Below are 57,671 nucleotides of genomic sequence, written 5' to 3'. Positions count from 1 at the left end.
GAGGAATCCTTTGTAGGGAGGGAGACTGAAGAGGTGTTCGGAGAATTTACGAGAGAAGGGCCTTGCACGCGGAAAGGCTGGGAGATCGTTGGTAACCGAGTGTTTTGCACGTCGCTCGAAGAGTGTGGGCTGCGCCGACCAAGCCTTTGAAGGGACTCTCGAAATTTTTAGCCAGATCAGAGCCGGTTGGGTAGGGTGTGCCGACGATAGGAGGCGCACCGCTTCCCGAAGTGGTGCGCCTCGTCCCTCGGCACACCCTACCTTCTGGTCACGGCGGCTGCGCCTCCGCCAGGATACGGTCGCGGAGGAAACGATTGAGGCCGTCGTCGCTGACCACGTCCACCTTGCGGCCGAGCCGCTCGGTCGGCTCGATGGTCAGGCCGGAGAGGTCGAGGAGCGAGGCGTCGGGCTGGTGCGAAGACGTCTATAGGGCGCCCCGTGGGCGCCGGGCGTCTCCGGGCGGGAGGCGGTTTCGTTTGGCACGGCGCCCGCGGGGCGCCCTATGGCGGCGGTGGCCCGCGTTACCGTGCGAGGCGCACCGTATCCACGCCGAGGGCCTTCATGCACTGGAGGAAGAAGACGAAGGGAAAGGTGCCTCGGTTGATCTTGCTGGAGACCGATTTGTAGGTCTCTTCCACACCGATCTCATGGAGGCGTCTGATCAGCTCGTGGTAATCGGCGCCGGAGCGCGCCAACTCCGCCTTGAGGAGGTTGGTCGCCTCCTTTTTCCACTCGTTCTCGGTCATGGTTTCGTTGGTCATTGCGCGAATCGTTGATTGGACGGTTGGCGTTCGAATGTCACACAACGCGCTTGCGCAATCTCTTAATTAAGAGCACTTCCCCCACAAATGGAGAATATTCTGTGGATCGGCTGTGCATTCACCGATTCTTCCGTGCCATCAATTCAGGTACCGATCGATGCGAACCGAAGAGAATACCGTGCGCACCGTCAGCCAACTCTCCGTCGGCGGGATCAATCCGCTGGTGGACCCGGACGATCCGGTGGAGACCATGGGGCGGGTGGCGGCGGTGCTTACCCTGCTCCACGACGCCCTGGAGGATCGGGAGCTGGAGGGACCGATTCCGCCCGGCTATCTCCTCACCCTGCGCTGTGCCACCGCCGCCCTCGAACTGCCCCTCGACATCGGCCGTGATGACGGCACCCTGCCGCCCGTCGAGACCCGCCCGTAGGTTGCCGCTACCGCGGCGACGCGAACGAAGGCAGCGGGGGCGGGGCGGCGATGGCCTTGCCGATTGCAACCTCCCGTTCGGATCGGTTCGGCGGAGAATCGGGCAAGGGTGCCTCCGTTCGCGTCGCCGCGGTAGCGACGACCTACGGGGCGCCTACCTTCCTCTGCTTGTTGCACGACGTGGAGCGCCGAGGGCGGTTGATGTAGGAGCGGCCCCTTAGGCCGCGATCGGGCGGAGTGCCGCGCCGTGACGAGGCTTGCGGAGGTAGGCGGAACGGGGCCCCGCCTTCGGCATCCTGCTCACGCCAAACGCCTATGTCCCGCTCGGCCATCGCGGCCTGGGGGCCGCTCCTACAGGAGGGGGCGAGGGGCGATCAGAACGAAGGCAGAAGAGTCGGGGCGGCGATGGCCTTGCCGATTGCGATCTCCCGTTCGGATCGGATCGGCGGTGAATCGGGTTACAACCGAGCATCCTAGCCCACACCGGCGCCGTCAAGGCGCCAAAAAAAAACCCAAGACCACGCCATCCTCGATTTCAATCGCACTGCGGCCGGTCGCACGCCTCGCCAAATCGCCGAGTATCGGGACCAATGGCAGGCGAATTCGAAAAACGGCGACCCGAAGGCCGCCGTTCGTTTTCGGGGACGCGCCTATTCAGCACGCACCCCACCCACCAAGCGCGGGGGCTACCCCTTCTTCGCCCCACCCAACTGCTGCTTGCACTCGTGGAAGATGCGCACTTCACACTTCTCGCAGATCGAGTGGTCGAGCTTGTGGTAGATACCGCGAATGGCGGCGGTCTTCGACTGGAAGACGTTCTTCATGCCGGCCTCGTCAAGACAGCCGCAACGATCCATGGCATCCCACAACCCCTCCTTGACGTTGATCAGATACAAGTCGCCGCCCATTGCGCGGCGCTTGTGCGCCTCCTCCACCAGCGCCTCGCCGCCCTGCAGGTCCACGAAGTGGATGCCCTGGGCGATGATCGCCAGGTGTTTCTGCTCCGGTGATTCGTTGCGGATGCGGTCGAAGGTGTCCTGCACATGGTTGGCCGAACCGAAGAACAGCGAGCCGTCGATGCGCAGCAGCTTCAGCTGCGGGCACTGGGGCAGGCTCGGATCCGAGGAGAAGGCGTGCTTGTCGAGGCGCGGATCGGGGGCGCGGGAAACGATGCGCGGACGGGACACCCGCTCCAGGTAGAGCACCAGGGAGAGGATCACGCCGGCGAAGATGGCGAACTCCAGCTCCAGGAAGACCGCGCCGAGGAAGGTCACCACCAGCACCGAACTGTCGCGCTTCGAGGCCTTCAAGACGTGGCGCATCTCCTTGAAATCGATCAGCCCCCACGCCACCAGAAAGAGGATGCCCGCCATCGCCGCCTTCGGCAGATAGGCGGCCAGCGGGGCCACCAGCAACACGATGATCATCAGCAGCAGACCGGCGAACACCGCCGCCAGCGGGGTCTTCGCCCCGGCCTGGAAGTTGAGGCCGCTGCGGTTGAACGAGCCGGTGGCGACGTAACCGGAGAAGAAGGCGCCGGCGATGTTGGAGAGTCCCTGGCCGATGAACTCCTGATTGCCGTCGATGCGGTAGTCGCCGCTGCGCGAGGCCAGCGCGCGGCCGATGGAGACTGCCTCGGTCAACGCGAAGAGGGTGACCGCCAGGGCCGAGGGGGCCAGGTCGCGGATGTTCTCCAGGGTCAGGCTCGGCGCGGAGAGCGGCGGCAGGCTGGCGGGCAAGGCACCGACCGTGGCGATTCCGGTCACCGACTCGCCGAACACCGCATTGAGGGCCACCGAGAGCAGACTGCCCGCCACCATGGCGATGATCATGTAGGGCATCTTCGGCATCCAGCGCTTGACCGCGATGCCGCAGAAGAGCGTTGCGAACGCCACCACGGTGACGTAGGGATTGATCTCACCCAGCCGCTGGGAGAACTCCATGAGGATATCGTGCAGATGACCGCCGCGGGGCAACTCCACGCCGAAGAAGTACTTCAACTGCTTGGCGGCGATGAGAATCGCCGCGCCGGCGGTGAAGCCGACCACCACCGAGTGGGAGATGAAGTTGACCAGCGCCCCCATGCGCGCCAAGCCGAGGATCAGCTCGATGATGCCGACCATGAAGGTGAGGGTGAGGGCGAGCGCCACGTAGTCGACGCTGCCCGGCTCGGCGTAGACCGACAGGGCGGAGAAGAGCACCACGGAGGCGGCGGTGGTCGGACCGGAGACCAGGTGCCGTGAAGAGCCGAACATGGCGGCGATCACCGCCGGAATCATTCCGGCGTAGAGACCGTACTGCGGCGGCATGCCGGCGATGGTGGCGAACGCCACACCCTGGGGAAGGACCACCACGGCTCCGGTGAGTCCGGCAACGAAGTCACCACGCAGATCGCGGCCACCCACCGAGGGAAGCCAGCGCATGAATGGGAAAAGCCATGCCCAAGGGCCGCTTAAGGGTAGAGACTGCATCGAAACCTCACGCATCATCGAAGTGTTCAACCACAACGCACCCGACCGTCGGCCGGCGCGCCCGCCCATCATCTCCCCCCACGGCAGCCGCCCCACCCCGGAGATGAAGCATCATCCCGCCTTTCCGCCGCGCGGCCGACCGCATCGGTTCACCCGCAGAGCGGTGCGGCGCGCAGTTTGCGGCCGCTCCACACCGACGGGAACCAGGGCCGTAATTGAACGGAATCGACAAGAACCGGCCACCGTCGACAGCGTCCAGTGACGAGTCGCAACCTCCCGGAGCGCCACCGTCACGGACGTGCGGCCATCACCGCGCCCCGGCCTCGTCCGGGACGAGCCGTATCACAGGCAGGGCAGTGATCGCGGTAGAGATCGTTGGCGACGGCCCGGAGAACGGAACCGACCGTCCACGCATCCAGCCGGAAATGCTTCACCACGCCGAAGCGCCGGCTGGCGCTTGGGAAATGGTAAGTTCAGAAGCATATCATAAAAATTTGATGTTGGTTGCCGCTTTCACCGTTTTTGCTTCTTCGCCCACCACCGGAGGCAGGCCGCCGTGGGCGCCCTCCGCCAGCGAAAAAAGGCGCCACAGCGCCGTCTGACGGGGAGTTACCGGCAATGCGCCAACCCCACCCGCACCCATCGAACGGCAAAAAACACCTGGAATAAAATTTTTATAAAAAACTGAGGGAAGTGCGCTGGCGGCGGGATGATTTTCTCGGAATGGCACCCATTCCACGCGATCCCCGCCAATCCGCATCAAATCCGACACTCTTCCGTGCGACAAGAAGGAAGAAACGCGGTGCCTCGACACACAACGGAGATGGAGAACGCGCCTTCATGATCCCCTCGATCACTCCGGACTTCCAATCCACGAACGCCCCGCGCCCCTTCAAGCCCGGGGAGTTCTACGCGGGTATGGAAGCCACCCCTAGGACTTAGGATGAATCGGCCGCGGGCGGGCGGAATCATGCAGGGGCTCCCCCGGGACCTGAACACATCCCACTCCGCGGAGTCCGGCGGTCGGAGAAGTCGACGGCAAACGGCTATGGCTTCGGCACCATGTCGGGTGTGACGTCGATGAACCAGTAAAAGCCCCTGCCGCCCCCACCGCGACAACAACGATTTTTGGCTTACTCTATCTCCTCCATGTGCGCTGTATAAAAGTCGGATCACATCACATGATCGAACCGATTCCATATTCAAAATCCATTCCGTCCATGACGATTTTAATATAACGCTCCCGCCACGCCTGATCTGTCCGAATACGGAAAAATTTCGATTTTCATCCACTATTTTCTCGGGACCACCCCCCTTGACGGGACCGCATATATTGTGAAAGAGCGACCCTCCTATCAACTACGACAAGCGACAGCCAGTAAAAAAAACATCAACAATCAGACAGTGCCACGCGCCCCCCCCCCCAAGACATGGCACGAAAATCCATGCACGGGAATATGAACGACTCCACCTGACGGCTTGGCAGACCTCATCAATTCATCAAATCGTCACATGTTTTTTACCAACATATTTTGGCGACCCTCATTAAACACCTTGTGTAGATATTCACATAAAGTGTAATTGGGCAGCACCGAAAAGAATAGTGAGAAGACTTCGTGAAGATAAGAAAATTTCTTAGCAGATTTTTAGGATTGATCAGAACTTCTCGATAGGTTATAAATCTCCCCGTTCGAAATCCATTGCACAAGGAGTCTCTGATGGATCAAGACACTACGGAGTATCTGGTTGTGGTCAACCAGGAACAACAACACTCCATCTGGCCCACCTTCAAGCCCGTCCCGCAGGGCTGGCAGGAGTCGGGATTCCGGGGTAACAAATCCGAGTGTCTATCCCATATCGAGGAGGTTTGGACCGATATGCGTCCGCTCAGCCTCCGCCAAGCACTCTCCGCGTCCGAACACTAATAAAGAAGAGGCTTCCCATGTCTGCCCCCGAACCCAACTCGACCAAGCCCTACAAAGCCCTGATCAAGCGCTGCTGGGAGGATCCGGACTTCAAACAGCGATTGATGGACGATCCGGTTGCCGTCATTCGCGAAGCGGGACTGCCCATCCCGCCCGGTGTCACCGACGTGAAGGCGATTGAAAACGGCCCCTCACAGTTGACCATCGTCATCCCCCCCAACCCGGCGGAACTGGATGGCACAGACAGCAATCTGGTCGCGGGCGGATATTTTATTTTCTCCCGCGGCGGGTTTTCCTGCGATTTTATCGTGCACCAGCCAGAGTAGCCACGCATTCCCTGACCCACATTCAAACACCATTCATAATATCGTCCAAGGACAGGCCATGAACTCAAACTCCACCCCCACCACTCCCAAGCTCGACCTCGACACCCACATCCAGCCCTCGCCGCGCAGCTATGAACTGGTTGCGGGCGAGATCGGACGCCACTACGAGAAGATGTTCAACGAGTTGATGGAGAGTCTGCCCGCCGACAAGGCGGAGCGGCTGGCGCGATGGACGGGGGACGAGATCAACGAATGGAATGACGAAACCGTCTGGACCTACAAGGGTTCGACCGCCCCCGGCGCGCTGAGCGCGGATGGGCGCTTGCGCACGCTCGACTACATGGGGGTCAGCCGATCGCTGGTCTTCTCCGATCCCGGGGTTCAGGCGACGGCGATGGCCCAGGGCGATCTCGCGCTCGATACCATGCGCCACTGGAACGACTTCATCCTCGATTTCAGCAGCACCAACCCCGATCGACTGCGCGGGGTCGCGATCCTCAACACCTTCGACGTCCAGACCGCCATCGACGAGGCCGAACGGGTGATCAAGGCGGGAGGACGCGCCTTCGTCGTTCCCAGCAGCATCGCCCCCGGCGACCGGTCGCCGGCGAGCCGCGAACTGGATCCGCTGTGGGCGCGCATCGAGGAGGCCAACGCCACGGTGACGCTGCACGCCGGCGGCGAGGACGGCTTCCTCGCCAGCCGCGGCTGGGACGACGGCGTCGATCACCTCAAGTTCGACTCCATCGACTACGCCGCCGAGGGCGAGCAGATCGGCACCTACCTGTTCGCCGCGATGTCGCTGGCCCCGCAGAACTTCCTCACCGTTCTGGTCCTGGGCGGTGTGTTCGAGCGTTTCCCGCGGTTGCGCTTTGCCGCGATCGAGCTCGGCGCCCACTGGCTGGCGCCGATGGCCCTGCACCTCGACCATACGGCACAGATCTTCAAGCGCCGCTTCGACGGCGTGCTGACCATGAAGCCCTCCGAGTACATTCGGCGCAACGTCCGCGTCACGCCGTATCGCGTCGAAAACATCGCGGACTACATCGACCGCTACGGCATGGCCGAGTGCTACTGCTACAGCAGCGACTTCCCTCACCCCGAGGGTGGCAACGATCCGGTGACCGATTTCGGCAACCACATCGCGCGGCTCGGGGATTCGATGAACCAACAGTTCTTCTCGACCAATGGTGAATGGGTGCTGCCACCTTTGAGCTGACAACCGCATCCCGCCATCATGAGTTCGATCGCGGATCGGCTGGCCTCCCTTTCCCCGGAAAAGCAGGCCCTCCTCAAACGCGCCCTCGCGTCGAGGAAGCCCCCTTCCAACAGCGCTGCTGAAGGCATTCCGGCACGGCGGGAGCGGAGCGCGCCCGTGCGCCTGTCGTTTGCCCAGCAGCGGCTGTGGTTTCTGGATCAGCTCGAAGCGGGCGGCGCCACCTACAACATGCCCATCGCGGTCCGTCTCACGGGCCCCCTCGATCGGGCGGCGCTGCATCGGGCGCTGCAGACCATCGTCGACCGCCACGACGCGCTGCGCACGACCATCGCCGACGACGAAGGCGAGCCCTGGCAGCGGATCGCCCCCCGGCTCGAACTCGAGCTGCCCCTCATCGACCTCGCGGCACGGAGCCCGTCACGGCAGGAGGCCGATCTCGCCGACCTCATGCGCGAGGAGGCGACGGCCTTTTTCGATCTGGCCAACGATCCCCTGATCCGCGCCCGGCTGGTCCTCCTCGGGCCCCGCCACCATGTGTTGCTGATCACCATGCATCACATCATCTCGGACGGCTGGTCGATGGGGCGGGTCTTCCTGACGGAATTCACCCGGATCTACGACGCGCTGATCAAGGGCGAGACGCCGACGCTGGCCCCGCTGGCCATCCAGTACGCGGACTATTCGGCCTGGCAGGGCACCCACCTCGCCGGGGAGCGGCTGGAGAAGCTCAGCAACTACTGGGTGAACCAGCTGCGCGGGCTGCCGCCCCTGCTCGAGCTGCCCACCGACCGCGCGCGGCCGGCGGTCCAGACCCACCGGGGTGACGTCTACCACTTCCGCGTCGAACCGGCGCTGCTGACCCGGATCAAGCAGCTCGCCCAGGCCAACGGGGCGAGCCTGTTCATGGTGCTGCTGGCGGGCTTCGCCTGTCTGCTCGGGCGCTATTCGCGGCAGAACGACTTCGCCATCGGTTCGCCGGTGGCGGGACGCAACCGGAAAGAGCTCGAACCGCTGATCGGTCTGTTCGTCAACTCGCTGGCGCTGCGCATGCGCCCCGAGGGGCAACGCTCGGCGACCGACTTCATTCAGCAGGTGCGACAGACCTGTCTGCAGGCCTTCGCCCACCAGGAGATGCCGTTCGAGCGCCTGGTCGAGATCATCAGCCCCGAACGGGCGACCAGTTTCTCGCCGCTGTTCCAGGTCATGTTCATCCTGCAGAACCAGAACGCCGAGCGCACCGGCCTGACCTGCGGCGGCATGGAGATCAGCAGCATCCCGGTGGATGCGGCCAGCGCGATGTTCGACCTGACCCTCAAGCTCGAGGAGCAGGGGGGCGTGCTGCTCGGCGAGCTGGAGTTCAACACCGACCTGTTCGACGGCGAGACCGTCGCCCGGATGATGGGTTACCTCCTGGTCGTCTGGCAGGCGATGGCCGAGCGGCCCGACACCCCGCTGAACCGGATCTCGCTGCTTTCGGATGACGAGACGGCGCGCACCCTGAGGGAGCTGCGCAGCAGCGCGTGGCCGAGCTACGGCAGCGGCCTCCTGGAGCGCATCGCCGAACAGGCGGCCGCCCGCCCCGACCGGCTGGCGGTGAGCGACGGCGAGCGCTCACTGACCTATGGCGAGCTGCTCAGCGAGACCGATCGTTTGGCGAAACACCTGCGCGGGCGCGGCCTGCTGCCGGAGCAGCGGGTGGGCGTCTGCCTCCAGCGCCGAAGCCATCTGCTGCCCGCCCTGCTCGGCGTGCTGCGCAGCGGCTGCGCCTACGTCCCCATCGATCCGGCCTTCCCGCTCGAACGCATCGCCAGCATGGTCGAGCAGGGCGAACTCTCCCTGCTGATCACCGACCGCCTCTCCCAGGAGAACCTGCCCGCGGACGGCACGCCGCGGCTGGAGATCGACGCCGGGCTCGGCGAGGTCGACGACGCCGTCGCACTCCCCGCCATCCTGCCCGATCAACTGGCCTACGTGATCTTCACCTCCGGCTCCACCGGAAAACCCAAGGGGGTGCAGATCTCCCACGCCGCGCTGCTCAACTTCCTCACCTCGATGCTCGACCGCCCGGGGCTCGGGAGCGGCGACCGGCTGGCGGCGGTCACCACCGTCTCCTTCGACATCGCAGGCCTCGAACTGTTTTTGCCGCTGCTGGCCGGCGCCGGCATCGAACTGATCGACCGCGACACCGCCGCCGACGGCTACGCCCTGCTGGCACGCCTCGAGGCGTGCGGCGCCAACGTCATGCAGGCCACCCCCGCGACTTGGCGCATGCTGCTCGCCACCGGTGCCGAGCGACTGCCGCTGGCGCGGGTGTTCTGCGGCGGGGAGGCCCTCGACGCGGAGCTGGCGACGGCGCTGGCCGCCACCGGCGTGGAGATCTGGAACCTCTACGGACCGACCGAGACCACCATCTGGTCCACCGCCGGAGCGGTGCGCCCGGCGGCCGACGGGTCGGCGGCGGCACCGGACCTCGGCCGCGCCATCAACGGCACCAGCCTCTACATCCTCGACGACGCACTGCAACCCTGCGCCGTCGGTCTCCCCGGCGAGCTGTATATCGGTGGATTGAGCGTCAGCCGGGGCTACGCCGGCCAACCGGCGCTCACCGCCGAACGCTTCCTGCCGGACCCCTACGGCCCGCACCCCGGCAGCCGCATGTACCGCACCGGCGATCTCGTCGTGCAGCGCCACGGCGGCCGTCTCGACTACCTCGGCCGGGCGGACTTCCAGATCAAGCTGCGCGGCTACCGGATCGAACTCGGCGAGATCGAGTCGGTCCTCAAGGCCCACCCGGCGGTGCAACACGCCGTTGCCGTCACCCGCAGGATGGGTGCCGACGACCAGCTGGTCGCCTACGTCGAAACCACCCCGGAGTGGCTGGAAGGCCCCGCGCGCAGCGCCAAGGCGACCGAGCAGTGGCGGATGGTGTGGAACGAGACCTACGGCGAAACCGGCGACGGGGAGGAGCAGGACGACTTCAGCGGCTGGCTGAGCAGCATCGACGGCCAGCCCATGGGCAAGGGGCCGATGACCCGCTGGGCCGACGAGACCGCCCACCGGATCCTGCAGCTCTCCCCCAAACGGGTCCTGGAGATCGGCTGCGGCACCGGGATCATCGCGCGCCGCCTGGTCGAGGCGGTGGAGCACTACCACGGGATCGACTTCTCCGCCGAGGCGCTCCAGCAGACCCAGCGGCGCCTGGCGCGCCAGGGACAGCGCAACTTCTCCCTCAGCCGGTGTGCGGCCAGCGAGATCCCGCTCGACGGGCTGTCCACCGTCGATACCGTGGTGATCAACTCGGTCGCCCAATACTTCCCCTCGCTGAGCTACCTCGCCGAGCTCCTCGACCGCCTGGAACCCGCCCTCTCCCCGGCGGCGACGATCTTCCTCGGCGACCTGCGCCACCTCGGGCTGCTCGATCTGCTGCACACCCGCATCCAACTGCACGGCGCCGAGCCCTCGATGCCGGCACGGGAACTGCTCGATCGGGTGCGCAGCGCGGTCCGGGAGGAGCGCGAACTGCTGTTTGCGCCGACCGCCTTCCACGACTGGCGCATCGCCGGGAAGCGTCCGACCGCGGCGGGCGTGCAACTCAAGCCCGCCGGCCTCGACCCGGAACTCGGTGATTTCCGCTACGACCTGGTGCTGCAACTGGACAGCGCGCCCGACCGGCGCGGCGAGCTGCCCCGCGTCGAGGCGGATCCCGCGGACCCCAGCGGCAGCCTCGACACCGCCCTGCGCCAATACCCGCAAGGCTTCCGCATCGGCGGCCTGCCCAACACCCGCCTGCACGCCACCCACGCAACGCTGCGCCGGCTCGAAGGCGCCGACCCGGAACTCCCCCTGCACGAGATCGTGCGGGACGAGGATCGGCTGGACGATCGCGCCACGGATTCGCTGCAGCAGTACGAGGCGTGGGCGAGGAATGCCGGCGTCGACCTCCGCATCGCCTGGGACACCGCCGATGCGACCCGTCTGCAGGCGCTGGTGCAGCCGTCGAGCAACGCCACGGCCGACCGCTGGCTGTGGCTCGAACCCGGCGAGGAGGCGGCCGAACCGACCAATCAACCGGCGGTGGCCAGTGCCGAAAAGGGCCTGACGCAAGCCCTCATGGCGCAGCTCAGGGAGAAGCTCCCGGCCTACATGGTGCCCGCCACCCTGGTGGTCATGGAGCGGCTGCCGCTGACCCCCAACGGCAAGATCGACCGCGCCGCCCTGCCCACCCCCGACGCGGTCCTCAAACACGAGGCGTTCGTCGCCCCGGCGACGCCGCTGGAGATCGCCATCGCCGAGATCTGGAGCGAGATCCTCGGCCGCAGCCCGATCGGCAGCAACGACAACTTCTTCCACCTCGGCGGACACTCGCTGCTGGCGGTGCAGGTCATCGCCCGGCTGCGCGAGCGGGTCGGCCACGCCATCCCGCTGCAACGGCTGTTCGATGCACCGACCATCGCCGAGTTCGCGCGCCAGTTGGAGGGCGCCGAGGAGACCACCGCCGCAGGCACCGACCTCGTCGCGCTGCCACCGGAACGGCGCCGCCGCGGCCCGCTGACCCACCAGCAGCGCCAACTGTGGTTCATCGACCAACTGCACGGCCCCAACCCGACCTACCACGTCGGCAGCGTGGTGCGCGTCCACGGCCCGCTGGACCTGAGCGCCCTCGAACAGAGCATCCGCCTGATCGTCCGCCGGCACGACGCCCTGCGCACCAACTATCCCGTGGTCGACGGCGAACCGCTCGCCCTGGTTCATGACGAGCCCACCTTCGGCTGGTCGGTCGCCACCGCCACGGACCAGGTGACGGAACAGCGGCTGGTCCAGGCGGCGCTGGTCGCCCCGTTCGACCTCGCCACCGATCCGCTGCTGCGCTGCCAGGTCGTGCAGCTCGACGACCGGCAGTACGTCCTCGCCCTCACCCTCCACCACATTATCGCCGACGAGTGGTCGATCGCCGTGTTCCAACAGGAGCTGGCCGCCTTCTACCCGCGGTTGCGCGAGGGAAGCGCCCCCCAAACCGAACTGCTGGCGATCCAGTACGCGGACTACACCCACTGGCGCGACGAGCAGGCCCGCTCGGCGGCCTTTGCCGCCAGCGAGGACTTTTGGCAGGAGTGCCTGCGCGACGCGCCGCGGAGTCTCGAACTCCCCGGCGACCGCCCCCGCCCGGCCCAGTTGAGCGCCGCCGGTGCCCTCTACCACGCGAGCGTCGATGCCGAGCTGAGCGAGCGGCTGAAGCGGCTGTCGGTGCGCCAGGGGGTCACCCTGTTCATGTCCCTGCTCACCGGCTGGTCGATCCTGCTGGCGCGCCGGGCCGGGATCGACGACCTGGTGATCGGCGTGCCGATGAGCGACCGCAGCCGACCGGAGCTGGAGCGGCTGATCGGCTTCTTCGTCAACACCCTGCCGCTGCGCATCGACCTGGCGGGCAACCCGTCGAGCGCCGAGCTGCTGCAACGGGTGCGCGAGCGATCCCTGCAGGTGATGGCCCACCAGGGCGTGCCCTTCGACCGCATCGTGGAACTGGTGCAGCCCGAGCGCAGCCTGAGCCACTCGCCGCTCTTTCAGGTGGTGTTCGTGCTGCAGAACGCCCCCAAGGCGGAGCTGGCGTTCGGTGGGCTCGAACTCGAACTGCTGCCCAACGACGCGGCGGTGAGCAAGTTCGACGTCACCCTGTCGGTGGAAGAGAACGACGATCGGCTCGACTGCGTCGTCGAGTACAGCACCGAGCTGTTCGACGAGGCGACCATCGCCGCCATGATGGCCGAGCTGAAACTGCTGTGGCGCGGCATGGCGGACGCCCCCGACGCCCCGGTCGCCACCCTGGCGCTGCTCGACCCCGCCCGCCTGCACAGCGTGCTGGCGCTCCCCAACCCGCCGCTCGACGCCACCCCTGCCAACCACGACCCGCTCGGCGGGTGGCGCGCCCACCGGACCTCCACACCGGAGCAGCCGGCGCTGGCCCACGGCGACCTCCGGGTGAGCCACCGGCAGCTCGATCACTGGTCCGAGCAGATCGCCCGGCAACTGGCCCCACTGCACCTCGAATCCGGCTCGGTGATCGGCATCCACTGCGAACCCGAACCGGTGATGGTGGCGACGATGCTCGCCGTGCTCAAGGCCGGATTCGCCTACCTGCCCATCGTGCCGGGCACCCCGCCGCGCCGGGTGGAGGCCATGCTGGGCGCCGCGCGCTGCGCGGTGGTGTTCGATGCCGTCGGCGATCTCGAAACCGCGGTGCAGCGCCTGCAACCCGCTGCCTTCGACCCGTCGGATACGCCGGAGACGCCGCCGCGGCCCGCACCGGCGGCGGCCTCCCCCGCCTGCGTCATCTTCACCTCGGGCTCGACCGGCGAACCGAAGGCGGTGGCCATCAGCTACGGCAACCTCGCCGCCAGCGTCGAGGCACGCCTGCACCACTATCCGGAGGCCATGACCGGCCTCCTGCTGCTGCAGCCGTTCAACTTCGACGTCGCCACCGGCAGCATCCTCTGGTCGCTCAACGCCGGCGGCTGCCTGCACCTCGAACCGCGCGCCACCGCCCTCGACCCCGAGCGGCTGCTCGAGCGTATCGAGCGGTCGCGGGTCTCCCACCTGGTGCTGCTGCCCCTGCTCTACCAGCCGGTGCTGGCGCTGGCGCGCCCCGATCAATTGGCGGCGGTGCGCTGCGTGCTGGTCGGCGGCGAGGCGATGCCGGCCGACCTCCCCGTCCGCCACGCGGCCACCGCCCCCCAAGCATCGCTGTACAACGAATACGGCCCGACCGAGACCACGGTGATGTGCGCCGCCCACCGGGTCGACACCACCACCCCGCGGCTGCGCCAGCCGATCGGCAAGGCGCTCGGCCGCAGCCGGCTCTACGTCCTCGACGAGCACCTCTCGCCGCTGCCGGTCGGGGTCACCGGCGAGCTGTGCGTGGGCGGCCCCCAGGTCTCCCTCGGCTACCTGGGACGCCCCGCGGCCACCGCCGCGAGCTTCGTCCCCGACCCCTTCGGCGACCACCCCGGGGCGCGCCTCTACCGCACCGGCGACCGCGCCCGGCTCAACCGCGACGGGACCGTCGAGCTGCAGGGCCGCGAGGACGAGCAGGTCAAGATCCGCGGCCATCGCATCGAGCCCGGCGAGGTGGAGAGCGCCATCGCCGGCATCGGCCCGGTCGCCGAGGTGGCGGTGCGCGCGGTCGCCGTGGGCGACAGCAAGGCGCTCGCCGCCTACGTGGTCTACGACCGTCCCGACGCCCTCTCCGAGGAGCAGTTGCGCCGCGAGCTGGCCGAGCGGCTGCCCGACTACATGCTGCCCCAGGCGATCCTGATCCTCGAGCGGCTGCCGCGCACCGCCAACGGCAAGCTCGACCACCGCGCGCTGCCCGCCATCGCCCCCCGCGCCAACCACTTCTCGCTGCCGGAGTCCGACGCGGAGCGGCGCATGAGCGAGATCTGGTGCCGCGTGCTGGGCCGGCCGGCGGTGGGACGCCACGACAACTTCTTCGCCCTCGGCGGCGACTCCATCCTGACCATCCAGGTGGTCAGCCGGGCGCGCCGCGGCGGCTTCGCGCTCACCGCGAAACAGCTGTTCGAACACCAGACCATCGCCGAGCTCTGCGCGGTGGTCACCCTCACCGACGGCGGCGCGGAACGGCACCAGGACGAACCGCAGCAGTTCGCGCCGACGCCGATCCAGCAGTGGTTCCTCGCACGCTACGGCGACGCCCCCGACCACTTCAACCAGTCGCTGATGCTGCGCATCTCGCACCGGCTGGACGACGCCCTGCTCACCGACGCCCTCGCGGCGCTGCAACGCCGACACCCCATGCTGGGGGTGCGGCTCGGCGGCAACGCCGGCGACGGCTGGCGGCTCGACTACCGCGACGCACCGCCCCCGCAATTGGAGTCCATCACGGTCGACGGGCCCGCTGCACTCACCGCCGAGGCGGAGCGGCTGCAGGCGAGCCTGAGCCTGCGCGCCGGCCCGATCTGGCGCGCCGCCCGCTTCACCGGCCTCGACGGCGACGACCGGCTGCTGGTGGTGATCCACCACATCGCGGTGGACGGCGTATCCTGGCGCATCCTGGCCGAGGACCTGGAGGCCGCCCTCGGCGCCGGCGGCCAGCTGGCGGCCTCCGCCAGCCACGGCTTCGGCGCGTGGGCGCAGGCCCTGGACGCTTACCGGATCCCGGAGAGCCACCGGGAGTACTGGCTGGCGGCGGCGGCCCCCACCGCGATCCCCCTCGACCACGCTGCGGAGCCGGCGCAGCACAACCTCCACGGCGCCCAGGCCACGCTCGAGTTCACCCTGCCGGAGGCGCTCGGCCGGGCGCTCGCCGGCGCGGCGCCCAAGGCGCTGCGCGCCGGCATCCAGGACCTGCTGCTCACCGCCCTGCAGCACAGCTTCGCCGAGTGGAGCGGCGACCCGCTCCTCGGGGTCACCCTGGAGAGCCACGGCCGCCAGCCGTTGACCGAGGGGCTGGACATCTCCCACACGGTGGGCTGGTTCACCGCGGCGTTCCCGCTGCGGCTGGAGGCCGACCCCGCCCACGGGCCGATCGAACGCCTGCGCCGCGTCCGCCAGGCGAGACAACGGATCCCGCTGGACGGCATCGAGTTCGGCCTGCTGCGCTACCGCGATCCCGACCCCGCGGTGCGGGAGCAACTGGCCGCCGCGGAACACCAGCCGGTGAGCTTCAACTACCTGGGGCAGTTCAACCAGGAGGGCGGCTCCGCATACCTGCTGGGGGAGGCGCCGGAGCCGGTGGGCACCGAACACGGGGTGCGCGGCCCGCGCCCGCACCTGATCGACATCAACGGCTACTTCAGCGACGGCCGGCTCCAGCTGTTCTGGACCTACTGCCCCGCGCTCCACCGCGAGGAGACCGTCACCCGGCTGGCCGAGGGCATGCAGCGGGACCTCGAACGGCTGGTGGACGCGGCGCAGGCGGACGCGGCCCGCAGCCTCTACGTGCCCGCCGACTTCCCGCTGGCGCGGCTCGCCTGGGCCGACACCGAGGCGCTGTTCCAGCTGGCCGGGAACCGGGTCGCCAAGGCCTTCCCGCTCACCCCGATGCAGCAGGGGATGCTGTTCCACAGCGAGATCCGCCGCGACGGCGGCGCCTACATCGTCCAGTTCGTCTGCGACATCCACGGCGCGCTCGACCCTGCGCGGTTCCGCGCGGCGTGGCAGCGCACGCTGGAGCGGCACGACGCCCTGCGCATCTGCGTGCTCCCCCGCGAGGAGGACGACCCGCTGCAACTGGTGGTCGACGGCGTCGATCTGCCGTGGCGGGAGGAGGAGTGGCGCGGCCGGCCGCAAGCGGACCAGGAGGACGCCTGGCAGGCCCTGCTGGCCGCGGACCGGCAGCGCGGCTTCGACCCGCAGACGGCGCCGCTCATGCGCTGCACGCTGACGCGTCTGGGCGACGACGCGTGGCGCCTGCTGTGGTCCCAACACCACGTGATCAGCGACGGCTGGTGCCTGCCGATCATCCTCGGCGACGTCCTCGAGCAGTACCGCGGCCTGGGCGGGGAGACGCTCCCCCCCGCCCCGCCGCCGCCCTCCTACGAGCGCTACGTGGAGTGGCTCGCCGCACGCGACGAGGGCGAGGCCCGCGCCTTCTGGGGCGGCTACTTGGCGGGGCTGGAGCGCCCCTCGCTGATCGGCCGGCACCAGGACGGCGCCGCGCCGGAAGCGTTCGAGCGCGTGGAGCGGAGCCTCCCCGCCGCCCTCGGCGAGGCGCTGAGCGGCTTCGCCCGCGACCAGCAGGCAACCCTGAGCAATCTCGTCGAACTCGCCATCGGCACGCTGATCGGCCGCTGGACGCGGCGCAACGACATCGTCTTCGGCACCACGGTCTCCGGCCGCCCCGCCGAACTGGCCGGTGTCGAGCGGATGGTCGGGCTGTTCATCAACTCGGTGCCGATCCGCCTGCGCTGGTCCGCGCCGACCGCCGTCGCGGAGCTGTTGCAGTCGCTGCAGCATGGACAGCGCGAGCGGATGCCCTTCGAGTTCCTGCCGCTGGTCGAGGTGAGCGGGCTGGCCGGCTTCGGCGCGCGGCAGGTGCCCTTCGACTGCCTCTGCGTGTTCGAAAACTACCCGGTGGACGAGTCGCTGGGCGAGCAGCCGCTGCCCCTCGCATTCCGCAACGTCCAGGCCCTCGAACAGACCAACGTCCCCGCCACCCTGACGGTGCAGCCGGGGGCGCGGATCCAGCTCACCCTGCTGGCGTCGAACCACTGGTTCGAACCCGGCGCCGCCGACACCTTCATGACCGCGCTGGGCGCCCTGCTCGAAGGCCTGCCGAACCACGCCGCGAGCAGCGTCGACGACTGGGCGAACGCCGCGCTGGGCACGCTGGACGCCGACCTGGAGCGGCTCCGCCCGCACCGCCCCGACCTCGCCATGGCCGCCCCCGAAGCGACGCCCGAGGCGGTCTACGAGGCGCCGGCCGGCACCAGTGAGGAGACGGTCGCCGGCTACTTCGCCAAGGTGCTGGAGACCTCCGCGGTCGGACGCAACGACGACTTCTTCGAGCTCGGCGGCCACTCCCTGCTCGCCGGCCGCCTGGCGAGCCGGCTCTCGACCCATTTCGACATCGAGGTACCCATCGCCGCCGTCTTCGACCACGGCACGGTCCGCGGGATCGCGCAGTACATCGACAACCAGCTGTGGGCGACCCGGGAGGTCGAGGAGCTGGCCGAGGACGAAGAGGAATTTCTGCTGTGACCGATCTGCATGCCCTGGTCCAGCGGTTGCGCGAGTGCGGCGTCGCGGTGCGGCTCGAGGGCGACCAGTTGGCGGTGCGCGCGCCCAAGGGGGCGCTGAGCGCCGAATTGGCGGCGGAGCTGCGCGCCAACAAGGAGCGGTTGATCGAGTTCCTGCGCGAGGCGAAGGCCTCCAGCGAGCGGCAGCAGTCGCACATCGGCCCCGCTGATCCGGAGCAGCGGGACCGCGTCTCCGACGCCCAGCAGCGACTGTGGTTCCTCTATCAGCTGGAGGGGCCGACCCCGACCTACAACATGCCCCTCGGCGTGCGCATCGTGGGGGATCTCGACGTCGACCGGCTGGAGCGCGCCCTGATCACCATTGCCGAACGTCACGAGACCCTGCGCACCCGCTTCGTCGCCGATGGCGCCCGCTCCCACGCCCGCGCCCGCGCCGTCATCGACCCGCAACCGCAGCTGCGGCTCCGGACGCTGCCCCCCGGCGACCCCGCCCAACCCATCGAACAGCAGATCGCCGAGGCGAGCGACGCGGCGGCCCGGGTCCTGTTCCTGCTGCCCGAGGAGCACGCCGTCCAGGCGCGGCTCCTGCCGCTGAGCGACGGCAGCCACCTGCTGCTGGTCACCCTGCACCACATCATCGCCGACGGCTGGTCGATCGGGAACCTGATCGGCGAACTGAGCCGGATCTACCAGCGGCCGGAACGGCCGCTGCCGCCCCTGGAGATCCAGTACGCCGACTACGTGGCGTGGAGCCAGGCGGGCCGCGGGAGCCGCGAGGCGCACCTCGCCTGGTGGCGCGACTACCTGAAGGGGGCGCCGGACCAGACCCCGCTGCCCCTCGACGGGCCCCGCCCGGCACAGGCCAGCTACCGCGGCGCGGAGCTGCAGGCGCCGATCGAGGCGGAGCTGATGGCGGCGATCGAGCGCCTGGCGCGCACCACCGAGAGCACCGCCTACATGGTGAGCCTGGCCGGCTTCGCGCTCTTCCTGCAGCGGATCTGCGGGTCGGCCCAGGCCGACGAGCTGGTGATCGGCACCACCCTGTCGAACCGCAGCCTGCCCGAGCTGGAGCCGCTGATCGGGCTCTTCATCAACATGCTGCCGCTGCGCCTGGCGCCCGCCGGCGCCGACGACGTCGCCGGCCTCATCGCCGCGGTCAAGGACCACTACCTGGCCGCGCACGCACGCCGCGACATCCCCTTCGAGCGCATCGTGGAGGCGGTCAATCCGCCGCGCGCCCTCAACCATGCGCCGATCTTCCAGGTGGTCTTCGATCTGCAGAACCAGCCGGCGGCCGAGCTGACCCTCGGGGCGTGCGAACTCCACCCGGTCCCCCCCCGCGCCCAGCACGCCAAGTTCGACCTGTCGGTGGCCATCGAGAGTGACGAAGGCGGCGCCCATGCGCGCTGGAGCTGGAGCAGCGACGTGCTCACCCGGGAGACGGTGGAGCAGTGGGCCGCCTCCTATCTCGAACTCCTGCGCAACCTGGTGCGCGATCCGCGGCAGCCCCTGGCGCAGGTCGGTGCACTGACCCCCGCGGCCTCCCGCGCCTGGCTCGAGCGCCAGCGGCAGTGCCGGCGCGAGCTGCCCGAGCGCTGCTGGCTCGAGGCGTTCGACCGCCACGCCCTGGAGCAGCCGGAGCGGGTGGCGCTCACCGCCGGTGGTGAGACCCTCAGTTACGGCGCGCTGCGCGCGCGGGCCCGTTCGATCGCCGGCCGCCTGATCAACGCCGGGGTGCGGGCCGGCGACCGGGTGGTGGTGTTGCAAGAGCGGCACGCCGACCTGGTGGCGAGCCTGCTGGCGGTGCAGTACAGCGGGGCGGCCTACGTGCCGGTCGATCCGGGCTACCCGGAAGAGCGCCTGCGCTGGGTGTTGGAGGATGCCGAGCCGGCCCTGGTGCTGACCGAGCGCGGCTACCGCGATCTCGAAGCGCTGCAGGGCATCGACTGCCTGTGCGTCGAGGAGATCGGCGCCGCCGCCGGCGACGCCCCCCTCCCCGGCCCCACGCCGGGGGAGCTCGCCTACCTGATCTTCACCTCGGGCTCCACCGGCCGGCCCAAGGGGGTGCAGATCGAGCACCGCGCGCTGGCCAACTTCCTCCGCTCCATGGCGCGCGAGCCGGGCCTGGGCAGCGACGACGTGCTGCTGGCGGTGACCACGGTCTCCTTCGATATCGCCGGCCTCGAGCTGTTCCTGCCGCTGATGGTCGGCGCCCGGCTGGTCCTCGCCGACCGGATGACCGCGGTCGACGGCCGCGCGCTGCTGGCGATGCTCGACCAGCACGGGGTGACCTGCCTGCAGGCCACCCCGAGCACCTGGCGCCTGCTCCTCGACGCCCGCTGGCGCAACGCCGACGGACTGAAGGCGCTGTGCGGCGGCGAGGCGCTGCCCAAGGGGCTGGCCGAGCAGATCTGCGCCACCGGCGCCGAGCTGTGGAACCTCTACGGCCCCACCGAGACCACGGTCTGGTCCGCCGCGCGGCGGATCGCGCTGCCGCTGCTGACCAGCGCCTCCGGCAACGAACCGGTCGGCCCGGGCATCGACAACAACTACCTCTATGTGCTCGACGAGCGCGGCGAGCTGGCCGGCCCCGGCTGCGTCGGCGAGCTGTGGATCGGCGGCCTGGGGCTGGCGCGCGGCTACTGGCGGCGTCCGGGACAGACCGCCGAGCGCTACCGCCCCGACCCCTTCGCCGACACCCCCGGGGCGCGGATGTACGGCACCGGCGACCTGGTGCGGGTGCGTACCGACGGCAACCTCGACTTCCTCGGCCGCATCGACAATCAGGTCAAGCTGCGCGGCTTCCGCATCGAGCTCGGCGAGATCGAGTCCGCCCTGTTGGAGCACCCCGAGGTGAGCGCGGCGGTGGCGCTGGCGGTCGGCGACGACGCGGCGACCCGCCAGCTGGTCGCCTTCGTCGAGTCGCCGCGGGGCGACGTCGACTTCAAGGCGCGGCTGCGCCAGCGCCTGCCCCACTACATGGTGCCGGGCAGCGTCGAGGCGCTCCCCGCCCTGCCGCTGACCCCCAACGGCAAGGTCGACCGCAAGGCGCTGGCCGCCTCGGCCACCCGCGCACCCACCCCCGCCACGCCGACCCTGGCCGCCGACGGGATCCAGCGGCGGATCGCGGAGATTTGGTCCGCGGCCCTCGGCGTGGCCTCCCCCGACATCGACACCAACGTCTTCGACCTGGGGGCCCACTCGCTGATGCTCGCCCAGGTGCAGGGCGCGCTGGAGCAGGCGCTGGGGCGCCCCATCGAGCTGGTCGAGCTGTTCCGCCACCCCACCATCCGCACCCTGGCGGAACACCTGGAGAGCGGACCGCAGGCCGCGCCGGCGGCGCGCGACCGCCCCACTCAGGTCAGCGGAAACCGGGAGATCGCGGTCATCGGCATGGCCGCGGTGCTGCCCGGCGCCGCCGACGTCGAGGCGTTCCGGGAGCTGCTGGAGAGCGGCGCCGACGGGATCCGCCGCTTCAGCGCCGAGGAGCTGCGCGCCGCGGGGCTGGACGAGGCACTGATCGGCGCGCCCAACTTCGTCCCCGCCCAGGGCGCGATCGACGGCATCGAGCAGTTCGACGCCCGCTACTTCGGCTACAGCCCGGCCCAGGCGCGGCTCATCGACCCGCAGCAGCGCCTCTTCCTGCAGACCGCGGTGCACGCGCTGGAGAACGCCGGCTACGCGCGCTTCGACCGGCCGCAGAACATCGGCGTGTTCGGCGGCTGCGGCCAGAACGACTACCTGATCGAGCACCTCCTGCCCTACCTCCAGAACGGCCACGAGCAGGAGGCCTACGACGCCATGGTGGCCTCGGAGAAGGACTTCCTGACCACCCGCGTCTCCTATCTGCTCAACCTCACCGGCCCGAGCCTCGACATCCAGACCGCCTGCTCGTCGGGGCTGGTCGCCCTCCACGTCGCCTGCCGTGCGTTGCGCGCCGCCGAGTGCGAGATGGCACTGGCCGGGGCGGTGGCGCTGCGCGTGCCCCAGGCCAACGGCCACCTCCACCAGGAGGGGATGATCGTCTCCGCGGACGGCCACTGCCGCGCCTTCGACGCCGACGCCGCGGGGACGGTGTGGGGCAGCGGCGTCGTCGCCCTGGTGCTCAAGCCGCTGGAGCGGGCGCGGGCCGACGGCGACCGGCTGCTCGCGGTGATCAAGGGCAGCGCCGTCGGCAACGACGGTGCCGCCAAGGTCGGCTTCACCGCGCCGGGCGTCGACGGCCAGGGCGCGGTGATCCGCGCCGCCCTGGCCGACGCCGGGGTCACTCCCGACGAGATCGGCCTGATCGAGGCCCACGGCACCGCCACGGCGCTCGGCGACATGATCGAGTTCAGCGCGCTGAAGGCGCTGTGGCGCGGCAGCGAGCGCCGTTGCGCCCTCGGCTCGGTCAAGTCCCAGATCGGCCACCTCAACAGCGCCGCCGGCATGGCGGGGCTGCTCAAGGCGCTGCTCGCCGTGCAGCACGGCGTGATCCCCCCCTCGCGGGACTTCCGGCGGCCCCACCCGAAGCTGGGCTTCGACGACGCCCCGTTCCGGGTGCCCACCGTCGCCGAGGCGTGGCCCGAAGACCGCGACGTCCGGCTGGCGGGGGTCAGCTCCTTCGGCATCGGCGGCACCAACGCCCACGTCATCGTCGCCGCGGCCACGGCGCCGCAGGAGAGCGTCCGGGAAGGGGGCTATCCGCAGGTGTTGCCGCTGTCGGCCAAGGAGCCCGCGGCCCTCGACGACCTGTGCCGCAACGCGGCGGGGATCTGGCAGGAACAACCAACCGACCTGCGCGACCTCGCCTGGACCCTCTCCGCCGGCCGTACGCCGTTCGCCCACCGTGCGGCGGTGGTGGCCGGCGACCCCGCCCACGCCGCGGCCCAGCTGCTGCGCGGCGGCGCGGAGGTGATGCGCGGGGATACCCCGTCCAAGCCCCGCGCCACCGCGTTCCTCTTCCCCGGACAGGGCGCCCAGTCGGCGGGCATGGCGCGCGGGCTGTACCGGCGCTTCGCGGCGTTCCGCGAGGCCCTCGACGCCTGCGCCGCGCTCCTCGACGCCCGGCTCGGGATCGATCTGGTCGCCCTCACCTGTGACGACGCGCCGACGCCATCGGCGACCGGCGACGACCAGCCGATCGATCCCCCGATCGATCAGACCTGGCTGACCCAGCCCGCGCTGTTCGCCGTCGAATACGCCCTGGCGCAGCTGTGGCTCTCCTGGGGCCTGCGACCGTCGGCGGTGATGGGCCACAGCCTGGGGGAGATCACCGCGGCGTGCCTCGCCGGGGTCTTCGACCTGCCCACCGCCGCCGAGATCGTCTGCCGGCGCGGGCGGATCTGCTGGGAGCAGCCCCGCGGCTCGATGCTCGCGGTGAACGCCGCGGTCGAGGCGGTGCGCGCGCAGCTCCCGCCGGAACTCGACGTCGCCGCGGTCAACGGCCCGCTCGCCACCGTGGTCGCCGGGGCGGACGAGGCGGTCGACCGGTTCGAACGCGAACTGCGCCTGGCGAAGATCCCCTGCACCCGGCTCAAGGTATCCCACGCCTTCCACTCCCGCCGGATGGCCGGTGGCATCGCGGCGTTCCGCGCCTTCCTGGCGGAACAGCCGCTCCACCCGCCCACCCTGCCGCTGGTCTCCAGCCTGACCGGCGAGTGGCTGAGCGACGACGAGGCGACCAGCCCCGACTACTGGGCCGACCAGCTCGGCGCGCCGATCCGTTTCCTGCCGGGCGCCCGCCTGCTCGCCGCGGAGCCCGACCGCCTGCTGCTCGAGGTGGGGCCCGGACAGGTGCTCTCCGGCCTGCTGCGCGAGGTGGTCGACGACGCCGCCCGGGTGGTGGCCGGGACCTCCGAGGAAAACTCCCTGCTGCGGGCCGCCGCCACCCTCTGGTGCCGCCATGCCGAGGTCGACCTGTCGCGCACGCTGGGCGACGCCGCCACCCCGCCCCGCCGCGTGGCGCTACCCCCCTACCCGTTCCGCGCCGAGCGACACTGGATCGAGCGCGGCGCCAGCGCCTCCCCCGCCGCCCGGCGGCTGCCGCTGGAGGAGTGGTTCTCGCTACCGTGGTGGCGCCCCGCCCCGCTCGCCCCCAGGCGCGTCCGCGAGATCCGGTGGCAGCTCGACGGCCCCCTCCCCGAGCGCGTCCGGGCGCTGGCCGGGCAGCTCCCCCTGGCGGGGAGCGCGGACCTGCAACGGCTCGCCGACGACCCCGCGGGGAGCGGCCTGCTGGTGGCGCTCGACGAGGCCGATCACGCCTGCCTGCGGCTGACCTCGCTGCTCAAGGCGTGGACCGCCGCCTACCCCGGCAAGCCCCTGCGGCTGCGCGTGCTCGCCCCGCCGCTCCACGCCGTCGCCCCCGACGAGACCCCCGACCCGCAACTGGCCGCCCTGCGCGGCGTGGTCCTGGTCGCCGCCCAGGAGCACCCGTCGCTCGATATCCGCTGCATCGACAGCGACACCCTGCGTGCCGAACAGGCCGCAACGCTGGTGGCGGAACTGGCCGCGGAGCTGGCACTGGACGACGCCCCGCGCTTCGTCGCCTACCGCCACGGACAGCGCTTCGTGGCGGAGAGCAGCCCGCTGGTGCTGCACGGCGACGACGCCCCCCCCGCCCTCCTCACCCCCGGCGGCACCTACCTGATCACCGGCGGCAGCGGACGCATGGGGCTGGCCATCGCGCGCTACCTGACCGCCCGCTGCGACGCCCGGGTCGTGCTGGTCTCGCGGCGACCGCCCGCCGAACTGCCGGCGGAGCTGGGGGAAAAGGCGCTGGCGTTCGCCGCCGACGTCGGCAACCCCCGCCAGGTCGAGGAGCTGTTCGAGCAGATCGGACGCGCGGGGCTGACCATCGACGGCGTGTTCCACGCCGCGGGCGACCCCAACCGGATCGGCTCGCTCGAGGAGTGCCCGGAGCAGTGGCCGTGGCCGGCGGTGGCGACCAAGCTCGACGGGGCGCGCCAACTGGCCCGGCGGCTCGCCGGGCAGGCGCGCTTCGGCGTGCTGATCTCCTCCCTGGCCAGCCAGCTCGGCGGTCTCGGCTACACCGAATACGGCGCCGCGAACGCCGCGCTCGATGCCCTCGCCTACGAACTGAGCGCCGCCGGCGGCCTCCCCTGGGTGGCGATCGACTGGGACGCCTGGCGCTTCCGCGACGATCAGCCCGCGGAGTGGATCGGCCCCGACGAGGGGGTCGAGGCGCTCGACCGCATCCTCCACGCCATGCCGATGCGCCAGGTGGTGGTCTCCACCCTGCCGCTGGCGGAGCGGGCGCGGCACTTCGCGCCCCCCGCCGCCAGCGCCGTGTCCACGCCCGACCTCGCGCTGCCGACGCTGGCCGGACTGACCCCGACCCAGTCGGTGATCACCGGGGTGTGGCAGGCGCTGCTCGGCCACCCGCGGATCGGGCTCGACGACGACTACTTCACCCTCGGCGGGGATTCGCTGCTGGCGGTGCGCATCGTCGAGGCGCTGCGCAGCCACCTGCAGCGGCCGCTGGGCATGGCGGCGATCGTCCAGCACCCGACGATCCGCGAGCTGGCGGCGGCGATCGACGGCCGCGCCGACCTCAGCACCTCGATCCGCGTGCGCATGAACGCCAGCGACGGCGAGCGGCGCATCGTCCTCCTGCCCGGCACCGGCGGCGGCGTCATGTACCTCACCGCCCTCGCCCGGGCGCTCGGCGAGAAGGGCTATCGCTGCGAGGGACTGCAGGCGCGCGGCCTGAACGCCGAGCACCCGCCGCGCGACACCATCGAGGAGATCGCCGCCGACAACCTCGCCGAGCTGGAGATCGGGGAGGGGCAGGAGGTGACCCTCATCGGCCACTCCCTCGGCGGCTGGGTGGGCCTCGAGATGGCCCGCCAGCTGGCCGCGCGGGGACTGTCCGCGCCCTCCCTGGTGGCGCTGGACGCGGCGGCCCCCGCCGAGCGCAGCAACGACGCCCTCAAGGGGTGGAGCGACGCCCAGTGGGTCGCCTCGGTGGCCGACAACATCTTCCGCTCCACCGGCAGCGACGCCGCGGTCAGCAGCGAGGCGCTGGAGGGGCTGGAGTGGCCGGCGCTGATCGCCTGGCTGCACCGCGAGATGGTCGGCCTGGGACTGCTCCCCGGCGACGGTGACGAGCGGCTGGTGGAGGGCATCGTGCAGGTCTTCCGGCGCCAGGCGCAGATCTCCTACGCACCGCGGACCGACGCGGTGACCTCCATCGCCCTGATCCGCGCGGAGCAGCCCCTGGAGGAGTTCCTGCGCGGCATCCCCGCCTCCTTCGCCGCGGACCCGACCTGGGGATGGGGCCAGCTTTCGACCACCCCGGTCACGGTCACGGACACCCCCGGCAACCACCTCGACATGGTGGCGCCGGGGCGGGTGCGGGCACTCGCGGATCGCATCGACCAACTACTGAACAGCAGCAGAAGGACCCTCGGATGAGCACTGTCGCAGCCCTCAGGACCAACCCCAGACCCGCGGAGTGGGATCAGCTGCCGGGCACCCTGCCCGAGGCGCTGCTGGCGGCCGACCCGGACACCCCGCTGATCTTCGCCGACCACCAGGGCCGCGAGCGCGCCTCGTGCTACGGCGAGCTGGTGGCGCAGGCGCGCCGCACCGCCTCCGGCTGGCGCGCACAAGGCGTCGCCCCCGGCACCAAGGTGCTGCTCCAGCTCTCCCACAACGAGCAGATCCTGCCCGCCTTCTGGGGCTGCCTGTTCGCCGGCCTGGAGCCGGTCATCGTGCCGGTGCCGGTCGCCTACGACCTGCCCGGCCGGCAGGTCGAGCAGTTGCAGCACCTGTACGACCTGCTCGAATGCCCGCTGATCCTGACCAACGAGGAGCACGCCGCGGCGGTCCGCCGCTCACCGGGCCTCACCCTGCTGCACGACGCCGGCTTCTTCGACCTCGACGAGCTGGGCCGCAGCGCGGACGACGGCGTCACCCACCGGGCAAGCCCCGAGGACGTCGCCTTCTACACCCTCTCCTCGGGGAGCACCGGCCTGCCCAAGGCGGTCACCCTGACCCACCGCAACATGATCTCCCGCGGCCGCGGCGCCAACCAGCTGTGCGGCAACCGGCGCGAGGACGTGATCCTCAGCTGGCTGCCCTTCGACCACATCGGCAACATCTCGGCCTACCACGTCAGCCCGATCCTCACCGGCAGCAAGCTGGTCTACCTGCCGAAGGAGTTCGTGCTCGCCAAGCCGCTGCGCTGGCTCGACTGGATCGACCGCCACCGGGTGACCCACACCTGGGCGCCCAACTTCGCCTTCGGCCTGGTGAGCAAGGCGCTCAAGGGGGCGAGCGGCGCGTGGGACCTCTCCTGCCTGCGCGGCCTGCTCAGCGCCGGCGAGCTGATCGCCCACACCACCGCCACCGAGTTCCTCGCCGCCACCGCACCCTACGGCCTGCGCCCCGAGGCGCTGATCTCGGCCTTCGGCATGGCGGAGGTGTGCTCGGGGGTCAACTACCACCTGCCGGCGGCGGGCGACGGCCTGCGCTTCGCCCACCTCGACCGGCGTCACCTCGACGGGACGATCCGGCGCACCGCCGCCGACGACCCCTACGGCATCTCCTTCGCCAGCCTCGGGCCGATCGCCCCCGGCATGGCGATGCGCATCGTCGGCGAGGAGGAACGCATCTGCGACGAGGGCGAGATCGGGCGTTTCCAGCTCAAGGGCGACGCCCTGATGAAGGGCTACTACCGCAATCCGGAGGCCAACCGCGCCTTCACCGCGGAGGGCTGGTTCGACACCGGCGACGCGGCGTTCATCGTCGACGGCGAACTCTACCTGGTCGGGCGGGCGGGCCTCGGCATCATCGTCAACGGCGCCAACCTCTCCAACGCCGAGGTGGAGAGCGCGGTCGAGGAGGTGGCCGGGGTCGAGCCCTCCTACACCGCCGCCTGCACGGTGTTCCCGCCGGGCAGCGAAGAGCTCAAGCTGGCGGTGTTCTACCACCCCGCCGACGGCCTCTCCGCCGACGACGCGGCGACCCTGCCGCGGCGCATCCAGGCACGCATGTCGAAGCACCTCGGGGTGCGCGCCGATTTCCTGATCGCCCTCGACAAGGAGCAGGTGCCGAAGACCGAGATCGGCAAGATCCAGCACAAGCGGCTGATCCAGCGCTTCCAGGCGGGGGAGTTCGCCGACGCCGTCGCGCTGCAGTCGCTGACCTCGGCGGAGGAGCACGCCGCCAACAGCGGCGGCGGGCTCGAAGGGGAGATCACCCGGATCTGGTACGACCTCCTGCCCGCCACCCGGATCACCCCCGAGGACAACTTCTTCGAGCTCGGCGGCGACTCGCTGGCCCTGATGCAGGCCCTCGACCGCATCAACGAGGCGGCCGGGGCGTCGCTCGCCCTGGTCGACCTGTTCAAGTACACCACCATCGCGGCGCTGGTCGCCGCCATCGAGGGGAGCGGCGAGGCGCCGGCCACCGAGCGGGCGCAGCGGCGCGCCGGCATTCGCCGCCGCCTTTCGTCGGCGGCGGCGAGCCGGGACATCGCGGTGATCGGCATGGCCGGCCGCTTCCCGGGGGCCGACAACCTCGAGGAGTTCTGGAACAACCTGGTCGCGGGGGTCGAGTCGATCACCCGCTTCGACGACCGGGCGCTCGAACGCAGCGGCTTCAGCCGCGGCGTCTACGACCGCCCCGAGTACGTCAAGGCGAGCCCGATGCTGAAGGACGCGCGGCGCTTCGACGCCGAGTTCTTCGGCTACTCGCGCCACGACGCGGAGCTGATGGACCCCCAGCAGCGCCAGTTCCTGGAGTGCGCCTGGGAGGCGTTCGAGGACGCCGGCTACGACCCGACCACCTATCCCGGCACCGTCGGGGTCTACGCCGGGGCGGCGATGAACACCTATCTGTTCAACAATGTCCTGCCCAACCGGCACACCCTCGACCCCAACGACGACCTCGCCATCGCCACCCTCGACTCGATGGGCGGCTTCATGGCCATGGTCGGCAACGACAAGGACTACCTCACCACCCGCGTCTCCTACAAGCTCAACCTGGGGGGGCCGAGCGTCAACGTGCAGACCGCCTGCTCCACCGGGCTGGTGTGCATCCACATGGCCTGCCAGGCGCTGCTCGCCGGCGAGGCGGACCTGTTCCTCGCCGGCAGCTCCTCGATCCAGTCCCCCGAACAGGCCGGCCACCTCTACCAGACCGGCATGATCGTCTCCCCCGACGGCCACGTCCGCTCCTTCGACGCCAAGGCCGGCGGCACCATCTTCGGCAGCGGGGTGGGCGCGGTGCTGCTCAAGCGCCTCGACGACGCCATCGCCGACGGCGACCACATCCACGCGGTGGTCAAGGGCACCGCGATCAACAACGACGCCGGCGCCAAGGTCGGCTACATGGCGCCGAGCAGCGAGGGCCAGGCGATCGCCGTCGGCGAGGCCCTCGCCATCGCCGAGGTGCCGGCCGAGACCATCGGCCTGGTCGAGGCCCACGGCACCGGCACGGTGGTGGGCGACCCGATCGAGTTCGACGGCCTGCGCCAGGTGTTCCGCAGCGGCACCGACAAGAGCGGCTTCTGCGCCCTCGGCTCGGTCAAGGCCAACGTCGGCCACCTGCAGATCACCTCCGGGGCGGCCGGCTTCATCAAGACCGCGCTGGCCGTCGAACACGGCCGGATCCCGCCGCTGGTCCACTTCGAGTCGCCCAACCCGGCGCTGGCGATCGAGGACTCCCCGTTCTTCATCAACACCGAGACCATCGACTGGCCGCTGGCCGGCCCGCGCCGGGCGTCGGTCAACTCCCTGGGCATCGGCGGCACCAACGCCCACGTCGTGCTCGAGCAGGCCCCCGCCCTCGCCGCGCGCGACCTCACCGGCGACCGCCCGGCGCACCTGCTGCTGCTCTCGGCGCGCACCCCCGAGGCGCTGCGCACGCTGGCGACCCGCTACCGCGACCACCTCGCCGCCCACCCGGAGCAGCCCCTCGGCGACGTCTGCTTCACCGCCAACCTGGGGCGCAAGCGGTTCGCCCACCGACTGGCCGTCCACGGCGGCAGCCACGCGGCGCTGGTCACCCAGCTCGAGCGCTGGCTGGCCGCCCCCGACGCCGCCAACGCCAGCGCCGGCGAGGCCGAGGCCGGCGTCGCCTTCCTGTTCACCGGCCAGGGCTCCCAGTACGTCGGCATGGCCGGCGAACTCTACGCCACGCAGGCGGAGTTCCGGCGCGAGCTCGACCGCTGCGCCGAGCTGTTCGCCGCCGCGATGGGGATCGACCTGATCGAGCTGGTCACCTCGCCGGAGGTCGACGAATCGCGGCTCACCCTCACCCGCCACGCCCAGCCCGCCATCTTCTCGGTCGACTACGCCCTGGCGCGCCTGTGGCAATCCTGGGGCGTCGAGCCCGACTACCTGCTCGGCCACAGCCTCGGCGAATACGTCGCCGCCTGCATCGCCGGCGTCTTCTCGCTGGAGGATGCGGTCAAGCTGGTGAGCACCCGCGCGGAGCTGATGCAGGCGGAGCCGGCGGGCGGCGAGATGTGGGCGCTGACCTGCGACGCCAAGACCGCCCGCTCGCTCATCGGCGGCCGCGGCCAGGACCTGGCGCTGGCCGCCGACAACGCCCCGCAGAGCGTGGTCATCGCCGGCGCCGCGACGGCGCTCAACGAGCTCGCCGCGGAGCTGGAGCGCCGCGACATCCAGTACCAGAAGCTGCCCACCTCCCACGCCTTCCACAGCCCGCTGATGCGCGCCGCCGCCGAGCGCTTCGAACAGGCCGCCGCCGAGGTCCGCTTCCACCCGCCGCAGATCCCGCTGATCGCCAACCTCACCGGCAGCGTGGCGTCGGAGGAGATCACCTCCGCCGACTACTGGGCGCAACACATGCTGCGCACGGTGCAGTTCCGCCAGTCGATGACCACCCTGGAGAGCGCGGGGGTAGCGGTGATGCTCGAGGTCGGCCCCAAGCCGATCCTGCGCGGTCTCGGCGCCCAGTGCCTGCCCGAGGCGGAAGGTTGGCTGCACTCGCTGCACCCCCGCCAGCCGGCCTGGGATGCGCTGCTGGGCGCCGCCGCCGAACTCGCCCGCCGCGGCCGCCTCGACCCGGCGCGCTTCGATGCCGGCTACCCGCGCCGCCGGGTGCCGCTGCCCACCTACCCCTTCGCCGCCACCCGCTACTGGCTCGAACCGCCGGAGACGGCCGCCCGCCATCCGGGCGGCGAGAGCAGCCGCAACCTGCTCGGCGAGCGGCTGCCCCTGCCCGGCCTCGCCGCGGTGGTCTTCGAGAACCGCTTCGACCCGCTGCGCCTGCCGGTGCTGCGGGACCACCTGGTCCACGACGTGGTGGTGGTCTCCGCCGCCTGTCTGGTCAACATGATGCTGGAGGCGTCGCAGACCCGACACCCCCACAGCAACGCCTTCGAGCTGCACGACGTGATGTTCGAGCGCCCGCTGATCGTGCAGGAGGAGGAGGAGCGCGACGTGCAGACCGTCATCGCCGAGGACGGCGAGGCGGTGGAGATCCAGAGCCTGGTCGAGCGGCGGGGCGACACCGCACTGCGCCACGTCTCGGGGCGGATCCGCGCCGCGCAGCCGCAACACGCACGGCGCGACCCGGCGGAGCTGCTGCGCAGCTGCCCCGAGACGCGGCTGCCGACCACCGTGATGGCCCAGCTCAAGGAGCGCAACTTCACCCTCGGGCCGAGCTACCGTTGGATGTCCGCCCTGCACCTGGGCGGCGACCAGGCCGTCGCCGAACTCAAGCTGCCCGGCCGCCTGGGTGGATTAGCGGCCGACACCGTCCCCCACCCGGGACTGCTCGACACCTGCTTCGGCCTGCTGCTGGCCACCGCGCGCATCCCCCAGGGGAGCACTTGGCTGCCCTTCGGCATCAACCGCCTCCACTGGACCGGCGCCTCGCCGGCCGCGGCGCGCTACGCGACGATCACCGTGCGGCCCGAGTCCAACGACGAGCTGGTGGTCTGCGACGGCTGGATCCTCGACGGCGAGGGGCGCGTGCTGGTCGCCATCGACGGTCTGCAGGGGCGGCCGATGCAGCCGCTGGCGACCCTGCCCCAGGCGCCGGTCAAGAGCACCACGCGATACGCCTCCCACTGGCAGGCGCTGCCCGCCGCGAACGGCGCGCAGAGCCCCGCGCGCTGGCTGATCCTCGGCAACGTCCCGCTGGCACAGGAACTCGGCGCGGAGCTGACCGCGGCGGGGCACACCGTCAGCTTGGCCGACGACCCTGCGACCCACACCGACGAGGTGGATGGCGTGATCAGCCTCCAGGCGCTAGCCCACGCTTCTCACCAGCTTCCTACTGCGGACGCCGATCCTCCCGCTGTGACGGGGCGTGCTCCCTCCGGGCTCCTCAACATAGGGGCAGCTATGCCTTCGTCGCCCTCCAGTCCGCGCGCCCCGTCACAGCGGGGTCTCGGCGCCCTCGCTACGGAAGCTGGTGAGAAGCGCGGGCTAGAGCCGGCCGACGAGGAGTTCTCCGCGCTCTACCGCAACCTCGCCTCGCTGCAGTTCTTCGCCGCCCGCGGCAACACCCTCCCGCGCGGCTTCTGGCTGGTCTCGTTCCAGGGCGCCGCGCTGTCGCCCGAGGAGGTGCCGGATCCGGCGCAGGCGAGCCTGCACGGGCTCTGCCTCAGCGCCCGCCACGAACACCCCGAGCTGAACCTGCGCCGGGTCGACGTCGCAGCCGGGGTCTCCGCCGCCGATCTCGCCCGCCTGGTCGGCGCCGCGCCCGCGGCGGCCGCCGAGTCGCCGATCCTCGCCCTGCGCGGCGAGCGGCAGTGGCAGCAGAAGCTCACCCCCGCGACGCTCACCGACGGCGCCCCCGATCCGCTGTTGCGCCCGGATCGCAGCTACCTGATCACCGGCGCCCACGGCGCCCTCGGGCAGATCGTCGGCGACTGGCTGCTGCGTTGCGGCGCCCGCCACCTGGTGCTGCTCGCCCGCTCCCAGCCCCCCGCCGAGCGGCGCGAGGCGCTGGACAAGCTGGCCGCCGGCGGCATCACCGTCACCTATGCCGAGTGCGACCTGGCGGACCCCGCGCAGGTCGAGGCGATCATGCGCCGGCCCGAGCTCGAGGCATTTCCGCCGGCGGGGGTCTTCCACTGCGCGGGTGTGCTCTACGACCGGCCCCTCACCGAGTCGACCGCGGAGGACGTCCACCGGGTGCTCGCCGGCAAGGCCCTCGGCGCCAAGCACCTCGACGCGGCGATCCCCGCGGAACACCCGCTGGACTACTTCGTGCTGTTCTCCTCGGCGGCCTCGGTCCTCGGCAACGGCGGCCAGATCGCCTATGCCGCGGCCAACGCCTATCTCGACGGCCTGGCCCATCGGCGCAAGGCGCAGGGCCTCGCCGCCAGCGCCATCAACTGGGGCCCGTGGGCGGGCGACGGCATGGCCTCCCACACCGTCGCCGCGCGCCAGCTGGCGGCGCAGGGGATCGCGCCGATCGCGGCGGCCTCGGCGCTGCGCGGGCTGGCCGACGTGCTCGCCGGCGGGGAGGCCCAGGCGGCGCTGCTGGAGTGCGACTGGGCGGTCTACGCCGACGCCGTGCCGGCCAACGTCGGCGTGCTCGACCCGCGCATGGTGGGCGAGGCCCGGCCCAAGCCGGCCAAGCACAGCGCCATCGTCGTGCCGGCGATGGACTTCTCCGCGCTCGCCCGGGGGGACCAGCGCGACGCCCTCCAGCGCCTGGTCACCGAGAGCCTCGCCGACACCCTGGCGATCGGCGACCCCGGCTCGATCCCGACCGGCCAGCCGATGACCGAGCTGGGTCTCGACTCGCTGCTGCTGGTGCAGTTGCGCAACAAGATCAGCCGGGCGCTCGGCGCCTCCCTGCCGATCGGGATGATGTTCAGCTATCCCACCGTCGAGGCGCTGGTGGCGTTCCTGGAGACCCAGGTCGCCACCACCGAAGCGCCGGCGACGGCTGGCGACGCGCAGGCGCAGGAGGAGGTGGAGGCCCTGCCCCGGGTCGAAGAACAGGCCGAGTCGCTGCTCAGCGAACTCGATCAGCTACTCAACGGTTAAGTCACTAGGTTACGCGGTCCGCTCATCATGAAGTTCAACGCCTGGGTCACCTGCCCATCCCCCAAGCCCGATGCGCGACTGCGCATGTTCTGTCTGCCCTTCGCCGGTGGCGGCGCCTCGGTCTACCAGCCGTGGGGCAAACGCTTCGGCCCCGACATCGAGGTCTGCTCCATCCAGTTGCCGGGCCGGGAGAACCGCGCCTCCGAACCGGCGTTCCGCGACATCCAGGCGCTCGCCGGGCTGCTCGCCAACCAGTTGGCGCTCTACCTCGACAAGCCCTACCTGATCTACGGCCACAGCATGGGGGGGCTGCTCACCTTCGAGGTGCTGCGCCAGCTCCAGGACGGCGGCTACCCGCTGCCGCAGGTCGCCTTCATCGCCGCCCACCGCGCGGCCCACCTGCCGCCCCGGCGGCGGCCGCTGTTCGGACTCGACGACCGTCAGTTCATCCAGAAGGTGAGCGATTTCGGCGGTTTCCAGCAGGAGATCCTGGTCAACGAGGAGCTGCTCAACTTCGTCCTGCCCACCCTGCGCGCCGACTTCGAGGCGTGCGACGGCTACCGGTACGAGCCCGGCGCCCCCGTCGACTGCCCGCTGGTGGCGATCTCCGGCGCCCACGACCTGGAGGTCCCCCCCGAGGACATGGACCCCTGGCAGGAGCACACCCTGCACCCGCTCCACCACGTCACCCTGGATGCGGGTCACTTCTTCCTCAAAACCCACGCCGACGCGCTGATCGACCAGCTCCAACGCTACGCGTCGCAACAACTCCCCGAGTAATGCCCCGTGAACCATCCGGAAGATCCCAGCATCGACAAGTATCGGGCGACCCTGCAGAAGGCCCGTGACACCATCGCGGCGCTGATCGAGGAGAACGCGGCGCTCAAAAAGCGCGAGCCGATCGCCATCACCGGCCTCGCCTGCCGCTTTCCCGGCGGCGCCAACGACCCGGAGGCCTATTGGCAGCTGCTCGAGCGCGGCGCGGACGGCGTCTCGGAGATCGGCGAGGAGCGCTGGCCGGTGGAGCGCTACCTGAGCGCGGACAAGGATGCGCCGGGCAAGATGTACACCGGTCGCGCCGGGCTGATCACCCAGCCGGTGGCCGACTTCGACGCCAACTTCTTCGGCATCTCGGCGAAGGAGGCGCGCTCCCTCGACCCCAAGCAGCGCCTGCTGATGGAGCTGAGCTGGGAGGCGTTCGAGGACGCCGGTCTGGTCCCGTCGACCCTCGACGGCAGCCGCACCGGGGTGTTTCTCGGTCTCTCCGGGGACGACTACACGCGCTTCCACATCCACAGCGGCGACGCCTCGCTGGTCGACGCCTACAGCCTCACCGGCGCCACCATGAGCACCGCCGCCGGCCGGCTGGCCTACTACTACGGGCTGCGTGGCCCCTGCTTCGCGCTGGACACCGCCTGCTCCTCCTCGCTGGTGGCGCTGCACCTGGCCGCCCGCAGCCTGCGCGACGGCGAGTGCGACCTCGCGCTGGTCGGCGCCGGCCACCTGATCCTGGTGCCGGAGATCCATGTCGCCTTCTGCAAGATGGGGGCGCTCTCCCCCGACGGCCGCTGCCGCAGCTTCGACGCCGGGGCCAACGGCTATATCCGCAGCGAGGGCGGCGCGCTGGTGGTGCTCGAACGGCTGTCGGACGCCCGCGCGAAGGGGCGCCGCATCCACGGCCTGATCTCCGGCTCGGCAATCAACCAGGACGGCCGCACCTCGGGCCTCACCGCCCCCAACGCCGTCGCCCAGCGCGAGGTGATCACCTCCGCCCTGGGCAACGCCGGGCTGGCCGCCGGCGACATCGACTACGTCGAGGCCCACGGCACCGGCACGCTGATCGGCGACCCGATCGAGATGGAGGCGTTGATCGCGGTGCATGGCAAGCGCCAGGACAAGCGCCTGCTGCTCGGCAGCGTCAAGTCCAACATCGGCCACATGGAGCCGGTGGCGGCGATGGGCGGACTGGTCAAGATCCTGCTGGCGCTGAAGCACCAGCGCATCCCGGCGAACCTCAACTTCTCCACGCCGAACCCCAACATCGACTGGCCGCACATCCCGATCGACGTGGTCGACCAGCCCGCCCCGTGGGCCCACGACCCCGCCCGGCCGCGGCGGGCGGGGTTGAGCTCGTTCGGCTTCAGCGGCACCAACGCCCACGCCATCTTCACCGAGCCGCCGCAGAGCGTCCCCGCGACGAGCGACGGCGAGGGCCGCCAGGCGGAGCCGCTGCACCTGCTGCTGCTGTCGGCGCGGACCACCGCCAGCCTGAAGCGGCTGGCGCAGCGCTACGCGGAGCGGCTCGAACGCGATCCCGAAGAGGTCGCCGACATCTGCGCCACCGCGCTGCACCACCGCACGCGCTTCAACACCCGGGTCGCCGCCGCCGGCAGCGACGCGGCGCAGCTGGCCGCCCGGCTGCGCGGCTTCGTCGCCGGCAGCGCGGACGCCCCGCGCGACTACACCTTCACCGGCGGCGGCGTCACCGGCGGCGGGGCGGAGGTGGCGTGGCTGTTCACCGGCCAGGGGGCGCAGTACCTCGGCATGGGGCGCGAGCTCTACTTCGCCGACCCGCTGTTCCGTTCGGCCATCGACGCCTGCGCGGAGGTCATCGACCCGCGGCGCGAGGTCCCGCTGAAGGCGCTGATCTGCGGCGAGGCCCCCGACGTCATCCAGCGCACCGAGTACACCCAGCCGGCGCTCTTCGCCCTGGAGTACGCGCTGGCCCAGCGCTGGCTCGCCTGGGGCTTCCAGCCGGCGGCGGTCGCCGGCCACAGCATCGGCGAGTACGTCGCGGCCTGTCTCGCCGGGGTCTTCGAACTGGGCGACGCCCTGCGCTTGGTCGAGTGCCGCGGGCGGCTGATGGGCGAACTGCCGGCGGGCGGCGCGATGAGCGCCGTCGCCACCGACGAGGCCGGGGTGCAGCGCCTGCTCGCCGGCTCCGGCCACGCCGAGGGGATCGACATCGCGGCGCTCAACTCGCCGACCCAGACGGTCATCTCCGGGCCCGAGTCGGCGGTGGCGGGCTTCGCCGGCGAGCTGGAGGCCGCCGGCATCCGGGTGACCCCGCTGAAGGTCTCCCACGCCTTCCACAGCGCGCTGATGGAGCCGATGCTCGCCGAGTTCGGGCGGCTCCTCGACGGGGTCACGCTCAACCCGCCGCGCATCCCGCTGATCGCCAACCTGAGCGGCGAAGTGGCCGGCGCGGAGATCGCCACCCGGGCGTACTGGATCGACCAGATCCGCTCGGCGGTGCGCTTCCAGCCGTCGCTGCAGACCCTGGCCGCGCGCGGCATCACCACCTTCCTCGAGATCGGCCCCCAGCCGACCCTGTCGGGCCTGCTCGCCGCGACCCTCCCCGAGGCGCGTAGCGTCGCCAGCCTGAAGCACGCGCAGGACGCCCGCGCGGCGCTCGGCCTCGCCCACGAGGCGCTGCTGCAAGCGGGCGCGGAGCCGGACTGGTCGCGGCGCTACCCCGCCTATCGCTTCGTCGACGTCCCGCTCTACGCCTTCGACCGTCAACGCTACTGGCAGGACGAAGGCTTCGCCAAGGCCTTCGACACCACCGCGCCGACCGCGCAGGTGACGGCCGAACCGCTGTTCGCCATCGATTGGCGCGAGGTGGTGCCGGCCGCGCCGGGCGGGCCGGCGGGCCGTTGGCTGCTCACCGGGGACGCGCCCGCCGCCCTTGCGGAGAGCCTGCAGCGCGCCGGTGCCGAGGTCCACAGCGCGCCGGGGTGGTCGGAACTCGATGCGGCAACCCTGGCGGAGCCGGCGCTCGACGGCGTCGTCGTCGGGATCGACCACGTCCTGGCCGCCGACGTCGACCTGGCCGCCCGCCTGCAGTGGGTGGCGGGGATCGCCGCCCGGCTGGCGCAGCGCGGCGGCGGCGCCCGGCTGTGGCTCGTCGGCCCGCTCCACCACGCCGCGGGCCCGAGCGCGCTGGACCTCTATCGCGGCGCCATGCACAGCCTGTGGCTCGAATTCCCGGGTCTCCCGGGTGGGGTGATCGAGCTGGCCGACGAAGCGGGTGAAGTCGACCCGTCGGTGCTGCAACACCCGGCCGACAGCGGCTGGCTGCGGCTCGCCGGCGGACGCCTCTTCGCGCCGCGGCTGGTGGCCCGCCCGCCCGTCGCCGGGACGCGACGCCGGGCGGATACCGCGGTGATCAGCGGCGGCCTCGGCGGCATCGGGCTGGCGCTGGCGGACGAGCTCACCCGCCGCGGCGTCCAGTCGCTGCTGCTGCTCGGACGGCGCCCGCCCAACGAGCGCGCGGCGGCCCGGATCGAGGCGCTGCGCGCCGGCGGGGCCGCGGTGGAGAGCCTGAGTTGCGATCTCGCCTCACCCGACAGCGTCGACACCCTGCGCGGGATCTTCCGCCAACACCCCGAGTGCACGGTCTACCACGCCGCGGGCGTGATGCCCGCCGACCCCAACGCCGACTATCAGCCGGCCCTGGCCGGCAAGAGCCTCGGCGCGCTCCACCTGGCCGAGGCCGCGGCGGAGTTCGGCGGCGTCGAGCTGGTGCTGATGGGCTCGGTCTCCGCGCTGACCGGCACGCCGGGGGTCGCCGCCTACGGCGCCGCCAACGCGGCCCTGGCGGCGGTCGCCCGCTGGCGGCGGGCACACGGCGGCCGGGCGAGCTGCATCCACTGGGGGCCGTGGTCCGACGGCGACATGATGGGCGAGACCGAGCGGGAGCGGAGCGAGCGCAACGGCTTCGCGATGCTCTCCGCCGCCGCCGCCCTCGACGCCCTCGAACGGATCGGCGAGGAGGAGGAGTTTCCCTGCGTCGCACTGGCCGACTGGCCACGGGTCGCCGCGGGCTTCGCCCTGCGCCGCCGCTTCGCGCTGCTCGACGAGCTGGCGCCGCCGGCCGCCGCCGGCACCGCGCCGCGCCCGCGCAGCGAGCTGGTCGAACGGCTGCTGCGCCTGCCGGCGGCCGAGCGCGAGGCCGAGCTGGTCCGCCAGCTGCAGCAGCGGCTGTCGATCGTCCTCGGCCTGCCAGAGTCCGAGCAGGCCGCGATCGACCAGGGCTTCTTCGACCAGGGCATGGACTCGCTCAAGGCGCTGGAGTTCCGCGAGGCGATCGAGACCTTCAGCGGCGTCCAGCTGGAGGCCTCGGACGTCTTCGACTACCCCACGGTGCGCGTGTTGAGCCGCTACGTGCTCGAACAGCTGGCACCGGCCGAGGCCGCGCCCGACGCCGCGGAGAGCGGCACCGCTGCCGGGTCGTCCGACGACGCGCTGCCGGACCTCGCCGGCATGAGCGAAGAGGAGATTGCCCGGCGGATCGAGGAGGAGTATCAGTCGCTCGTCGATTGAAGGTTCAAGGATGAATAGCAACAACCCACCAGGAGATCAGCTCAGCCCGCTGCAGAAGGCGTTCGCCACCATCTCCAAGCTGAACGCGCGGCTCAAGGGCCTGGAGCAGTCGGCGGGGCAACCCATCGCGGTGGTCGGGCTGGCCTGCCGGGCACCCGGCGCCGACAACGCCGAGGCGCTGTGGCGGCTGCTCGTCGAGGGGCGCTCGGCGATGCGCGAGGTGCCCGCCGAGCGCTGGGACGTGAACCGCTACTTCGACCCGAAGCCGGGGGTCGCCGGCCGCTCCTGCACCCGCCTCGGCGGCTTCGTCGACGAGGTCGAGCGCTTCGACGCCGGCTTCTTCGGCATCTCCCGGCGCGAGGCCGAGGGGATGGACCCGCAGCAGCGGCTGCTGCTGGAGTGCGCCTGGCACTGCTTCGAGGACGCCGGCATCCGGCCGTCGGGGCTCCGCGGCGAGGAGTGCGGCGTCTTCATCGGCGTCACCGGCACCGACTACGGCATGCTGCAGGCCGACCCCGACCGCGCGCAGGAGGTCAATCCCTACTTCAACACCGGCACGCCACAGAACGTCTGCGCCGGCCGCATCTCCTACCTCTTCGGCCTGCAGGGACCGAGCATGGCGGTGGACACCGCCTGCTCCTCCTCGCTCACCGCGATCCACCTCGCCTGCCAGAGCCTGCGCAGCGGGGAGAGCCGCCTGGCCATCGCCGGGGGCGTCAACCTCACCCTCACCCCGCTGCTCTACACCACCCTGTCGGCCGCCGGCATGCTCTCGGTGGACGGCCACTGCAAGACCTTCGACCGCTCCGCCAACGGCTATGCCCGCGGCGAGGGGTGCGGCCTGCTGGCGCTGAAGCGGCTGGCCGACGCGCAGCGCGACGGCGACCACGTCGTCGGCGTGATCCTCGGCTCGACGCTCAACCAGGACGGCGCCAGCAGCGGTCTCACCGTGCCCAACGGCATCGCCCAGCAGCGGCTGCTGGAGGAGACCCTGCGCCGCTGCCGGGTCGCCCCCGCCGAGATCGACTACGTGGAGGCGCACGGCACCGGAACGCCGCTCGGCGACCCGATCGAGGTGCGCGCCCTCGGCCGCGTGCTGGGCCAGGCGGCGGGCCGGGAGGAACCGCTGCAGGTCGGCTCGATCAAGTCCAACATCGGCCACCTCGAATCCGCCTCCGGGGTGATGAGCGTGATCAAGGTGCTGATGTCCCTCGAACGGCAGCAGCTGCCGGCGACCCTGCACGTCGACCACCCCAGCAGCGAGATCGACTGGGAGAGGCTCAACGTGCGGCCGTTGACCGAGTCCCGCCCGTGGCCCCGCCGCGCCGAGCGCCCGCGCCGCGCCGGCGTCAGCAGCTTCGGCGCCAGCGGCAGCAACGCGCACCTGATCCTGGAGGAGGCGCCGCCCCATGAGGCGGAGGCCGGCGCCGCCCCGGAGCTGCCGATCCTGCCGCTGTCGGCGAAGAGCGAGGCGTCGCTGCGCGCCCTGGCGCGGGCCTATGCACAGACCCTGGCGCAGGCCGCGGACGACGAGATGGCCACCATCGCCGTCGCCGCCGCCTGCCGGCGGGACGCGCTGCCGCTGCGCGCGGCGGTCGTCGCCGACAGCCGGGAGCAGACGCTGGCGGCCCTCGGCGCCCTCGCCGGCGACGGCGCCGACCTCGCGCTGTACGGCCCGCGCCGGGCCACCGACGGAGGACCGGTCGCCTTCGTCTTCAGCGGCCAGGGGGATGTCTTCCCGGGCATGGGCATGGCGCTCTACCACCGCTTCGCGGTGTTCCGGGAGGCGCTGGAGGAGTGTGCCGCGCTGCTCGGCGACCGCGTCGGCGCGCCACTGCTCGAACTGTTGCAGCCGGACAACGACGCCATGCCGCACCGCGCCGCCTGGGCCCAGCCGGCGCTGTTCGCGTTGCAGTACGCGCAGGTCCGGCTGTGGGAGTCGGTCGGCATCCGGCCGTCGGCGGTCCTCGGCCACAGCATCGGCGAGTTCGCCGCCGCCGTCGCCGCCGGGGGGCTGAGCCTGGCGGACGCCATGGAGGCGGTGGTTTCCCGGGCCACCCTGATGGAAAAACTCGACCGGCCCGGCGGCATGCTGGCGGTACTGGCCGCACGCGAGGCGGTCGATCAAGTGCTGCGCGACCACCCAGCGGCGTCGGTCTCGGTGGCGGTGGAGAACACGCCGGGCAACTGCGTCCTCGCCGGGCTGCCCGACGAGCTCGAGACCCTGCGCGCCGCCTTCGCCGCGGCCGACGTCCGCACGGTGCCGCTGGCGGTGACCCACGCCTTCCACTCGACGCTGATGGAGCCGATGCTGGAGCCGTTCGCGGCGAGCCTCGCCGCGCTCCCGGCGACGGCCGCCGACCTCCCCTACTTCTCGGCGCTGGAGGGGCGTCGCCTCGCCGGCGACGAGACCCTGGACGCCCGCTACTGGGGCCGCCACTGCCGGGAGGGCGTGGCCTTCGCCGCGGCCGCCCGCGCGATGCTCGACGCCGGCTACCGCCAGGTCATCGAGATCGGACCGGGCAACACCCTGGCCGGCCTGATCCGGCAGATCGACGCGGCGGCGACCACCGTCGCCACCCTGGCGGGCGACGGCGACCAGGCGTTCGAACGCGCCGCCGCCCACGCCTGGACCCTCGGCCTCCCCGTGGAGTGGCGAGGGCTGCCAGGCTACCGCGCCGCCCGCCGCCACCCGCTCCCCCTCTACCCGTTCGACCGCGCGCGCTACTGGATCGACTCCTCGACCGAGCGCAATCAATCACCAGCCAATGCGAACAACCCAATGACCGCCAATGAACCCGTGCGTCCCGACCGTGCCACCCTCATGCCGAAGCTGCTCGAGCTCTTCTCGGGGCTGCTGCGCCTGCCCGCCGCATCGATCGACACCCAGGCGCAGCTCATCGAGCTGGGCGCCGACTCGTTGGTCCTCGTCTCGGGCGTCAACGCGATCGAAAACGAATTTGGCGTCAAGGTCGAGATTCGCCAGCTGTTCGAGGAGATCACCACCCTGGAGGCGATCGCCGACCACCTCGCGCTGCACAGCCGGCCGGTGGCGGTAGCGGCGCCCGTAGCAACCCCGGTAGCGACCCCGGCGCCAACCCCGGCGCCAACGCCCGCACCGGTGGTGGCGCCACCCGCGCCGCCCGGCCGGGAGCCGGCCCCAGCGCCGAGCGCCGAGGTGGCGCTCCCCGGCGCCGTCGTCCAGGCGGGACCGACGGCGCCGCTGAACCTCGGCGCGGGCGATCTGGCGCAACTGATCGCCGCCCAGACCCAGCTGATGGCGCGTCATCTCGAACTGCTCAACGGTTCGGCCGCCGCCGCGCCCTCCACCATCGCCGCGCCCGCCGCCGCGCCCGCCGCGGTAGCCGCCCCCGCCCCCGCCCCGGCACCCGCCGCCGCGGCGCAGCCGGCCCGGCCGGCCGCGGCGAACAGCAAAGCGGAGGACCGCTCGTCGCCGCTGCGTGCCCTCAACCAGCCGCTCAACACCGCCTCCAGCAACAACCCACGCCAGCAGGCGCACCTGGAGGCGCTGATCGAGCGCTACCAGCGCAAGACCCCCGAATCCAAGCGGCTCGCCCAGGCCGCCCGCCCCTATCTCGCCGACAGCCGTGCCAGCGTCGGCTTCCGTTTCTCCACCAAGGAGATCCTCTACCCGATCACCGGCGTCGAATCGACCGGCTCGCACATTCGCGACGTCGACGGCAACGACTACGTCGACCTCACCATGGGCTTCGGCGTGCTGCTCTTCGGCAGCAAGCCGCCGCACCTGGAGGGGGTGCTCGAGGCCGAGCTGCAACACGGCTTCCAGCTGGGGCCGCGCAGTGAGCGCATGCTGGAGATCTCCCAGCTGTTCACCGAGCTGACCGGCCACCAACGGGTGGTCTTCACCAACTCCGGCACCGAGGCGGTGATGACCGCGCTGCGCCTCGCGCGGGCGGCCATGGGACGTGACAAGATCGTCATCTTCGAGGGCGCCTACAACGGCCACTCCGACGGCACGCTGGCCAAGCGGGTGCGCCACCCCGACGGCGAGTGGCACTCCGAGCCGGTGGGCCCCGGCATCCCGGCCAACGTCGCCCGCGACTGCATCGTCCTCGAGTACGACAACCCGGAGAGCCTGGAGACCATCCGGCGCCACGCCCACGAGATCGCCGCGGTGCTGGTGGAGCCGGTGCAGAGCCGCAGCCTCGACGTGCAGCCGGTCGAGTTCCTGCGCCAGTTGCGCGCGCTGACCCGCGAACTCGACGTGGCGCTGATCTTCGACGAGATGATCACCGGCTTCCGCGTCCACCCCGCCGGCGTCCAGGGGCTGTGGGGGATCCAGGCGGATCTGGCGACCTACGGCAAGATCGTCGGCGGCGGCATGGCGATCGGCGCGGTGGCCGGCGATCCGCGCTTCCTCGACGGCATCGACGGTGGCATGTGGCAGTACGGCGACAACTCCTACCCGGCCGCCCAGCGCACCTACTTCGGCGGCACCTTCTGCCAACACCCGGTGGCCATGGCCGGCTGCCTGGCGACGCTGCGCGAGCTCAAGCGGCAGGGGCCGGAGCTCCAGCAGAACCTCAACGCGCGCATGGCGCGCTTCGCCGACACCCTCAACCGCTGGTTCGAGTCCGAGGATCTGGAACTGCGCGTGGTCCACTTCGGCACCGTGTTCACCTTCCGCTTCCCCGGCAACATGGAGGTCTTCTACTACCACCTGCTGGAGAAGGGGGTGTACATCTGGGAGTGGCGCGCCTGCTTCCTGTCGACCGCCCACACCGACGAGGACCTCGAGCTGGTCTTCGCCAAGATCAGGGAGACGGTGGCGGAGATGCGCGAGGGCGGCTTCCTGCCGCCCAGGCCGACGGCGGCGCTGGCCAGCGGCGGGACCACCGCGCCGGCCATCGGCCGGCCGCGGGCGGGCGGCAAGGCGCGGGACCGTGCCGCCTTCAGCCTCTACTTCTTCGGCATCTACGACGCCGACTACTCGAAGAACAAGTACGACCTGCTGATGAACGCCTGCCGCTACGGGGACACCCACGGCTACGCGTCGGTGTGGCTCCCCGAGCGCCACTTCAACGCCTTCGGCGGCTTCTCCCCCAACCCCTCGGTGCTCGCCGCCGCACTGGCCCGCGAGACCACCAACATCGCGCTGCGCGCCGGCAGCGTGGTGCTCCCGCTGCACCACCCGCTACGGGTGGCGGAGGAGTGGGCGCTGGTCGACAACCTCTCCGACGGCCGCGTCGGCCTCGGCGTCGCCGCCGGCTGGCACCCCAACGACTTCGCGCTGGCGCCGCAGAACTTCGAGCACAACCGCGAGATCACCTTTCAGCACATCGACACCATGCGCCGGCTGTGGGCGGGCGACACCGTCGCCTTCGAGGGCGGCAACGGCAAGTCGGTGGAGCTGGCGATCTTCCCCCAGCCGAAACAGGCGAGCATCCCCTGCTGGCTGACGGTGGTGGCCAATCCGGACACCTATCGCAAGGCGGGCGAACTGGGCCTCGGCGTGCTCACCAACCTGCTCGGCCAGTCCCTCGACGAGCTGGACGCCAACCTGGAGATCTACCGCGAGAGCTGGCTCGCCCACGGCCACGACCCCGAGGGGATGAGCATCGTGGTCCTCCTCCACACCTACCTGGAGGAGGACGCGGCGGCGGCGGTGGAGGAGGCGCGGGCGCCCATGAGCCACTACCTGTCGTCGAGCATGTCGCTGTTCCAGAAGATGTCGGACGTGCTGCCCGAGCACCTGCGCCACGCCGACAAGGCGAGCGAGGCGGACAAGGCCTACGTCATCGGCAAGGCCTACGAACGCTATTCGCGCGAGCGCGCGCTGATCGGCTCCCCGGAGAGCTGCGCGCCGATGGTCCGGCGCCTGCTCGACATGGGGGTGACCGAGATCGCCTGCTTCCTCGACTTCGGGGTGGCGGCCGACAAGGTGATGGCGGGGCTGCCGCTGATCGACGCCCTGCGCGCGCGGGTCGCCCCCGCCCCCAACGCCGCCAGCATCGACGGCGAGGCGGAGCCGACCTTTCCGGTCTCCGCGGCGCAGCGCCAGCTGTGGCTGCTCTCGCGCCTCGACCGCGGCGGCAACGCCGCCTACAACGACCCCGCGGTGATCGAGTGGCGCGGCCCGCTCGACGGCGACGCGCTGAGCCGCGCCTGCGACCAGCTGGTGCAGCGCCACGAGAGCCTGCGCACGACCTTCTCCGACGACGGCCGGCGGCTGCGCATCCACCCGCGGGCGCTCGCCTCGCTGGAGCGGATCGACCTGAGCGGCGAGGACTCGCCCGAGGAGGCCGCCCGCGAGTGGCTGCGCGGCGCCGTGGCCACCCCCGCCGACTTCTCCGCCGGCCCGCTGTTCAGGCCGGTGCTGTTGACGCTGGAGGCCGGGCGCTCGCTGGTGGCGCTGCTCTCCCACCACATCGTCACCGACGGCCCCGCCATGGGGATCCTCTTCCGCGAGATGGGCGCGCTCTACGAGGCGGCGCTCGCCGGCCGGGAGGCCGCCGGCCTGCCCGAGCCGCTGCAGTTCCGCGACTACGTCGCCTGGCAGGACGCCCAGCGCGGCGAGCGCGCGATGGTCGGGCACGCGGCCTACTGGCGGCAGGCGCTCACCCCCCTCCCCCCGCCCCTCGAGCTGCCGTGCGACTTCCCACGCCCGGAGGTGCGCACCTGGAGCGGCGAGCGGCTCCGCCTCGAGGTGCCGCCGACGCTGATCCGTCAGCTCGAGGAGACCGCCAAGGGCGCCGGCTGCACCCACTACATGGTGCTGCACGCCGCCTTCAGCGCCCTGCTCCACCGCTGGAGCGGCTGCGCCGATCTGGTGGTCGGCGCCGCCTCGTCGGGGCGCAACGAGCTGGGCAACCGGTCGATGGTGGGCTATGGCGTCCACCTGCTGCCGGTGCGCAGCCGGGTCGCCCCCGGCACCCGCATCGACGCCCATCTGGAGAACACCCGGCAGGCCCTGCTCGACGCCTACCAGCACCAGAGCTACCCCTTCGCCTGGCTGTTCGACGACCTCGAGATCCCGCGCGACGCGGCGAAGCCGCCCCTGGTCAACGCCATCTTCAACTACGAGCGCCTGACCGACGCGCACCGCCCCACCGCCGGCGAGGTCCACCCCTGGCTGCCGCCGATCACCCACGCGCGGGTCGACCTGACCTTCACCGTGAACCACATCGGCGAGACCATGGAGCTGGTGGCGGACTACAACACTGACCTGTTCGCCGCGGCGAGCATCGAGCGGCTGCTGCGCAGCTTCGCCGCCAGCCTGGGCTGGTTCCGCGACGCCCGGGAGCAACCCCTCGAACGGCTGCCGCTGCTCAGCGAGGCCGACTTCACCGAGGTGGTCGTCGACTGGAACGACAGCGAGGCGGCGCCCGACTACACGCCGATCCATCGCCACTTCGAGCGCTGGGCCGCCGCGACCCCGGACGCCCCGGCGGTGCGCAACCTGCGGCAGCCCGAGGCCGACCTCAGCTACGCCACCCTCAACCGCCGCGCCAACCGCCTGGCCCGCCACCTCCGCTCGCTGGGGGCCGGCCCGGCGAAGCGCACGGCGATCTGTCTCGAGGACTCCCCCGACCTGCTGGTCGCCATGCTCGCCTGCCTCAAGGCGGGCAGCGCCTATCTCCCGCTGGACCCCGCCTACCCGCCCGCGCGCCTCGACTACCTGTGCCGGGACGCGGCGATCGACGTGGTGCTCAGCCATGCGCCGCTGTGCGCGCGGCTCCAGCTCGCCGCCACCCACCTCTGCCGACTCGACGAGATGGAGCTGGACAGCGGGGCCGGCGAGGAGAACCTGCCGGAGACCCCGCTCCCCGGCCAGTGCGCCTACGTCATCTACACCTCGGGCTCCACCGGCAACCCGAAGGGGGTCGAGGTGACCCACCAGGGGCTCGCCAACTACGTCGGCTGGGCGGCGCAGACCTACGCCGCCGACTTCGGCGACGGCGCGCCGATCCTCTGCTCCACCGGCTTCGACGCCGCGGTCACCAGCCTCTACGCGCCGCTGGTGGCCGGCGGCGCCACGGTGTTGATCCCCGCGGACGTGGACCTGCAGGTGCTGGAGCGCCTCGCCGCCAGCACCGAGCAGTACAGCTTCCTCAAGATCACTCCCGCCCACCTCGAGGCGCTCAACCGCTTCCGCGCGGCGCAGGAGAAGCCCAACCCCGCCCTGGCGAAGTTCCTGGTGCTGGGCGGCGAGGCGCTGCCGGCGGACTACCTGGAGCCGTGGTTCGATGCCACCAGGGCGGTCGGCGTCAACGAGTACGGGCCGACCGAGACCGTGGTCGGCTGCTGCGTCTTCGCCACCGACGAGCCGGGCGAGGGCGACGTGCCGATCGGCCGGCCGATCCGCGGCACCCAGCTGTTCGTCCTCGACGAGTGGTTGAACCCGGTCCTCCCCGGCATGCCCGGCGAGCTCTACATCGGCGGCGTCGGCGTGGCCCAGGGCTATCTCGGCAGACCCGCGACCACCGCCGGGGCGTTCGTGCCCAACCCCTTCGGCGCCGCCTTCGGGCAGCCCGGCAGCCGGCTCTACCGCAGCGGCGACCGGGTCCGCGCCCGCCCCGACGGCAACCTCGAGTTCCTCGGGCGGGTCGACGCCCAGCTCAAGGTCCACGGCTTCCGGGTCGAGCCGGGGGAGATCGAGTCGACGATCCTCGACCACCCGGCGGTCGCACAGGTCGCCGTGGTCAAGCGCGAGAGCGGCACGGAGCAGGACGCGCTGGTCGCCTTCGTGACCGCCACGGGGGCGGGCGAGGCGGTCGACGAGGCGACGCTGAAGGGCTGGCTGAAGGAGCGCCTGCCGCCCTACATGGTGCCGGCGCGGGTCGTCGGCGTGGAGCAGTTGCCGCTGACCACCCACGGCAAGATCGATCGCGACGAACTCGCCGTCCGCGAGATCGGCGCCTCGGCGCCGGAGCGGGCCGGCGACAATCCGGTTCCCGCCACGGAGCTCGAGCGCCGCATCGCCGAGGTCTGGTCGTCGGTGCTGGCGCGCGACGACTTCGGCACCCGGGACAACTTCTTCGATCTCGGCGGCACCTCCCTGGGCATCCTCGAAGTCCACACCCGCCTGGCCCCGCTGCTGCCCGCGGGCTGCGAGGTCATCGAACTGTTCCGCCACCCCACGATCGCCGATCTGGCGCGCTTCGCCGCGGGCGAGCGGAAGGCGAAGAGCGGCCGCGCCCAGGCGACCCACAGCCGCGCCCAGCGCCAGTTGGCGGCGCGCCGCCGACGCGCGCTCTGAGGGGCGCGGACCCATCGAGTTGTCCGCGCGCAACGGCTCACTCCATCACAGAGACTCAACCGCAGATTGACGCAGATTTCCGCAGATTGGGCCGCGCACTCATCTGCGAAAATCTGCGTCAATCTGCGGTTCAATCCGACGGGCGAGCGGTGACGTCCGTACCCCAAACCGCCGAGAGTTGAGGAAACACCCCCATGTCCGAAGCACAGGAATCGAACACCCACGCGGATGCCATCGCCATCGTCGGCATGGCGGTGCGCCTGCCCGGCGCCCGCGACCTGGAGGCCTTCTGGTCGCTGCTGAAAGAGGGCCGGGAGGCGATCAAATTCTTCACCGCAGAGGAGCTGATCGCGGCCGGCTGCGACCCGCGCCAGGTGCGGGAGCCCGGCTTCATCGCCTCGCGCGGCTACCTCGACGACGTCGATCAGTTCGACGCCGGCTTTTTCGGCATCTCCCCCCGCGAGGCGTCGCTGATCGACCCGCAGCACCGGGTGATGATGGAGGTGGCCTGGCACGCCATGGAGCACGCCGGCTACGACCCGGAGCAGTGGGAGGGGAGCTGCGCGACCTTCACCAGCGCAGGCATGAACACCTACCTGCCCTTCAACCTGTTCACCAATCCCGGCCTGGTCGAGCAGGTCGGCGGCTTCCAGCTCTCGATCTACAACGACAAGGACTTCGTGCCCACCCGCATCGCCTATGCGCTCAACGCCAAGGGCCCGGCGATCGACATCGGAACCGCCTGCTCGTCGTCGCTGGTCGGGGTGCACATGGCCTGCCAGCAGCTGCTCAGCTTCCAGTCGGATCTCACCCTGGTGGGCGGCATCACCATCCACCTGCCGCAGGAGACCGGCGAGGTCCATCAGCCCGGCTCCGCCTACTCCCCCGACGGCCACTGCCGCCCCTTCGACGCCGCGCCCAGCGGTCTGGTCGACGGCAACGGGGCGGCGGCGGTGGTGCTCAAGCGGCTCGAGGACGCGCTGGCCGACGGCGACACCATCCACGGGGTCATCCGCGGCAGCGCCATCAACAACGACGGCTCCGACAAGGTCGGCTACTCCGCGCCGAGCATCGACGGGCAGGCCGACGTGATCCTCGAGGCCCAGGCCCTGGCGGGGGTCGGCGCCGACCAGATCTCCTACGTCGAGGCCCACGGTACCGCCACTCCCCTGGGGGACCCGATCGAGGTCGCGGGTCTCACCCAGGCCTTCCGCCACACCAGCGACGGCCGCCAGTTCTGCGGCTTGGGCTCGGTGAAGTCCAACATCGGCCACGTCGACAAGGCCGCCGGCCTCGCCGGGCTGATCAAGGTGGTCCTCGGCCTGCAGCACGAGGTGATGCCCCCCAATCTGCACTTCACCGCGCCCAACCCGCGCCTCGACCTGGAGAACACCCCCTTCTTCGTGGTGCCGCAGGCGCGCGCCTGGCCGCGGCGGCCCGGTCAGCCGCGGATCGCCGCGGTGAGCTCCTTCGGCGTCGGCGGCACCAACGCCCACGCCATCCTCGAGGAGGCCCCCGAGGCCCCGGCCCCCGTCGAAACCGACGAGCCGCAGTTGATCGTGCTCTCGGCGCGTAGCGAGAGCGCGTTGAACGTGCTCGCGGAAGAGCTCGCCGGCTTCGTCGCCGACACACCATACGGCCTCGCCGACATCGCCCACACCCTGCAGGTGGGGCGCAAGCGCCAGGGAGTGCGCACGGCGCTGGTCTGCTCCGACAAGGGCGAGCTCGCCGACCGCTTGGCGGCGATCGCGCCCCGCCAGTGCAGCCTGGAGGAGCCACCGGTCGCCTTCCTGTTCAGCGGTCAGGGTTCGCAGCACGTCGGCATGGGGCGGGCGCTGTACCAATCGCAGCCGCTCTTCCGGGAGTGGCTGGATCGCTGCGCGGAGATCCTGCAGCCGCTCCTCGGCCACGACCTGCGGGAGCTCCTCTACGCCGAGGAGGCGTCGAACGAGCGCCTGCGCGAGACCGAGATCGCCCAGCCCGCGCTCTTCGCCGTCGAGTACGCCCTCGCCCAGCTGCTGATGGCGTGGGGGGTGCGACCCGCGGCGGTGCTCGGTCACAGCCTCGGTGAGTACGTCGCCGCCTGCGTGGCGGGGCTGTTCAGCCTGGAGGAGGCGCTGGCGCTGGTGGCCGAGCGCGGCCGCCTGATGCAGTCGATGCCGCGGGGCGCCATGCTCGCGGTGGCGATGACCGAGGAGGAGTTGCGGGAGGTGCTGACGGCGCTGGAGAGCCCGCTCGACCTGGCGGCGGTCAACGCCGCCAACCAGTGCGTGGTGTCCGGACCCGAGCAGGAGATCGAGCGGCTGCGCAGCCACCTCGGCGAGCGCGGCACCGTGGTGCGCGAGCTGGAGACCTCCCACGCCTTCCACTCGCAGATGATGGAGCCGATGATCGAGGCGTTCGTCCGGCGGCTGGAGGGGGTGGAGTGGCGCGAGCCGTCGATCCCGATCCTCTCCAACGTGACCGGGGCGGTGGCCGCCCCCGGCGAGCTGGCGCAAAGCGCCTACTGGTGCGACCACCTGCGCAAGCCGGTGCGCTTCCACCAGAGCCTCAAGACCCTGGAGCAGCTGCACGGCAACGGCATCTGGCTGGAGGTGGGGCCGGGACGCACCCTCACCGGGATGGCCGGCATGATCCAGCGCGCGGCGCCGGCGAGCGCCAACATCCCCACCCTGCCCCCGGCGCAGAGCCGGGTGGCGGCCGACGCCTTCCTGTTGGGCGGCCTCGGCGATCTTTGGGCGCACGGCGCGAAGATCGACTGGGCGGCGTTCCACGGCGAGCGCGAGCGCCGCCGGGTCCCCCTGCCGCTCTACCCGTTCGAGCACGCCCGTTACTGGATCGAGCCCGGAAGCGGGCGCGGGGAGCGGACCGCCGGCGTGGACGACGACCACCCGACGCACTGGTTCTACGCCAGCGACTGGTGTCTGCAGGCCGACGGCGGGGCCGTTGAAGAGGGGGCGAAGCGCGTCCTGATCACCGGGAGCGTGGACGACGCCTGGCGCCGGGAGCTCACCGCCTGTTACGCGCAAATGGGGCACCAGGTGGTCGAGGAGCTCGCCGACGGGGAGGTGCCCGACGTCCTGCTCTATCTGCCCGCCCCCGCGATGGCCGAGGGCTCGACCGCCGATGCCGTGCAGCCGCTCATCGACCTGACGCAGAACCTGCTGCGTCAACGCAGCGGCGGACGCAAGATCCGGGTGGTGGTCGCCGGGGACCGGATACTCAGCCTCGGCGACGCCGAGATCGAACCGCCGCGGGCGGCGCTGCTCGGCATCCTGCGCACGCTGCCCTACGAATACGCCGAGATCGAGTGTCTCGCGGTGGATCTGCTGCCCAGCGGCGACGAGCGGCAGCGGCAGCGGCTGGTGCGCCGGCTGGCCCACGAGACGTTGCACGAAGCGCTGCCGATCGCGGTGGTGCTGCGCAGCGGGGCGCGCTGGGTGCTCCGCTTCTCGCCACAGCCCGTGGCCCAACGGGCCGGCCCGGGAGTGGTCTCGCGGGACGGCGCCTACCTGCTGCTGGGGGGCTTGAGCGACATCGGGCTGGCGGTCGCCGAGGCGCTGATCCAGGCCGGGGCGACCCGGCTGCTGCTCACCCACGAGGGCGACACCCTGGACGCCGTCCAGGAGCAGATTGCCGCCACCGAGGCGTGGCGGCGCAGCGGCATCGAGATCACCCTGGCGGCGGTTCGCGCCGACTCCGCCGAGGCATTCGACCGCCTGCTCGTGGAGCACTTCGGCGAGGGCGGCACGCCGCTGGGCATCGTCGACGCCAGCGACTTCCACGGGGAGAAGCCGTTCGGCCTGATCCAGACCCTGGAGCGCGCGGAGCTCGAAGGCTATTGGCAGCGCCAGCGCGTGCGGCTGCAGTCGATCAGCCGTGCCTGCGCACTGCTGCGCCCGGACTTCTGCATGGTGATGTCCTCCCTCGCCGCGCAGATCGGTGCCGCGGGACAGTTGCCTGCTGCGGTGCAGGGGCTGTATCTGCAGGCCTTCGCCCAGGCGGAAAACCACGCCGGCCCGACGCCGTGGCACGTCATCTTCTGGGATCAGTGGTCGGAGTCGACTCCCGACACCATCACGCCGCAGCGGGGACGGCTCGCGCTGGAACTGCTGTTCGGCCTGGAAGAGCCGGGCAACCTGCTGGTCGCGACCTCCCCGCCCCAACTGCGCAAGCCCAACCAGGCCAAGCCTGCCGAATCGGGCGCCAGCGGCATGCAGACCGGTCAACACGACCGACCGGAGCTGGCGACCGCCTACCGGCCGCCGGAAAATGCCCATCAGCAGCAGGTGATGGAGGTGTGGCAACGCTTCCTCGGGATCGCCAAGGTGGGGCTCGACGACGACTTCTTCGCCCTCGGCGGCAACTCGCTGCTGGGCGCCCAGCTGATGTCGGAACTCAATCAGGCCTGCGGGGTGGCACTCGACCTCACCGCGCTGTTCACCACGCCGACGGTGCGCGGACTGAGCCAGACGATCGTCGACGCGCAACTGGCCGACGAGGACCTGGACGCGCTGAGCAGCGAACTCGACCGGCTGGAGTCGCTCTCCGACGAAGAGGCGGCCGAGCTGCTGGAGCAGTTGGAGAGTGCGGAGTCCTAAAAAACGGCGGCCTGCCGGTGAATCTCTGTAACGACGCCTGCTTGTGCACGTCGAAGTGGTCGAGCCAGAACTTCACGTCGGCGAGGTTGGCGGTATCGGCCTTCGGGCTGTTCTTCAACGCCCGCACCAGAATCCGCACCAACCGCTTCGCCCCGTCGTCCCAAATCGGCTCGCTGGAGTGCCCGCCGCCCCCGGCAGACTTGGTGAGGATGTGAGCGATGCGCTCGGCGTCGGAATAGCTCGCGACGTTCGCCAACGGGTTGTATCCGTGGCCGCGGGTGGAGTCAATCAGGTTGAGAACCCGGATGTCGTACCCCTTCGCAGCGAGGTAGCCTGAGGTCTGTTCGTACAGCTCGCCGGAGGTGTCGTTGATGACCAGCGAGCAGTCATCGGCGCTCAACAGGTTCGGCAGAATGAGATTTGCCGACTTGCCCGTCCCCATGCCGCCGGTGGTGATGAGCGACCGGTAGGAGACGCCACGCGACAGCCGCCCCACCTTGCCGTCCAGCAGGAAGCCGCCGTTGAACTGGTTGAGCAGCCGTTTCCGCGCGCTCCAGCGCATGAAGCGGGCGGGATTGCGGCGGTTCACCACCTCGTCCACCGAGCGGAATTCCACCATCCCAAACACCGTCACAAGCTGGCTCACGACCAACCCGAACAGATCGCGGACGCGCACGACGAGGATGTACAGCCTACCGAACACGAGGCGCCACACACTGCGAGGGGGTTAGGGGAGCGGACTGTAGCCCAGCCGCCCCCGCCTGCCTACGCGGTCTGGTGGTTCGCGCCAGCTTTCCGCCCGGTGGCGGTGTGCCGTGGGTGTAAACTGCCTCCATGACTCCCTCTACCCTTCACGCTGTCCCATCCCGAACGCAAAAGGTACCCGTCCTGCGGGTCAAACGCGAGTTTCGCCACCCGGAGGTGGTGGCGTGGCTGGAGACGGTGGACGAGGAGGAGCTGGCAGCGTTGGTCACCGACGAAGTGGATTTCGAGCTGACGCCGGAGGAACTTGCCCGCGTGGAGGAAGGCTTCGCGCAGATTGACGCGGGGCGCGGTATTCCCCACGACGCGATGGAGGCATGGGCAAAGAGCTGGGGGACTGACGCGGAGCTTCCTGAACCCCGCGCGAGATGAGGATTACGTGGTCGGAAAACGCCAAGGACGACATCCGCACGCTGAGCGCCTACATCCGCGCCCACAACCCGAGCGCGGCGGCGCAGGTCGTCGAGCAGATTTTCGCGGTTGTAAGAAACCTCCGTGCCCTGCCACACTTGGGGACGGCGGTAGCTGGCAAGGGTCACCACCGCCGGGTTCTCATCCCGAAGACGCCGTACTTCGTGATCTACCGGATAGTCGGCGAGGAGATACAGATTGCCTACGTCCACCACACCAGCCGCGCCCACTACTGAAAGAAGCATTATATGCTGCTTAGCAGAGGAATTAACCACTAGGTTTCCTACCATGAGTTCAAGGAACTGGTCGTTCAGGCAAAGATTTTCATTGCGTGTTAGCACAATGCTCTTGCTTAGTTTTCCGTTGCTCTATGCAGCGAATTGGATCTCGAACGTCTTACCAAATTCAGTGTCGCAACCGCTCTCTCTTTTCGTGGGCGCAGTTTCCACAGCCGAGGGTTTTATTGCTTTGCTCGCCGCCATCTTCGGTCTTGCTCTGTTCATCGCATCAGCTCTAAGAAAGAATCCTCAAATTCAGTTCTTCATTGAGTTTATCGCCGGAGGAACATATGTGGTCTTTATGCCAACATATTGAACCTAATACCGCGATCATTCCAGACGCCCTACATGCCGCCTCGCGTCGTGCCATTCACCAGTTGGCTACGCGCTAGACCAAGAAGGCAATCATTATGGATGACTCGTTGCTCGATGATTTGGCCAAATTAATAGATGACGCAATGGATGCAAGCGATGGATATGCAATTCGAAAACATTTGGGATCGCTTGAAGATGCATCACGGCACAACCTGACCATATTCAAGCAAGCAAAAATTGAATTCTTCAAAGCCAATTGCTATTCAGCTCTTCGCCAAATACAAGATAGACATCAATCTTGGGATTGGGACGATCCGGATTTAGAAAACGAGATTTATCATCTTCGATTATCGCGAAATATCCTACTAGACATTCCCATAACATCAGATCGCACTGATTTGCGTTACAGAGTATCCACAAACCTCGCCAACGCACTCAATCATGTAGGCAGGTTTTCCGAAGCCATTGAGTTATGGGATGAGGTACTTAAGGAATTTCCAGACTATGCTATGTCTGTTGGAAATAGAGGTTTCGCATTTCTTTGGTATGCAAAATGCCTTTATGACCCAGGTCATCAAGAAATCTTTCTAAACGAAAGTTATCACAGCATTAAATTAGCACTAGAGCTTGGCGTGGAGGAACATGCCTCTTTAGGAATGCAGCAATGGCTGGAGCACCTGCTAGAACTACATGACTGGGAGAGCTTTCAGTTTCACAGAAAAAAAGAATCAAGAGGAAAATCGAAGCGAGAAAAAGCGTACCGCACTTGGTGTCTCGATCACAGGTTATTTCTTAATCCTCTAAATGACTTGTGGAAAGAAGATATTGCAGCCAATGATGTTTTCACCTTTCCATCAACGATCATAAAGATTGAGAATAGCCGCAGGGGAGCACCTCCAGAAGGCTACGGCATTTACAATCAATTGAAGCAAGAATATGTCAGTGCCCGTTATATGCTGTTTGATGCAATTACTGAATCCCGAAAAGGGGTTCATTTTTCGGACAAAAGAGTCAAACTATATGACATGCTTGACTTCCGAGAATATAGGCTATGGATAGAAAAGGCTAAAATGGCATTCATGGGCGCGCACGCAATTTTCGACAAGATTGCTTACCTTGTGAATGAATATTGGGAGTTAAAACTACCAGCCAGAAGCATTAAATTTAAGTCATGCTGGTTCAAAAATGGGAGATCGTCCAATGGACTTGCAGCCGCCTTTGAAACATCTGAAAATTGGCCTCTTCGCGGATTGTACTGGATAAGCAAAGAATTTATTGGCGAGAAGGGAAGAGAGAGTCCTCTACAGCCAGATGCCTGGCACATTTCCGAAATTCGAAATCACATTGCCCACAAATATCTGAAAGTATTTGATCATATTCTCGTAGACACTAAGCAATGGCGAAATGCTTCCGGTCATGAATGGGAGTACCCTATAAGCGATCAAGAACTCATAGACCAGACATTGAAGTTGCTGGGCTTGGTCAGGAGCGCATTAATTTATGTTTCTTTAGCGGTCTATGATGAAGAGTCTAGAAAAAGAGCAGCAATCGATGATGATTTACTAGGCGATATGCAATTATTTGAAGTAGATGATAATTATCGACTATAAGTCTAACAAGGCTGCAATCCGGACGCATTTTTTTGTTTGCTTTGACCATTATATTTAAATGCACCGATTAAAGCTAGAAACAGGATATAAATATGAACGATGACGAGAAAATAGTTAAGGACTTTTTGGAAAGCAAGGGACTCACACCGGAACACTTTTCTAAGGATAAAGTATGGACTGGAAAAACTCCTGACTTTCAAGTCTTCTTCAATGGCGAATTCCAGTTCTTTTATGAAGTAAAAGGAAGCCCAGAAGATAGTTGGCTCGACAAAGAACTAGAAGAGGCGAAACCTTATCAACTGGTTGGTGGATCAAGGAACGATCCAATATTCAACCGCCTCACAAACGACATTCATCAAGCGATCAAGCAGCTTGATGCCGTGAATGGAGAGCGCAAGAACCCCAATGTGCTTGCCTTGGTGAATCACGATGAAATGTGCGGGTTCAACGACTTGCTTGGCGTCCTAACAGGCAATTACTACACCGAAGATGGAGATGCCCACCCGATCTACAGCCAGTTCTCGCACGGTCGAATTCGAGACGAAAAGAAAAAATAGATCTTTTTATATGGCTGGATGACCACAAGCCAAATAGGTTATTCTTTAGTCAAGCAGATGAAAAAAATCATGCGAGGTTGCGGGATATTTTCGGGATTTTACAGGATGCGATTAAGCAAATCGACTCCTGACAATCGCCCCAAACGAACAGCAAGAGCATTACTTGCCTTAGTATTTTTTCAATAGTCAGCAGACCGACTTCGCGGGAGAGCCGAGCCAAAGCTCTGCCAAGGACTGTAATGTAAGTCCGCATCGGGTCGATTACACACAGACAATCCAAATACGCGAGCGTCCACCCCAGCGCCAAAATAGGACATGCCTATTAGCCACTGCGATTCACCGCTCCCACCCCCTCTCCCGTTCACTCCGCACCCGCCCCCGGCGGAGCGACGCCACCCGACTCTCCGCCAGCTCGAACCGGGCGGCGGCTTCGGTGTACGCCTCGGCGAGTCCGAGCGTGGCGAACCGGTAGCGCCTGCCACCTGCCGTCCGCACGCCGACCGAGCGCCCCCGCTGGTAGAGCGTCAGCCCCTCGGTAGCCAACGCGGCGGTAAACGCCTCGCGGTTGCGGGCGTCCCGCAGTATCCCGGCAAGCGTCGCCGCCATCTGCTCCTTGTGGCTCGGCGCTCCGGTGCGGAGGCGCGCCGCCTGCTCGCGAGTGGTGCGCTTCGCCCCCTGCCGGGGTTGGGTGTAGGGGCGTGCCGTCCCCAGCTCGGGGAAGTGCGCCAGCCGGTACTCCTCCAGC

19 protein-coding genes and 1 pseudogene are annotated in these 57,671 nt (G+C 69.6%); 15 read left to right on the top strand and 5 right to left on the bottom strand.

All coding sequences use genetic code 11. The features are described from left to right. Positions 1-521: 521 nt before the first annotated feature. Positions 522-761, bottom strand: coding sequence for a DUF6471 domain-containing protein (locus ACYQ2W_RS05380; RefSeq protein ID WP_459863992.1), 240 nt, complete (start codon positions 759-761; stop codon positions 522-524). Positions 762-918: 157 nt separating this feature from the next. Here ACYQ2W_RS05380 and ACYQ2W_RS05375 point away from each other — a divergent pair, with 157 nt between their 5' ends. Continuing rightward, positions 919-1,191, top strand: a complete 273-nt coding sequence (locus ACYQ2W_RS05375) for a hypothetical protein (protein WP_459863990.1) — start codon at positions 919-921, stop codon at positions 1,189-1,191. 685 nt (positions 1,192-1,876) lie between these two features. Here ACYQ2W_RS05375 and ACYQ2W_RS05370 read toward each other — a convergent pair. Next, positions 1,877-3,661, bottom strand: coding sequence for a SulP family inorganic anion transporter (locus ACYQ2W_RS05370; RefSeq protein WP_459863988.1), 1,785 nt, complete (start codon positions 3,659-3,661; stop codon positions 1,877-1,879). 484 nt (positions 3,662-4,145) lie between these two features. Next, positions 4,146-4,433, bottom strand: coding sequence for a hypothetical protein (locus tag ACYQ2W_RS05365; RefSeq protein WP_459863986.1), 288 nt, complete (start codon positions 4,431-4,433; stop codon positions 4,146-4,148). Between the two features lie 946 nt (positions 4,434-5,379). On the opposite strand from ACYQ2W_RS05365, the gene ACYQ2W_RS05360 reads away from it, so the two are divergent. From ACYQ2W_RS05360 to ACYQ2W_RS05315, 10 genes are all read left to right on the top strand, one after another. Beyond that, positions 5,380-5,586, top strand: coding sequence for an MbtH family protein (locus ACYQ2W_RS05360; RefSeq protein WP_459863984.1), 207 nt, complete (start codon positions 5,380-5,382; stop codon positions 5,584-5,586). Positions 5,587-5,603: 17 nt separating this feature from the next. Then, entirely contained in the window at positions 5,604-5,912 is a 309-nt protein-coding gene (locus ACYQ2W_RS05355) for an NHLP leader peptide family RiPP precursor (protein WP_459863982.1), read from the top strand. Between the two features lie 58 nt (positions 5,913-5,970). Beyond that, a complete protein-coding gene (locus ACYQ2W_RS05350) occupies positions 5,971-7,131 on the top strand; it encodes an amidohydrolase family protein (protein ID WP_459863980.1) in 1,161 nt (386 codons plus the stop codon). Positions 7,132-7,287: 156 nt separating this feature from the next. Continuing rightward, positions 7,288-17,844 carry an amino acid adenylation domain-containing protein gene (locus tag ACYQ2W_RS05345; protein WP_459863978.1) on the top strand — a complete coding sequence of 3,519 codons (10,557 nt, stop codon included), beginning with the start codon at positions 7,288-7,290 and terminating at the stop codon, positions 17,842-17,844. Then, positions 17,841-26,258, top strand: coding sequence for an amino acid adenylation domain-containing protein (locus tag ACYQ2W_RS05340; RefSeq protein WP_459863976.1), 8,418 nt, complete (start codon positions 17,841-17,843; stop codon positions 26,256-26,258). The genes ACYQ2W_RS05345 and ACYQ2W_RS05340 overlap by 4 nt, the downstream gene beginning before the upstream one ends. After that, complete coding sequence (locus tag ACYQ2W_RS05335; RefSeq protein WP_459863974.1) at positions 26,255-33,826, top strand: SDR family NAD(P)-dependent oxidoreductase; 7,572 nt, start codon at positions 26,255-26,257, stop codon at positions 33,824-33,826. Before ACYQ2W_RS05340 ends, ACYQ2W_RS05335 begins: the two co-directional genes overlap by 4 nt. A gap of 27 nt (positions 33,827-33,853) precedes the next feature. Further along, positions 33,854-34,606, top strand: a complete 753-nt coding sequence (locus ACYQ2W_RS05330) for a thioesterase II family protein (protein ID WP_459863972.1) — start codon at positions 33,854-33,856, stop codon at positions 34,604-34,606. Positions 34,607-34,612: 6 nt separating this feature from the next. Further along, on the top strand, positions 34,613-39,151 hold the full coding sequence (locus ACYQ2W_RS05325) for a type I polyketide synthase (RefSeq protein ID WP_459863970.1): 4,539 nt from the start codon (positions 34,613-34,615) through the stop codon (positions 39,149-39,151). Between the two features lie 10 nt (positions 39,152-39,161). After that, the gene (locus tag ACYQ2W_RS05320; protein WP_459863968.1) at positions 39,162-48,392 is read left to right on the top strand and encodes a MupA/Atu3671 family FMN-dependent luciferase-like monooxygenase; all 9,231 of its coding nucleotides are present in this window, start codon (positions 39,162-39,164) and stop codon (positions 48,390-48,392) included. Between the two features lie 194 nt (positions 48,393-48,586). Next, complete coding sequence (locus ACYQ2W_RS05315; protein WP_459863966.1) at positions 48,587-52,993, top strand: type I polyketide synthase; 4,407 nt, start codon at positions 48,587-48,589, stop codon at positions 52,991-52,993. Positions 52,994-53,072: 79 nt separating this feature from the next. Here the strand turns inward: ACYQ2W_RS05315 and ACYQ2W_RS05310 are convergent. Further along, a pseudogene (locus ACYQ2W_RS05310) lies at positions 53,073-53,555 on the bottom strand (type IV secretory system conjugative DNA transfer family protein); the annotation flags it as partial. A gap of 359 nt (positions 53,556-53,914) precedes the next feature. Here ACYQ2W_RS05310 and ACYQ2W_RS05305 point away from each other — a divergent pair. The 4 genes from ACYQ2W_RS05305 to ACYQ2W_RS05290 all read left to right on the top strand — a co-directional run bounded on the left by ACYQ2W_RS05305 (position 53,915) and on the right by ACYQ2W_RS05290 (position 56,926). Then, positions 53,915-54,127, top strand: a complete 213-nt coding sequence (locus ACYQ2W_RS05305; protein WP_459863964.1) for a hypothetical protein — start codon at positions 53,915-53,917, stop codon at positions 54,125-54,127. Further along, positions 54,124-54,402, top strand: coding sequence for a type II toxin-antitoxin system RelE/ParE family toxin (locus ACYQ2W_RS05300; RefSeq protein WP_459863962.1), 279 nt, complete (start codon positions 54,124-54,126; stop codon positions 54,400-54,402). The genes ACYQ2W_RS05305 and ACYQ2W_RS05300 overlap by 4 nt, the downstream gene beginning before the upstream one ends. Before the next feature lie 452 nt (positions 54,403-54,854). Beyond that, complete coding sequence (locus ACYQ2W_RS05295) at positions 54,855-56,369, top strand: LA2681 family HEPN domain-containing protein (RefSeq protein WP_459863960.1); 1,515 nt, start codon at positions 54,855-54,857, stop codon at positions 56,367-56,369. Positions 56,370-56,461: 92 nt separating this feature from the next. Continuing rightward, on the top strand, positions 56,462-56,926 hold the full coding sequence (locus ACYQ2W_RS05290; protein ID WP_459863958.1) for a hypothetical protein: 465 nt from the start codon (positions 56,462-56,464) through the stop codon (positions 56,924-56,926). A gap of 336 nt (positions 56,927-57,262) precedes the next feature. Here ACYQ2W_RS05290 and ACYQ2W_RS05285 read toward each other — a convergent pair. Then, positions 57,263-57,671, bottom strand: a 409-nt coding sequence (locus ACYQ2W_RS05285) for a hypothetical protein (RefSeq protein ID WP_459863956.1), incomplete at its 5' end; no start/stop codon positions are given.

This window comes from Endothiovibrio diazotrophicus, from assembly GCF_054657215.1.
The sequence above is the reverse complement of the archived record's forward strand: the minus strand, read 5'-3'. Positions and strand labels throughout refer to the sequence as shown.

Bases quoted from the DNA above. Each gene is read 5' to 3' on its own strand.
- ACYQ2W_RS05380 (WP_459863992.1), bottom strand. From the start codon at position 761: ATGACCAACGAAACCATGACCGAGAACGAGTGGAAAAAGGAGGCGACC.
- ACYQ2W_RS05375 (WP_459863990.1), top strand. From the start codon at position 919: ATGCGAACCGAAGAGAATACCGTGCGCACCGTCAGCCAACTCTCCGTC.
- ACYQ2W_RS05370 (WP_459863988.1), bottom strand. From the start codon at position 3,661: ATGCAGTCTCTACCCTTAAGCGGCCCTTGGGCATGGCTTTTCCCATTC.
- ACYQ2W_RS05360 (WP_459863984.1), top strand. From the start codon at position 5,380: ATGGATCAAGACACTACGGAGTATCTGGTTGTGGTCAACCAGGAACAA.
- ACYQ2W_RS05355 (WP_459863982.1), top strand. From the start codon at position 5,604: ATGTCTGCCCCCGAACCCAACTCGACCAAGCCCTACAAAGCCCTGATC.
- ACYQ2W_RS05350 (WP_459863980.1), top strand. From the start codon at position 5,971: ATGAACTCAAACTCCACCCCCACCACTCCCAAGCTCGACCTCGACACC.
- ACYQ2W_RS05335 (WP_459863974.1), top strand. From the start codon at position 26,255: ATGAGCACTGTCGCAGCCCTCAGGACCAACCCCAGACCCGCGGAGTGG.
- ACYQ2W_RS05330 (WP_459863972.1), top strand. From the start codon at position 33,854: ATGAAGTTCAACGCCTGGGTCACCTGCCCATCCCCCAAGCCCGATGCG.
- ACYQ2W_RS05320 (WP_459863968.1), top strand. From the start codon at position 39,162: ATGAATAGCAACAACCCACCAGGAGATCAGCTCAGCCCGCTGCAGAAG.
- ACYQ2W_RS05315 (WP_459863966.1), top strand. From the start codon at position 48,587: ATGTCCGAAGCACAGGAATCGAACACCCACGCGGATGCCATCGCCATC.
- ACYQ2W_RS05300 (WP_459863962.1), top strand. From the start codon at position 54,124: ATGAGGATTACGTGGTCGGAAAACGCCAAGGACGACATCCGCACGCTG.
- ACYQ2W_RS05295 (WP_459863960.1), top strand. From the start codon at position 54,855: ATGGATGACTCGTTGCTCGATGATTTGGCCAAATTAATAGATGACGCA.
- ACYQ2W_RS05290 (WP_459863958.1), top strand. From the start codon at position 56,462: ATGAACGATGACGAGAAAATAGTTAAGGACTTTTTGGAAAGCAAGGGA.